The following is a 57,509-nucleotide window of genomic DNA, read 5'->3' on the forward strand; positions in this document are numbered from 1 at the left end:
AACGAGATTAGAACGTGCAGGATGGGCCTGAGGTTGGTTTGATTGCCACCTTCGATTCCTGTTCGGAGTTACCGAAGCCAATCAGGGCCCAACAGCAACCAGCACTACAAGTATACCTAAAAAGCCGATCAGGGAACAAAAAGCTGATCGGAGACAAGAACCACCAGCGGCATGAACAATGGTATTAACCAGGAATCACAGTGGCAAATCAAACCAACCGAAAGGCCCATCCGGCGAAGGGAAGAACCGAGTGAACGCCATGAACCTGCAACATCAACATCTAGCCAATAAGGCAACCAGCACCACAAGCGTACCTAAAAAAGCCGATCAGGGAACAAAATCCGATCGGAGACAATCCCGCACGTGCGGGACATGAACAAACGTATTAACCGGGAATCACAGTGGCAAATCAAACCAACCGAAAGGCCCATTCGGCGAAGGGAAGAACCGAGTGAGCGCCACGAACGCGCAAAATCAACAATCTACAATAAAGCAACCCGTCAGAACCTTTCAATTGCCCCAAGAGTGAAAAGGGCAAAATCATATTTCACAGGATCTTTGGGGTCGAATCTCCTGAGATATTCCGTCAGTTCCAATGCGGCCTGCCAGTCTGAATTCGGACGGCTAAGCATATTAAATCGTTTGGCGACTCTAGCCACATGAACATCTATGGGACAAATCAGCTGGGACGGACTTATGTTTTTCCATATTCCAAAATCAACACCTTTCCTGTCGTTTCTTACCATCCATCTTAAATACATATTGAGCCGTTTACAACCTGATTTCTTTTCAGGACTTGCAATATGTTTGCGAGTACGGTAGGGAACATCTTCCAGGGAAAAGAAATACCTGTAAAAGCCATTCAGCGCTTCTGTTACATCAGTTGCTCCTGGTTGCATCCACCTGGTAAACCCAGTTTCAAGGCTGGAATATTTCCGGTAATGCTGGCTTAGAAACTCTACGAAATATAAAAGATCAGTGTCGGTGAAAGTACGGTGTTTGAAACCTTCGAGTGTCCTGAGGCGCTCAGGATTTTCGTTGAGACAAAATTCATGGGGCGAATTATTCATTCGCGCCATGAGCTCTGTTGTTTTTTGAATAATTGTAGTCCTGTTTCCCCAGGCAAAAATGGCAGCAAAAAGTGCCGCTATCTCGATGTCTTGTTTTTTTGTAAACCGATGAGGCACGGAGATGGGATCATCTTTGATAAACCCGGGCTGATTATATTCTTCAACCTTTGCATCAAGGAATTCTTTGAGCCTGGGAATCATTTGATTTGTAAGATCTGCGGATTTCAATACTACCATCTCAGCCGATTGCTGCATCCAGGTCTTCAATAAGGTCATCAGCATCTTCAATACCAACGCTAAGCCTTATCAACGAATCACTAAGTCCGTTTTTAATACGTTCTTCCCTTGGTATAGAAGCATGGGTCATGCTGGCTGGATGGTTAATCAAGGATTCAACACCTCCGAGACTTTCAGCCAGTGCAAAAAGTTTTGTGGCAGATAATAATTTCATTGTCGCTTCAGTGTTATCGTCTTTTAATGTGAAGCTCATCATGCCACCAAAACCTCTCATTTGTTTTTTCGCTGTTGCATAACCCGGGTGGTCTTCGAAGCCGCACCAATACACTTTTCCAACTTTTGGATTTGTTCTTAACCATCTTGCGATCTTTTCACCATTCTCGCAATGTCTTTGCATACGAACATGAAGTGTTTTTATTCCACGCAAAACAAGAAAGCAATCCATTGGACCAGGCACTGCGCCACAGCTTTTCTGAATAAAATATAATTGTTCGCGAAGAGAAGCATCATTCATTATCAAGGCTCCCTGTATTACATCGCTGTGACCGCCTAAGTATTTTGTTGAAGAATGAAGAACAAGATGCGCACCAAGGTCGAGTGGATTCTGGAGATAGGGTGAAGCAAAAGTATTATCGACACACACAATTATTTTTTTTCCTTCTGCAATTTTCGCAACAGCTGCAATGTCGGTGATATTTATAAGAGGATTTGTAGGTGTCTCCAACCAGATCAGACGGGTTTTGTCGTTGATGTATGGCTTTATATTATCCGCCTCCTGCATATTCACGTAGTGAAATTTAATCCCATACTTCTCAAATATCTTTGTAAATAACCGGTAAGTACCACCGTACATATCATTGGAGGCTATCACTTCATCACCGGGATTTAATAGCTTAACAACCGCATCTGTTGCCGCAACGCCACTACTGAAAGCAAGTCCGAACTTCCCGTTTTCAATTACAGCCAGTGCCTCTTCCAATGCCTTCCGTGTTGGATTCTGTGAACGGGCATATTCGAATCCCTTGTTTTTTCCGGGGGCTTCCTGAACATAAGTTGAAGTCTGGTAAATCGGAGTCATGATAGCACCCGTCGATGGATCCGGTTCTGTGCCTGCATGGATAAACTTCGTTGATAATTTCATGATGTAAGAATTTTAGTACTGTCTTTTACATTTTAGTACAGTCATTTATATTTCTGTCGCCCCAAAACAGCGGGTTATTCCATTGGTCCTGAGGAGAAAAGAGCAGCAAAGATGGGGATTTTAATTTAGCGGATCCCAAACTTATCAAGTGTGTTTCCGTAATTCCATCTTAACAGAAAGTTAACCGGAAAAGCTCGATTTCACTGTAACATTTCTGAAACCCTGATCCCTGCTGCATGCCACTCCTTAATGCTATCTAACAGCCGTCTATTTATGTGCGAAATCGTTCGTATATCTTATCATGAGTTCACCACCCCTACCAATTTTCCTGCCCGGGTTTGTATCTATTCTACATTTGACTCAGGAAAAAATCGAAATCGTTCAACCATAAAAAACATCAGATTATGAAAAAGTTACTTGCCATTCTCGTCTCTACTCTTCTGGTTGTGTCAGCTTATGCAGTTGACCCCAAAGTCAACGAAAAAGTGCTGAAATCTTTTAATGAAACCTTCTCAGCCGCTGAAGATGTTAAATGGGAAGAGTTCCAGAATTATTATACCGTAAGTTTTAATCAATCAGGCATTCAGTCGAAAGTGAATTATGACCACAGTGGTACTATGTTGAGTTCACTGCGTTACTATGCACCCCAATTGCTTCCGCTAAACATCTACAACCGCATCAAAAAGAACTATGCTAAAAAAGAAATGTTTGGTGTGACCGAAGTAACCTTCAGCAATGAAGTTGTATACTATGTAAAACTTCAGGATGCAAAAACATGGATTACATTAAAGATTGATGGAGTAGGCAATGCAGAAGTTGTTGAAAAATACAAGAAAGCATAACAAATATAAGAAAGCATAACAAATACAGAAAGCATAACAAATACAGAAAGCATAATGGCAAGCTAAAGAATCTGTATAAATATCATTGGCCCAGTAACAATCCGGTTACCAGGAATCGCCAATCAAAATTATCAGCCGCGTGGGAGTCCAGCGGCTGAATTTTTTTATCAAGTACCCCGCCATCAAGGATGCCGGCTTTGACCAGCGCACGTTTTGATTCCTGTATCTGTTCCTGGAGATTCATATTTTCCATCCAGCTTTTTTGCGGGGGCTCATATCCTATTTTGTCTTTTCTCCAAACTATCTGATCAGGTAATGTTGAAGCCATAGTTTTTCTCAGGATCCACTTTGTGAATCCATCTCTTAACTTATAATGTACAGGAAGTGTAAAAAGAAAAGATACCAGTTCATGACTTAGAAATGGTAGCCTTAATTCACGACCATGAGCCATACTGTTCCTGTCTGCATAGTGCAATAACTCATTAAGTCCAGACTCTGCAGTTTCGTAATGTAGAATATCGTTAAGATTTCTTACTGTGGGCTTAGGGGGCAGTTTATCTGCCGGGCTAAAGGCGGCGAGGTAGTCCTTGTTTAGAAACAATGCATTTTTTACTCGGGTTGATTCGCGCTCCTTCAATGCAAAAGCAGTTAGAGATGGCTGGTAGGCTGCAATTTTGTTCTTCCACGACCAGTCAAAAGGAATCTTATTATTCCTGAATTTTGTGAAAGTTTCTGTGAAAATCTTACCCGGTCCGCGATAGAGCTCCTGGAGGCCCCACTGAATATATTTAATATAGCCACCTAGCACTTCATCAGCCCCTTGTCCATCAAGCAAAACAACCGTGCCGGTTTCCTTTGCGCGTCTAAAAACAGCAAACTGGGCATAGGCACTGGCGGATGAAATAAAGGTTTCCTGGTGCCAGACCAGCTTTTCAATTTCAGATACCAGTTCTCCCGGACCAGGGATTACCGGATATGACTCACAGCCATAAGCCTGGTTTATCAAAGCAATAAAAGCTGATTCATCAGAATGAAAACCGGGAAAAACGGCTGAGTAGGTTTTCAATGGCCGCTTGTCTATATCATAAATGCCTGCAACAATAGAAGAGCTGTCCAACCCGCCGCTTAAAGATGAGCCCAGGCTTACATCAGATCTCAACCTTATTTCCAATGAGCGCTTCCATAATTGTTGGAATTTCTCCAATACTTCGTTCTCGTTGAGCGTGTTCGTAATCTTTTTGCCGAGCTCCCAGTATTTTTTAATAACAACCTTATTATTCCCCGGTGTAAATCTAAGCGTTGAGGCAGCGGGCAATTCCGAAATACCGTGGTAGATGCTTTGTCCATCGCTTACCCGTTTTCGTGTATGCCCCAGGGTTAGAAAGTTTACAAGTTGTAAAGGGTCGATTTCGGATTGGGAAATAATCGCGCGGATCGCCTTTGTTTCTGAGCCGAACACCAGGCCTGAATCAGAAGCCCGGTAATAAAAAGGTTTTTCGCCAAACCGGTCGCGGGCTGCGAAAAGTTCCTGTTCCTGTTCATCCCAGATTGCAAACGCGAACATGCCCTCAAAATGTTTACAGCAGTCTGCGCCATAGTTTGAATAGGCTGCTAAAATGACCTCTGTATCTGATTTTGACTGAAACCTGTATCCCTTTTTTTCAAGGGATTCCCTAAGCTCTATATAATTATAGATTTCGCCATTATGAACGATTGTGAAACGTTCCTGGTAATGCATGGGCTGCACTGCGGCTGATGACAGGTCAAGTATTGCGAGGCGCCTGTGACCAAAACCTGTAATTCCTGAAGGATTGATCCAATATTGTTCACCATCGGGGCCACGGTGCGCAATGGCATCTGTCATCCTTTGAAGGCGTTCCCTGGTCACTGTGGACCTGTCAGTAGAAATAATACCTGCAATACCGCACATGGTTCCTTAGAGTAGTATGACCGGTCAATTTACCAGATAAGTTGTAAATGTATATTTATTGACCATTTGTAAATGTAAAGATTCCGCGAAGAACAATTTATTCCTCCCAATAGGAATTGCAATCAAAGATTTCAATAAGAAATCGGGAGGCTGGCATAAAGACTATCCCAGGCGATATGCATTACCATTTTATGGATTGTTTTAGCACTCTGCGGATCCTTTTCAAATTCCATGGTGAAACGCTCGAAAGGAATATTGGTTTTTTGAATTGGTACTGTGAAACGGTGGACATCTTTTGTGGAATCAAACTTAAGTCCCCAGGTGTACAAGTCATTGTTTAGTACAATTCGCCATTTATCAGGATAGGGGATAGAATACAGAATATATCTTCCCTGTTTTACAGTTTCGTTATTTATGCGGACATCGGTAAAAAATTCAATTTCAGTGGCTTCATTTGCTCCCAGCCTCCAGGGACTTCCATATTTTACAACATCCCCAAAAATCAGTCGGTTGTCCTTTTTTGGGCGACTGTATATTACCCTGGCAATCAGGGGCTCCTGGATTGCTTTAACCATCTTTTGTTTAGAAAAATCAACCGGATAGTAACTCATATCCATCGGTGATTTATCAAGAGATACACCATCAGCGTCCTGTTGCAATTTGGTAGGTGGAGGGGTAACCGTAATTTTATTATTTGGCAGGGTGTTTTCGGATTGATTACAGGCTGCAATAAGAAAGCAGAAAACGACAACCTTTATCCAGCCTAAATACAGGGATTTTTGTTTCATTTGTTTAAAATAAAAATGGAACGGTGCATTTAAAGTCATCCCAGGCAAATACCAGGTTTGCGCCACCATCATTACTTTTCTCCCACATGATCGTAAACGCTTCTGCCATTTCTGAATTCTTTTCCGGTTTTACATCATAACGAAACAGATCTTTTTTCTGATCATATTGAAAAGCTCCCCAGGTATCTGTTTCTTTATTAAATATGATGGTCCATTTATCATTTTCAGGAATAGCATAGATTGTATACTTACCTTTTTTTATCTTGTTCTTTCCAACGCTTGCATCTTTAAATAATTCAATCTCGGTTGCTTCATTTGCGCCCATCCGCCAGACCTTCCCGAATTCTACCAGTTCACCCATCACTTTTCTACCATTTTTTTGTGGCCGGCTATACATTACCCTTGCAAAGATTGATTCAGTTGTCTTATTCTGAATTTTAAGGATTGGATAGTTAACCGGGTAATAAGACATGTCCATCGGTGACTTATCTATGGGTGTAAGTTTGGATTGGGCAAAAACACAGGTATTAAATACAGAAATGACAATTAAAAACAATAGCTGCTTCATACAAGAATGAATTGAGCAACGAATTTAATTTATTATGCAATAAACATAAATGTTTTAATCTGCATCCCTGCTAATGACAATTTAATGTTACTGAGATCAACTTTGAGATCAACTTTAAGAATTTCTTCACAAGCATTGCCATATCAGTATCAGTCAGTATCAGAATCCACCGATAGTATTTTGAGTAAACCGAATGAGTTCCGGGAAGAACATCCTGTAAGCATATTCAAGCTTGTCCTTATTTAACAGGAACAATTTAAAGGCGGCTTCGCTATCCGACATATAAACTGCCCGGTAAGCCAGTCCCTCAAAACTTCTTCCGATACCAGTATTGTTTCGATAGTTTAATAACCAGTTATACTTTTTCATGGAGGGGAACAATTGATTGAAGCGGGGAGGAAAGATCGATGTATAATTATCGAGCGTATTATAAACCTCCTGGCAAAAAGTTTCAAGGGAACCAGGTTCAAAAAGTTGTTTATCGTTAGCTATGAAATAATCATAAGCAATATCCATGAATGCACCGCTATATAAACCATAAACCGGTTGAAAAATCTGCCTGGCAGATTTTGTTACCGGGTGCATATCGGTAAAATCATCTATAGCACGATGCAGATCGATGCCTGATAGAATATCGGGAGCGTATTCATATTTTTTTTTTCCTTTAACAAAGTCGCTGATCATATTCCCAACCAGGATTCCCGGCCGGTTAAAAGAAAGGTAGGCATGAGCCAGATAATTCATAGTATACAATTTAAGCTATCTGATCCAGCTGGAAATATTTTTGCCTGCCCTCTTGCATATATAGAAAGCCTAACAGTTTGATAAGGTTAGTATGAAGAAGAAAAAAAACATGGATTTTTTTTCGTGATGAACGGTAAATGTCCGGAAGCGTACACAATTCCCATTTTCGTTCACCCATTCGTGTTATTATAGGATTATAAATGAATGAATTATGATATTGACATAGTAGCGTGCCAATTTCTATTAGTAGATTAACGTTGATTAACATAGATGAATTACCAACATATGTGACAATCGTGAAAGCCTTTACCCGCTTGAGTTATAAGAGAATTTATCGTTTTACACAATAAGTGCTGAACGGATTTATTTTTTGATTGATTTAACAATAGACGCCATTAATCACTATTCACTTGACAACTGAATTACTGCGATATATCTTTGTGTCATCAATCGGAAGTCAACCGGGCGATACCAGAAAAATGAACCAGGTAATTATCACAAACAACTTTCAGGCGCAGGCAACATATACTAATGTTACAAGAAACGCGTTTATGGTCGGGCAAGTGAAAAGAACGGCTACAATTCCCCAGGTAGACGGTGTAAATGTGCCTTCCAGTCTTTTAAAAATATTTTTTCTTCAAACTGTAACATTAATCTGAAACTCACGTCTTATTTCTATACAAGCAGTAACTGATAAAAAGAAAACAACAACAAGAAAACGAGACGCAAAAGCAATAGCAACTCAAACAAAAAAATAATAACAAACAACAAAAACATAAAACAACAATTGAAAACACAAAAAGAACAAACCACACCGTCAATTTCACGATTCAACCAAGAAACAACATTTAACAAAACCCCCTTTATAAAAAACACAAAAATGAAAACAAGAATATTAGCCTTATCCTTATTATTAACCGTTGCCTTCACAAGTACATTTGCTAATAACGAAATAGGCGTAAGTCAAAAAGTAGTAAACTCTTTCAAAAGTGAATTTGCCCAGGCTGTAGAAGTTAAATGGGAAAACACGAAAGATTTCGCAAAAGCTACATTCAAACTGAATGACCAGGTGATGTTTGCTTATTATTCTGAAGCCGGCGAATTGCTCGCAGTTACCCGTAACCTGATAGCTGCCCAGTTGCCAATCAACCTTCAGTCTTCAATGAAAAAGAACCTGAAAGATTCATGGATCTCTGACCTGTTCGAAGTGTCTGCCGGTGATGAAACATCTTATTATGTAACACTGGAAAGTGCTGATCACACAGTAGTACTTAAATCCAACGGTGCACAAGGATGGACCACTTTCAAAAAAGAAAAGAAAGCTACCCTATAATAATTTTTCTCAGTTAGTTTAGTTGGATAAAGCCCCTTTCCAGGGGCTTTTTACGTTTACCAGGAAACCATATTCTTAATCTTGCAATTAGGGTTCATGTTTTGCATTTGCACTAACTTTGCCGCCATTTAAATAAAGAAAAAAGCAAATCATGAACAAAGGACCGGTATCGCAATTCATACAACACCATTACCGACATTTCAACGCAGCTGCATTGGTCGATGCAGCAAAAGGATATGAAACCCATCTACTGGAAGGTGGAAAGATGATGGTCACCCTTGCGGGAGCTATGAGCACAGCAGAACTTGGAGTATCGCTCGCTGAAATGATCAGGCAGGATAAGATCGCTATCATCAGTTGTACGGGCGCTAACCTTGAAGAAGATGTGATGAACCTGGTTGCGCACTCTCACTATAAAAGAATACCCCATTACCGCGACCTCACACCAGAACAGGAGTGGGAATTGCTAGAACAGGGCCTGAACCGGGTAACCGATACCTGTATTCCGGAAGAAGAAGCCTTCAGAAAGATACAGCAGCATATTGTGAAGATCTGGAAAGATGCCGAGGCAAGTGGTGAACGTTATTTCCCCCATGAATATATGTACAAACTCTTGCTGAGCGGGGTAATGAAGGAAGGATATGAGATCGATCCAAAAGATAGCTGGATGATTGCCGCAGCTGAAAAGAATATTCCAATGGTTGTTCCAGGTTGGGAAGACAGCACCATGGGAAATATTTTTGCTTCTTATGTTATCAAACAGGAATTAAAAGCCAGCACTATGAAGTCTGGTATTGAATACATGGTTTGGCTCAGCGACTGGTACCGGAATAACTCATCCGGCAAAGGCATCGGCTTTTTTCAGATTGGTGGTGGTATCGCCGGTGATTTCCCGATCTGCGTGGTGCCTATGATGTACCAGGACCTGGAATGGCATGATGTTCCCTTCTGGACTTATTTCTGCCAGATCTCGGATTCTACCACATCTTATGGCTCTTACTCAGGCGCGGTTCCCAACGAAAAGATCACCTGGGGCAAACTCGACATCAAAACACCAAAATTCATCGTTGAATCCGACGCCACCATAGTAGCGCCATTAATTTTCGCTTATATCCTCGGATGGTAATTAAAGAGAATTATGAGTTATGAGTTATGAATTATGAAAGGAGTTGAGAATTCAACAGTTATGAATTCATAATTTCATAACTGGTTTCATAATTCATAACTCATAATTCATATCTCTCTTATTCCCATTCTTTTCTCTTCTTTTCCTGGGTCTTATAGATGCGTTTTGAGATGATCACGCTGAATTCGTATAAAATGGCAAGCGGAACAAAAACGATCATCTGGCTCATCCAGTCCGGTGAAGGGGTGATAATTGCCGAGATTATGAGGATACCTACATAAGCGTATTTGCGGTAGGTTTTAAGAAATGCTGGTGTGATGATACCAATCTTGGTCAGCACTGATGAAATGATTGGCAATTGGAAAGCCAGTGCCGCCCCGATAATGATATCCACGAGGTTTTCGAGATAATCTGCCAGGGTGGGACGGGCTACCAGCACTGCGCTGGTACCAATGGTATAGTTTGACAGGAAGCTGAAAGTAAAGGGTGCCAGCAGATAATAACCAAAGGCAGTTCCGGCGAAAAAGAAAAATGAGACCCAAATGATCGCTCCACGGGTGCTTTTTAACTCACGGGGGCTTAGGGCCGGTTTTATAAAGCGCCAGACCTCCCAAAAAATATAAGGGAAAGCGAGAATGAAGCCAGACATAAAGGAAATAGTGATACTGCTCATGAACTCAGAGCCAAAAGCCGTTGTCTGTAACTCACTTTTAGGTGGGGGAAGACAAAGGCTGTTTCCCAGTTTCAGCCAGTGTCCGAAGTCACAAAGCGCCGTATAACTGAAAAAATCCGGTTGAAGAGGGCCGGTAATGATATTATCAAAAACCCAGTCAATATTGAGGAAAACGACGATCCCGCCTGCAATTACTGCAATCAGGGAACGTGTTATATGCCAGCGTAGCTCCTCCAGATGATCTACAAAGGTCATCTCCGTTTTCACTCCTCGTTTACTAAAAAATGGTAATGGCATATGTGGTTTTAGAATTCAAAGCTGCCTAAAGCGGGGCAAATTTAAGGTATTAACGTTATCAATGTGTGAAACGCCCAAGTAAGGAGATTAAAACCGACGGGAATCATTAAGAGGCGTCTCCCGCACTTGCGGGAACCCATTAAATCAATTGTGTACGGATGAAAGGGATTGTTAAGCAGAAGGTAGCCAATGTAATAAAGCCCTGGAAAGGGTTTTATTTAAGTAGTTTTATTTTTACCATTTCAATCCTTGTATCACTTACATTAAGAATTTCAAATTCATAATCATCTATGATTATCCGCTCCTTAAGGCGGGGTATAGTTTCGTGTTGTTGAATAATATAGCCGGACAGGGTTTCTGAGTCTTCATTTTCAAACTCGAAGCCATATTTTTCCTGGAGATAATCCAGCTCCAGTCTACCGGAGAGGATGTATTCGGCATCGGAGATCTTTTTTTCCTCGAATTCTTCTACGTCATATTCATCCTTTATTTCTCCGAAAATTTCTTCGAGGAGATCCTCCATGGTTACAATTCCGGCCGTACCACCAAATTCATCCACCACCCAGGCGATGCTTTTTCTTTCCCGGGTAAATTTATTCATCAGGTCAGTTGCGCTCATACTTTCAGGTACAGCTGGTATAGGTAAAAGAATATCTCTTATCGATTCGGGATGTTTGAATAGGTCCAGCTGATGAACATAACCAGTTATATAATCGATGCCACCGTCGAAAACGACCATCTTGCTCAGTTTGGTTGCTACAAATTTTTGCCGCAGTTCCTCAACTGAGAATTTTACGTCGATCGATTCAATCTCCTTCCGGGGAACCAGGCATTCCCTGATTTTTATTTTTGGCAATAACAGCGCATTCTCAAACAATTCCGTATTCAAATCCTGGCTATCGTCATTGAATTCCTTGTTTTGCTGGAAAAAATGTTCGAGGTCGGTGCGGGAAAATGGTTGTTTTTTTTTGTCGATACGGACGTCGAAAATGATGTTCAGGATCCAGCTGGAAATTTTTACAAACATGATACTGGCCGGGTAGAACAAGGTATCCATCAGGCCGAGCAGGCCAGTCCGGGCTGAAAAGTTCAAAAGAGTATCACTTTTCGCCTTATATACGGCCTTGGGAATGAATTCTCCAAACAGTATAACTATGAAACCCGAAAGAAGTATCTCCCCCGCAAGCCTTATTGTAACGATCCACTGGGTATCTATATGCAACCGGTTCAGGAGCGGAGTCCAGAGTGCACTGACCAATAAGATAAAAAGGACAAGAAAAACATTAAACCCGACAATTATGGTCCCCAAAAATCTGGAAGGATTATCAAAAAGTGCGGAAAGCAGGATACCGCTGCTGAAACCCTGTTTTTTTTTCAATTCAATGCTTAGTCTGTTGGCAGAACCGAAGGCAACTTCAATCCCGGAAAAAAAAGCAATGAAAAAAAGGGCGATAACAATAGCGATAATAACGACTACACTCATAATACGAACACGAATGTATAAAATATGAAGGGTATTACAAATACAATCAGCAGGAAAACGAGACTGATACGAGGCTGATACCAGGAAAGCATTACAAGACGAGAAATTTCCTGATTACTTCTTCTGCTTTTAAACAGGCATGTTCCAGGTCATCATTTAAAATCACGCAATCGAAATGCTGTTTGAATGAGATTTCATAGGAGGCCTTGTTCACACGGTCCTGCAGACTTTTTTCTGACTCTGTTCCCCGTGATTCAAGCCGGCGTCTCAGTTCATCAATAGAAGGTGGTTCAATAAATATGGAAAGTGTATTCTCGCGAAATTGTTGCTGAACATGGATCGCACCTTTTACATCGATATCCAGCACCGGGACCTGGCCATTATTCCAGATACGCTCGAGTTCAGATCGTAGCGTACCATAATATTTTCCCTGGTATACCATTTCCCATTCAACAAACCGGTTGTTCTCTATCTTTTCCTGGAATTCTGTCAGCGGGATGAAATAATAATCTTTCCCGTTAACCTCGTTAGTTCTTGCCTCACGGGTTGCTGCGGAAATGGAAAAAGCGAGCTGAGGGAATGTTTTTAGTAAATGTTGTGTGATGGAAGTTTTGCCGGCACCAGACGGCGCAGTAATAACGATGATTTTGTTTTTAACAGACATCCTGATGATTACAGTTTATATAAAACAGGAAAGATAAATGATTCTAATACCTGTTTCTAATGCCCTTCGATATTTTACACTTTTTAAATATGCATACTAAATTAATTAGAATTGCGCCGATCTTTAAAAGTTGGGTAATGTCTCAGTTTGAATTTTTCTTTTTTGAGATGCTTGACCGATAAAGCAAGAGGTTTATGAGTATAGAAGATATTGTAAGGCTGATAGATTAAAAGATGAAGAGTCTTACTCTATATCACTTGGGTCTGGTAATTTGTTTTTTACTTCTTGATCGATTTCAGGACTTTCAAGTAATCCAACTATTATTTGCTCATAATATTCGGGAGATATTTCGCCTTTGTATTGCATTGTACCTTCTTCACACATTTTTTTAAACTCCTCCATCGTGTATTGAAAGCATTTATTGCAATCGACAAACGTATCCTTTGTGAACGGCAAGCCCTTTACGGGCTTTATATAAACTAGAGTTTTTAAAGAAACTCCCTTTCTGTTTAAGTAATCTTCTCTTTTGCCTCCTTGACTTGTACAGCAAGTAAATAACAAAACCTCTGATTCGGTTTTCTTAACGCAAATAAAAAAGTGGGGGTCTTCGGTGAATATTTTTTCCGTAGCGAAGAAAAAGACTTCCTTCTCCTTAACTGTAGAAGAGAAAAGACTTTCTATACCCTTCATTTCAATAGGTTTTCGATCCCTACAGTTTCCTTAAAAATATGCTTGGATTCTTCCAGTACAACAGGATCAAACCCGATTTTTTCTACTTTAGGCGGAGCGTCGATAAAAAAGTCTTCAATATTCATTTGTGCGCGTGTAATAACTTTCCCGTTAAATGCAGATTCAAATTTTTTCCACTCTGGAAAGTTATGAGATAAGTCACGCAATTCAAACTGATCATTCTGGCCATATAATTCCCAAATTTTATGAAGGGAGTCTATATCAGACTTGGAAAACACGTTATTGTCTACATCATTAATCGATTTGTAAAAATTTCTATTGTCACAAGAAGAAATAAAATTACATGCGTAACCTAATTCTTCTTCCCCAAGAGAAAAATTACTTGATTCCAATAAATCCCGTGTTGCAGAAGGAACAGGGCCGTGAGGTAAAGCAAAATAGGTATCTCCAGTTACTGTCCTACCATTATTTCTAATATGTAGCCTATCTATTAACCAAATGAGTTTAATTGCCTTCATCTTATTTGAAGTGCCATTTGACATTAGGGCAATAGAATTTAAAAGCTGGACTGATTTCTTATAGTTAAAACCTCGCATAGTGGGGATGCAATTTACTAAAAACATTAGTAATACTACTGTTAAAGTACAAAAAAACATTGGAATGCCTATTTTTTGTTGATTCCCAGTTGATTATAGTTAGTCAATATTATAAACTCGTTATACTCCCTCGCCAAATTCTCGCAGTCTGTGATATAGATAAAATACTCTTCGTTCGCATTTGATTTGTTAATCCACTTCACAAGGGTTTTTGTTTCCTTATCTGTCAATTCTTTGCTGGAACTTTACTATCGACAGAAAGTGTTTCTGGAAACAAAGAAGTATGAAGCGCTCCTAAAAAAGAGAAAACCAATGAATGAGGTACTAAAATTATGGCTGGATGTGGGAAATTATTAGCCAAAGACCCGCATGCAATTGTTGCTTGTCCTGAGTGTAAGTAGGCACCCTGCAAGTAAAGGATGAGCCGATGGAAAAATGGAAGAAATTGGATCGATATACCTTCTGTGATAATTGTGGGAAATGGAATGTTATTACAATGTCAATTTCCGAAAGCAAAAATTCAAAATGAGAACATACCAAAAGTCGAATAATTTCCGTATTTCAACTATTGATTTGCTAAGAGAGTAAGCTGTTTAAATATTACAGCTGTTCCAAAGAGACGGAAGGTATCAGCTTCAATATCTTTTCCAGGTAAACCTGGTCTGTTGAATCGAAATACGCATAATGTTCACTGTCTACATCCAATACACCTTTTACTTCACCATTAAACATAAGAGGTAAAACAATCTCAGATTTAGAAAAACTGCTACAGGCAATATGTCCGGGAAACGCTTCAACATCAGGCACAATCAGCGTTTCAGCTTTTGCCCAACTTGTTCCACAAACACCCCGTCCTTTTTTTATGCGGGTACAGGCAACCGGTCCCTGGAAAGGCCCGAGTACAAGTTCATCTCCTTTTACAAGATAGAATCCAACCCACCACCAATTGAATTGTTCCTTCAATGCACCGGTGATATTAGCCAGGTTTGCAATGAGATCAGTTTCGCCATCCAGCAATCCTTTGATCTGGCTGAATATGGATTGATACTGTTCTTCTTTTGAGCCTTTGGATATTTTTAAATCTTCTGACACCTTTAATAGAATTATGAATTATGAGTTATGAATTATGAAAGAAGTTATGAAATGTATAAATGTAAATCACTCATCACTCAATAACTTCACTCACCACTCACCACTTACAACTCACCACTGTATTCAACCGATTCTTTTGATTTCCGCTCCTAACTGCCGAAGTCTGCCATCGATGTCCTGGTAACCGCGATCGATTTGTTCAATATTTTGAATCACGGATTTTCCTTCTGCACTTAGTGCGGCGATTAATAACGAAACGCCGGCACGTATGTCGGGGCTGCTCATCGTTATACCTCTTAACTTTTGTTCGCGCGCTATGCCGATTACTGCTGCACGATGCGGATCACAAAGGATAATCTTCGCACCCATATCTATCAGTTTATCAACAAAAAATAACCTGCTCTCAAACATCTTCTGATGAATAAGCACAGATCCTCTTGCCTGTGTTGCAACCACAAGTATAATGCTTAGGAGATCCGGTGTTAAGCCTGGCCACGGATGATCATAGATGGTAAGTACAGATCCATCAAGAAAACCCTGGATTTCATATATGTCCTGCTCCGGGATATGGATATCATCACCCCGGAATTCCATCTGAATGCCGAGCTGTTTAAATTTATCGGGTATTAAGCCAAGGTTCTGCAGGCTTACATCCTTTATTGTGATGCTGCTTTGAGTCATCGCTGCAAGACCAATAAATGAACCGATTTCAATCATATCAGGCAGCAAACGGTGATCTGTACCGCCGAGATAATCAACACCTGTTATTGTCAGCAGGTTGCTGCCAATGCCACTGATCTTTGCTCCCATACGGTTCAGCATCTTGCAAAGCTGCTGTATATATGGTTCGCAGGCTGCATTATAGATGGTAGTTGTGCCTGCAGCCATAGACGCTGCCATTACAATATTTGCAGTACCGGTTACAGAGGGCTCATCCAGCAAAAGATCAACTCCTTTCAGGTTGGCGGCTTCCAGCAGAAAGAACCCGTCTTCAGCATTATAATTAAACTCAGCACCTAATTTTTCAAATCCGATGATATGGGTATCGAGCCTGCGGCGACCAATTTTATCGCCACCAGGTTTTGGAATAAAAGCTTTTTTATAACGGGCAAGCATAGGGCCTGCGGTCATAACGGAGCCACGTAAGCGCCCGCTTTTTCTTCTGAACTCTGAGCTGTTTAAAAAATCGATGTTCACATCATCAGCCTGGAATTCACAGGTATCGCGTGAAGTCCGGTTAGTCTTAACCCCCATATCAGCAAGCAATTCTATCAGCAGGTTTACATCTACAATGTCAGGGATATTGGAGATGGTGACCTTTTCCGGTGTTAACAACACTGCACTGATGATTTGCAAAGCCTCATTTTTTGCACCCTGTGGTATGATTTCCCCTTTCAGTTTCTTACCTCCTGTCACTTCAAATGAATCCATATGAGCTTGTTATGGTTAGATGATCTTCTTGTTATTAAATAAAAAAGTTGACAAAGCAAACCTTGTCAACCTTTGATTAAATACAGTGGGCCGTTATTATTTAAATCTTTTTTTGAACTTGGCACCGCCGCCGCCCGCATTCCGGTCGTTCCGGTCATTCCGATCGTTACGATCATTTCGTCCCGGACCACCGCTTGCTCCGCCGCCACGGGGCTGAAACTTCTGATTATTGTTGTTGTTATTGCGTTTGTTGCGGAAGTCTCCGTAACTGCCACTACCACCGCGATTGTTTTCACGTCCCTCGTTTGGTCTGTGACTTCTCACATAAGGCGTGTTGGTAAATTCAAGCTGACCATCAGTTAAACTGGTCAATTCGGCCTGGATCGCATCATCATGAACCGTTTCCTTATGCCAGTTATTATAAGCAAGTTTCATATAATAGGCAACTGCGTTCGCAAACCCCTGGCGTTTTTCAGGATTCTCTTCTTTCAGTGCTTTATTGATCACCAGCTCCAGGTTTTTACCCAGGTGAGAGAATTTGGGATATCTTTTTGGATAAGGAAGTGGTTTTGGCTTTGCCCTCAGTGTTTCCCTGGTCGGGATGGGGTAAGGACTTTCCACATCAAGTTTAAAATCAGAAACAAGGAACAAATGGTCCCACAATTTGTGTCTGAAATCTTCAACATTTTTAAGATGCGGATTCAGAAATCCCATCAGCTCAATCACCGCATACGCATTCCTCTGGCGGGTTTCCTTATCTTCAATAGTCAACAGGTATTCAATCATCTTCTGAATATGTCTGCCATATTCTCGCATGATGAGGTGATTTCTTGTTGTATTGTATTCCATGTTCTCCATGTTCAGCATAGTACAAAAGTAATGAAGTAACTCCAAAATGAAAAAAGGCCTTAAAAGGGGCCTTTTTTCTGGAAATGTTTATTGGTAAATCACAGGTTTAACGGTTTATCAGAATCTTATTTGTAAACACCTGGCCGGTTGATGCATCCTTTACGCGTACATAGTACAGTCCCGGAGCATTCACTTTGCCAAGGTTTAAATCAATAAGATTGGTATTTTTTAATCGCATCGGTCTTGAAATCACTACCTGGCCTACCTGGTTGGTAACATCGATATTGAAATCACCGTCCAGGTTTGCATCAAATTGCAGCGATACCTTATTCACAACCGGGTTAGGATATGCAGAGAAGGTGCTTGCGGTATTATGGTCCATATTCAGGGCCTTCACTGTGGAGTAACTTATCTTCCCGTTTGCATCTGTTTGTTTGATGCGGAAGTATAATTGACCTGTAACAGCCTGATTAGGGTTATATTGATAGGCGTATTTTGCCGAAGCGCCCGATGAAGCAGAGCTGGTTTGGGTACTGCCTGTTCCGAAGAACTCACGGCCATTTTTGCTGACTTGGATTTCATAGGTATTAGATGTTAGATTATTACCTACTATCCACGTGAGATTAACGTTTTTATTGCTTTTTACAGCAGTAAAATTTTTAATATTAGTAGACATTACTATAGTTGGACACCAGTAGTACGTTAGGCCAAAGTTTCCCCAATATCTGGAAATGATCTGATAATCGGCGTTCATACCCCCTTGTGTTGTAAGCAGTCCGCCATTCACTGTGTAATCGAATGATACGTCCCCTGTGCCTCCAAAGTAACCAGTAACATCAGACGTGTTTGATTGGTGAGAACTATTTTCAAACAAGGTATCAGGTCCGTAAACGGCCTTATCCGCTGAATCATGTCTTCCCAAAGTGGTGGGACCATAAACTCTTGTAGCGGTTTCGTTTACAGAGAATCCCGGACCGGTATATTCGTTTGTAGCACTCATCAAAAACTTAAAGGTCACGGGAAATGACGCTGTGTTCGTTACATGTGTAGTCGATACTAATGATATTGTATCGGAGAACTGGACGCAGGTAAGCGTTCCAATTGTGGGATTAAATTTTGGGAATATTATAGTGGCAGAAGCTGCATCTGTAGTATCCAGGGTAAACAAATGTTTAACTTCAGTCGGTGGTATGCCACCATCGCAAAGACACTGAGCCTTTGATGCCAATGGGCTTATGATGCCTGCCAGGCAGGCGGTTAAGGATAAGGTGATGAGTAGATTTGTTTTCATAGGAACTGAGTTTGGTGATATGAGTGGATTGTTATTGGTCGGAATACGAGTGGGATAAAAGTACATAGAGTCCCGGCTGAATGCAAAGTGTTAATACTTAAATAAAAGGTTAGTATTTTCCGCAATCCTGCTCCAGATAAGGGTTTCACTATACTGGTAATCAATGATATTCAGTAATTCGCGTTGAGAATAGCCGAAAACCCGGTGCCCGGCAACAAAAAAGATAGTTACTCTGATTACCTGTATTTTTGCATTTTGCTGATAAGCACTTAATTTTTAATACAGGTATAATGGAATCAAAAATTACGATCAATGTTTCGCTGGACGATAAAAAGGTGCCTAAGCAAATAAGCTGGGAAGCGAGCGAAAGTACCGCAGAAAAAGCCAGGCCTGCCAAAGCAATGATCCTTTCTTTATGGGATGGAAATGACCGCACAGCCATGCGGGTAGATTTATGGACAAAAGAAATGATGGTTGATGAGATGGCAGATTTTTATTATCAGACCCTGGTCACCATGGCCGACAGTTATGAAAGGGCCACTCACCAAAAGGAGTTGGTTGACGACATGAAAAAATTTGCGAAGGACTTCTATGAAAAATTCAGGGCAATACAATTGAAAGAGAGCAAGGCCTGAGGATTAAGCAACCCCTGACTTACAAAACGCTTTATGAACACAACGCCTTAGAAGCCGCCCGCAAAAATTTGAAAAATTAACTAAAGGAAACAGGCCTTTTTAATGCCTAAATAAAATACAATGAGTTTAGAACAACAAATAATGGGCGAGTTGAAAACCGCTATGCTCGCAAAAGACGAAAAATCGGTAAGAAGTCTCCGGGCAATCAAAGCCGCTATTATTTTAGCCAAAACCTCGGAAGGGGCAGGTGGTGAAATCAACGAGGATGCCGAGATCAAACTATTACAGAAACTGGTAAAGCAACGGAGGGACTCTCTGGAGATCTTTCAGCAGCAAAACCGGGAAGATCTTGCCCTGAAAGAACAGGAAGAAATCGCAGTGATTGAAAAGTTCCTGCCTAAACAGCTTGACGAAAATGAGCTCAAACAAATAGTAAGTGAGATCATTGCAAGTACCGGTGCCTCTTCACCTGCCGATATGGGAAAAGTGATGGGACTGGCCACAAAACAACTGGCAGGTAAAGCAGACGGTAAAACAGTAAGTGCAATCGTAAAACAGTTATTAGCCAAATAGCGGGTATGATCATCGACATAATCCTGCTTGGGCTGATGATCATGGCCGTTGTCAAAGGATTGCAACGGGGATTTATCGTTGCATTGTTTTCCATGATCGCATTTATAGTAGGCCTTGTGGCTGCGCTGAAACTTTCTACCGTCGTAGCCGCTTATCTTGATGATTCCATAAATGTTTCAGCAAGGTGGCTGCCGTTCCTGGCTTTTGGCCTGGTGTTTATTGTTGTCGTGCTCCTGGTAAGGCTATTGGCTGCAGTGATACAATCCACCATGGAACTGGCCATGCTCGGCTGGGTGAACCGGATTGCAGGAATATTCCTATATGCAATTATGTATATATTGATTTTCAGTGTACTCCTGTTTTTTGCGGTTCAAATGAACTTTTTTAACCAGGATACTTTGGATAGTTCTTCAACTTATGTCTATATCAAACCGGTAGGTCCATTCGTTATAGATGGAATAGGGGTACTGCTACCATGGTTTAAAGATATGTTTGCAGAATTGCAGGAATTTTTTGGCAGGCTATCAGAGAAAGTGCCTCAGCCAAACAACAGGATCAGCTAAAAATGCGTTGAGAACTTCAGTTTGTGACAGCGAGACATGTCTGCACCTCTAAAATAATCAGGGATTCGCCCGGCATTGCACTAAATTTGACATTTAAGAAAAATGTTCTTTGCTTTGCAAGGGGTAGTTTTTTTCGGCTAAATCAAGTATTTTAGCAGTTAATTGGTTGACCTGAACTGACTTAGACGATGAATTACGAGATTAAACAAGAACAAAAATTCCGATTTATAGAAGAGGGCACGGGTGAACCGCTGGTCCTGTTACATGGACTCTTCGGTGCGCTCAGCAACTTCATGGATCTGATTGAATACTTCAGGCAACATTACAAGGTGGTAGTGCCAATACTTCCATTGTTTGAACTCGACCTTCTGCATACCTCTGTCGGAGGACTTGAAAAATTCGTACATAAATTCATTGAACATAAGGATTATCGCCAGGTACATCTGCTTGGCAATTCATTGGGAGGACATGTCGCCCTACTTCACGCCTTAAAACATCCGGAAAGAATAAAATCATTGACTCTGACCGGGAGCTCAGGGCTTTTTGAAAACGGTATGGGTGATACTTATCCAAAACGAGGTGATTACGATTTCATTCGCAAAAAAACAGAACTTACCTTTTACGATCCAAAGATTGCCAGTAAAGAATTGGTAGACGAGGTCTATGGTATTGTAAATAACCGGATACAGGCCATCAAGATTATCGCGCTGGCAAAATCAGCCATCAGGAACAACCTGGGGGAAGAAATCAGCCAGATCAAACAACCGACACTACTGGTTTGGGGAAACAATGATGCCGTGACACCACCTTTTGTGGGGCGCGAGTTTCACAGGCTGATTCCAAACTCTGAACTGCATTTAATTGATAAATGTGGTCATGCACCAATGATGGAAACTCCGGGGGAATTTAATTCTATCCTTCACAAATTTTTGACAAAATTAAGCGAACCTGCAGCGGTCGCCTGATTCTTGCCGTCTTGCAGACCAACATGCTCTTTTCCCCGTATATATGAAAAGAGCTGATTAACAAGATTCGTAAAGAAGCTAAATCCCCGTACGTGTTAAACAAAGAAATTATATCATCTACTATTCCTTCGCTTAACCCGGAGGATAAGGTTTTCCAGGCATTGGAGCTTATGAGTGAGTTTCATGTATCGCAGCTGGCTGTGGTCGCCCAGGAAAAATACCTTGGCCTCGTTTTTGAAAACGATCTACTGGACATGGATGAAAATGCAGTCCTCAGTTCGGCAAGTGATCATTTCTCAAGAATCGCGGTGCATGCAAACACCCATTTCATTGAGGCAATTCAGGCATCGAATGATTATAACCTTACTGTTGTACCGGTAGTTGAGAAAGAAAACGAGTTTATCGGGGTAATCCAGGCAACTGATCTGTTAAAGAATTTTGGAAAAATAACTGGTGCCAGTGACCCGGGTGGAGTAATTGTTCTTGAAATGGACCAAAGGAATTTTTCATTTTCAGAAATCAGTAAACTGGTCGAAACCAATGACGCGCAGATCACACAACTAAATACTTACTGGGATGCGCAGGCAATGGCCTTTTTCGTGACCCTTAAGATAAATAAGTTCGAGATTAGCGACATCATTGCAACATTTCAGCGCTACGATTACCAGATAAAATACTACTTCGGGGAAGAATTGTATCAAAATGAGCTGAAAGACAACTATGATCACCTGATGAATTATCTGAATATTTGATTCCCTGCCGGCCAGATTTAATAAACGCTTACCCGGGAAACCTTATATTACATTTTTACAAACCCCTGGGTAGCTGGGGTTCAATCTAAACCTATCATTCAAAAATTACAGAGCGCGTTTGCCGGCATGCGGATGGGTAAGAAATATTACGCCTTTATTGGTTTGTTTCTGTGGAGTTGCGCAATCCTTAATGCCCAACAGTCTGACAGTGTCAGGTTGCAGAATACTGATACTGTACCGTCGGTAGAACTCTCCCGGGTGGTAGTTAAACCAGTTGCCGGTGGAACCCCTTTCGTTATTGGTGAAATATTTATTGCAGGCAACAAAAGAACAAAATCCTATATAGTTGCACGGGAATTACCATTTAAAACCGGAGACTCGGTGTATCTGCCGGACCTGGTTAAAGGATTTGAAATTGCCCGCCAACAGTTAATGAATACCAAGTTATTTAATGAAGCGATCGTAGCATTAAAGTCTTTCCGCGGCAACGCAGTTGATATTGTGATCCAGGTGAAAGAACGCTGGTACATATTTCCCCTTCCGCATCTTAAACCAATTGACAGAAATTTGTCGGAATGGGCCAAACAGGGTTATGGCCTTGACCGTGTGAACTATGGATTTAAATTCACTCATTACAACTTTACAGGCCGGAATGATAAACTACGTTTATGGCTTATTACAGGTTATAGCCGGCAGATCGAATTCCAGTATGATCAGCCTTATGCCGACAAATCTCTCAAACACGGATATAAAATCGGTTTTCAGTATTCAAAGAACAAAGAAGTCAATTATAATACGCTGGACAATCAACAGCAATTTGTTGACAGCCTGAACGATGGAATCCGCCGATGGAGAGGCAGCATTGAATATACTTATCGTCCGGGTTTAAGAACTTTTCACGGGATCAGCATCGGTTTAACAAATGAACAGGTCGACAGTGGTATAGTAGTCCTCAATCCTAAATATTTTAACAACGGAAAAACGAGCGTTACTTATCCTGAAATATCCTATTCTTTAAATTACTTCAATGTTGATTATATCCCGTTCCCGCTCAAAGGCTGGCAAGGGGAATTTAGTTTTCTTAAGAGGGGGATTCATGCCGATATGAATATGTGGCAGGTTGCCGGTAAAATTAATCTCAATTATGAAGTAGCCCAAAAAACGTATTTCGGTTGGTCGGGACAGGGAGTGCTAAGATTTCCTTTTGAACAGCCTTATATTAATCAGCGAATGTTTGGTTATAATGACTTTTACCTCCGGGGACTTGAGAAATATGTTATTGATGGTGTAGGTGGTTTACTATCACGTCAGACACTACGAAGAGAATTGTTTCGTTTCAGTATCCCAACTTATCTTAAATCGAAATCGCATGATCGCATTCCTTTCAGAATCTATGCCCGGACATTTGGTGACCTCGGTTATAATTATAGCAAAAATACTTATACCAACAACTTAACCAATCGAATGCTTTACACAGCCGGCGCGGGTGTTGATATAGTCACTTTCTATGATTTCATTCTCCGGTTTGATTACAGCTTTAATCAATTGGGAGAAAACGGCCTATTTTTACATATTAAGGGGGATTTTTGATCTTCTTCATAAGTTTGCCTGATTCTTAGTTGGGATAATAATCATGAACAGATGAAAGTAGCAATTTACAGCAGGGTATTAGATTTGGACAATCATGTGCAGGTTTTGCAACTGCTGGAAGAACTTGCGAAAGAAAAAATAGATCCGGTTATCTACTATCCTTTTTACGAAGCCATCAAGGGATTTAATTTTCCCGCGGCGGTTTCAACTTTTAATAGTCCCGATCAGTTGGATGATTCCTTCGACTTTCTCATCAGCCTTGGTGGCGACGGCACTTTGCTCGACACCGTAATACTTGTAAAAGATAAAAACATACCTGTAATCGGGATCAATTTTGGAAGGCTGGGTTTCCTTGCAAGTATCGGTCGCGAAGAATTGCACAAAGCTGTGAGGGCTATTGTTAACCGTACAATAGTTATAGATAAACGCTCACTTGTTCATCTCGATGCCAACCAGGCTATATTTAATAACGTACCTTATGGTCTGAACGAGTTTGCCATACATAAAACAGATACCTCGCCCATGATCAAGATACATACTTATCTGAATGGCGAATTTTTGAATACTTACTGGGCCGATGGTTTAATTGTTTCGACCCCTACCGGCTCAACAGGTTATTCATTGAGCTGCAATGGTCCCATCGTATTTCCCGACTCAGAAAGTTTCGTTATTACTCCTGTCGCCCCGCATAACCTGAATGTAAGACCGATCGTGGTGCCGGATGATAATATCATTTCTTTCGAAGTTGAGGGTCGGACCGAACAGTTCATTGTAGCACTTGACTCGAGAAGGGAGATTGTAGATAAACAAATACAAATAGCAGTAAGAAGAGAGAGTTTTACCATGAGCCTGGTAAGACTGAATGAAAATAATTTCCTGCAAACGCTTAGAAATAAACTTTCCTGGGGTCTTGATACAAGAAATTAAATCATTTATAAAAGAAAATAAGAAATCCAGCGTTATTCATTGTAGCTGTCGATTATAGTTAATATATTGACACCCTTTTCAGTACTCCTTTAGAATTGCTAGTCCCACATCCCCCTGAAAACCGTTGTTTCAAAGACTAAACAATTTTTATACTGAATTTATGAAGAAGCTGTTTTTTGTTGTTCTGCTGGCTAGTGCTGTAAATTTTGCCAAAGCTCAATACGAAAGTATTGTTCAGCAGGGAGAAATCGGTCTGTCGCTGGGTGCCGGTCATTATTTTGGCGATCTTAATACCCAGGCACGGATTAATCGCCCAAAACTGGCGGTCGGCGCTTTTTTCCGTAAACAATTTGGCAATTATGTCGGAATGCGGGTGAGCGCACACTATACCCAGCTTGGTTATTCCGATGTTTATACTACCGATAACGAATATCAGCGCCGCCGGAACCTCAGCTTCAATTCAAATATATTTGAACTCGCCGTCCAGGGTGATTTCAATTTTTTCAAGTTTTTGCCCGGCGATCCTTATCATAGCTTCACTCCATATGTAACGCTCGGTGTCGGTGTTTTCAGTTATGACCCCTACGCATATCTTAATAAACAAAAGATTTTCCTGCGTTCACTGGCCACTGAGGGCCAGGGCCGGCCTGAATATCCGGACCGCAAGCCCTATAATACTATGGCCTTCGCGTTTCCTTTGGGTGTTGGTGTAAAATATGCCATTAATGACAGGATCAATATCGGCGCAGAAATAACTCATCGCTTTACAACTACCGACTACCTGGATGACGTAAGTACCACTTATATTGGTGCCGACAAGTTCCCACTGCTTCCCGATGGTACGCCATCACAGGCAAGATTGCTCCAGGACAGATCTTATGAAACCGGTGAAATCATTGGTATCGAGGGTCGCCAGAGAGGTTTCTCCAAGCAAAAGGACCAATATATTATTGCCGAGGTTTTTGTATCCTTCAATATTACTTCTTATCGCTGCCCAACGGCTAACTAAAAACGTTGCTCCACCTAATATTTTTGTACCTTCGTGCCCTTCAAAAAAAGAGGTATGCAGAGCCTGAAGGAGCAAATTAATTTCGAGCGCCTGCCCCGCCATATTGCCATCATTATGGATGGTAATGGAAGATGGGCGCAGGAAAAAGGACAGGACCGCCTGTATGGCCATTTCCATGGCGTAGAGAGCGTGCGTGATATCGTGGAAGGAGCGGCGGAACTTGGAATCGAATATCTCACCTTATATGCGTTTTCAACCGAAAACTGGGACCGCCCGGAATACGAAGTAATTGGTTTGATGGAGCTGCTCGCAGAAACCATTCGGAAGGAAACCGAGACACTCAACAAGAACAATATCAGGCTGCATGTGATCGGGGATACCAAGATGTTGCCTGAATATGCCAGGAAACAACTCGAAGAATCGCTCGAAATCACCAGCAAAAACACAGGCCTGAACCTGATTATGGCCCTCAGCTACAGCAGCCGCTGGGAATTATTGCAGGCAGTAAAAAATATCGCCGAAGATGTTAAGGCTGGAAAGCTTGACCCGGCTGTGATTTCGCAGGATACCCTTCAACAATACCTGACCACAAGCCAGCTGCCGGATCCTGAACTGATGATCAGAACCAGCGGTGAATATCGGATCAGCAACTTCCTGCTCTATCAGCTTGCTTATGCAGAATTATATTTTACCCAGGTGCGTTGGCCCGATTTCAGGAAAGAAAATTTATATGAAGCTATTTTAGATTACCAAAAAAGAGAAAGACGTTTTGGTAAAACCGGCGACCAGATCAACAATGAAATCGCCATGACCTGATGAGCACAAAATTCTTCCTTCTCCGCCCACTAACGTTAATTTTTAAGGATTACCCCCGGACACTGCCCGGGAGGTCATCTTTAACATATCATTTTTAATAAATCCTTTTAATTTGCTCAACTCAAAAATAACCGGAATGCTGCGGAAGTTTACTCAGATTTTTTTTATCACAATGTCCATCCTGCCTGTTTCCAAGGCAGTCCGCGCACAGGTTACTGATTCGGTCCGCACACCGGTTACAGATACTGTTCCGAATTCTATCGATCCACGTTTACTTGAAATCACAGAGTCGAGGCAACCTAAAGAATACATCATTGGAGGCATAAAAGTTACTGGTACCAAGCGATACGACGAACAACTACTTACTTCAATTTCGGGGCTCAATGTTGGAGATCGTGTAACCATCCCCGGGGGAGATAATTTCAGCAAAGCCATTAATAATCTTTGGAACCAAAAGTTGTTTTCGAACGTCCAGATTTTTTTTACAAAGCTGGAGGGATCAAATCTTTTTGTAGAAATCAATGTACTTGAGCGTCCTGCGTTGTCAAAATATTTTTTGAAAGGCACAGTCAAAAAATCAGAAATAGATGAACTGCGTCCAAAAACCGGCCTTGTTCCTGGCAGGGTGGTTACAGAAAATGTAAAGCTGAATGCCACTGAGGCCATTCAAAAATTTTATACAGAGAAGGGATTTCAAAGTGCTAAAGTCACTATCGAGGAAGTACCGGATCCTGCACTTCCCAATTCAATCATATTGAATTTTATCGTACAGAAAGGTAATAAGGTTCGTATCGGTGATGTGAACTTTTATGGTAACGAGGTCGTGAATGAGCAGAGGCTGAAAAAGCAAATGAAAGGAACCAAGGAGATGTCGCGATTGTCTTTACATCCTATCCAACAGACAAGTCCTTATGGTGAAAATTCAACTCCAAGCTTCCGCGAATACCTGGCTGATGCCGGTCCCCTTTCAGTATCAAAAACAAAGGAAGTACTTGATCCTTATTTCAGATTTAAACTCTTCTCTTCTGCCAAATTCAATGAGAAAAAATATGAAGAAGACAAGCTGAAGGTGCTTAGTTATTATAATTCCCTGGGTTTCCGTGATGCGTCGATAGAAAAGGATACCCAGTATTTTAATAATAAAGGAAATCTTTTTGTTGATCTCAAAGTGGCTGAAGGACGTAAATATTATTTCGGAAATATTACCTGGAAAGGAAATACAAAATACGGCGACTCAATCCTGAACCTGATTCTCGGAATACAGAAAGGTGATATTTATAACCTTGCAACCTTGAACAGGAAGCTCGGAACTGAACTCAGTGCGGAAGGTGGCGATATTAATAGTCTTTACCAGGATGATGGTTACTTGTTTTCAAGGATCTCTCCTGTTGAAACAGCAGTTTATAATGATACGATAGACTTTGAAATCCGTATCGTTGAAGGGCCACAGGCTGTTTATAAAAACATTACCATATCAGGTAATGAAAAAACAAAAGAACATGTTGTTCGTCGTGAACTCAGGACTTTGCCAGGTGAAAAATACAGCAGGCAGGAATTGATTCGTACAAATCGTGAGATTGCGCAACTTGGGTTTTTCAACCAGGAAAAAATCGGCATCAACCCGGTTCCAAACCCCGATGATGGTACGGTTGATATAAATTACACCGTTGAAGAAAAATCTTCTGATCAGTTGGAACTTTCTGCCGGCTGGGGTGGTGGTATTGGTCTTACCGGTACGCTTGGAGTTTCATTCAACAACTTCAGCATAAAAAATATTTTCAAAAAATCTGCCTGGGATCCTTTACCAACAGGTGACGGTCAGAAGTTAAGTCTTCGTATACAGAGTAACGGTAGAGCCTACCAGAGTTATAACTTTTCATTCACCGAACCATGGCTTGGTGGTAAAAAGAAGAATTCGCTTACTGTTGCCTTATATAAAAGTTTGTTCCGTACAGGTGGTTTCAATCCTGGCACAAACCGTTATTTCTTTAGTGATACCAATAGTTTAAAAAACTTTGGAGCTTCAGTTTCACTCGGTAAACAATTGAAATGGCCGGATGACTTTTTCTCCATTGTGTATACCCTGGCTTATACAAGGTATAACCTCCACAATTACCCGATATTCTCATCCAGTTTTGATAGTGGAGTCTCTAACAACGTTAGTTTTAAAATTGCCATCGGTCGTAACTCGGCTGGTCCAAACCCGATATTTCCAACAAGCGGATCAAACTTCCTCTTAAGTGGTCAGTTTACCCCACCTTATTCATTATTCATGGATAATGTGACTCCTGAATCCAGCTTTAGATCACCTGAGTTCCATAAATGGAGATTTAATGCAGAATGGTATATTCCAATCGGGAAAGCATTTGGCGCGGATCGTACCAACCAGTTTGTGTTAAAAGTGGCTGCGAAATACGGCTTCATGGGCAGGTATAATAAGAATATCGACTTCTCACCGTTTGAGCGTTTCCAGGTCGGTGATGCTGGTCTTGCAAATGGAAACTTCATCCTGGGTTATGATATCATTGCCCACAGGGGTTACCCGGTTTACGAAACCTCTAACCCAAAAGTCAATCCTGATCAACAGAACGCGACTACATTCTTCACAATGTTTAATAAGTATACCCTGGAGTTAAGATATCCGTTTACAACCAATCCGAGTTCTACTATCTATGGAACTGTATGGTTTGAGGCGGCCAACGGATGGTATGATTATAAATCTTACAATCCCTTCCGTCTCCGGAGAAGCGCCGGTGTTGGTGCAAGGTTCTTCCTGCCAATGTTTGGCTTGCTTGGATTTGACTACGGTGTTGGCTTTGACAGGTTGAATCCGGGAAGAAGTTTCAAGGATGCAACCCGCTTTACCTTCATGTTAGGCTTCGAACCTGAATAATTATCAACATTAATTTGAATCAACATTAATTTGATTATCCTCCGCGATTTGATGTTCCCCCCATTATGTAAAAAAGGGGATTTACATTATCTTCAGGCCGGATCATTAATGATATACAGGATCAGTAATTCGAAAAAATCAACGGTAAAAACATTTGTATGAAAAAGTTAGTCATCTTAACCGCCCTGATTCTATCGCTGGCACTTGTGCAGGCTCAGCGCTATGGTATTGTTGACACAAAGTACATATTAGAAAAAATACCCGATTATAAAGACGCTCAAAAGAAACTTGAGCAGTTTAGCGGGCAATGGCAGAAAGAAATTGATGATAAACAAGTTTTCCTGGACAAAATGTACAAGGACTTTGACGCTGAACAGGTTATGTTGAGTGATGAGTTAAAAAAACGCCGGGAAGACGAATTATTTGTACGCGAGAAAGAAGTCCGTGACCTGCAACGCAAGCGTTTTGGATTTGAAGGTGACCTGTTTAAAAAACGCCAGGAATTGGTGAAACCTATACAGGATAAGGTTTATAACGCTATCCAGAAAATTGCCGTGAACCGTCAATTTGATTTTATTTTAGATAAAAGTGAAGGAATTACTGTTATCTTTGCCGACCCAAAATTGGATCGTAGCGAGGATGTATTAAAAGAACTGGGTGTTAAATAAATCCAAAGGCATGCGGTAAATACAACCCATGGGTGTTTTTTCGCTACTTATATTTTAATCTGATTTTAAAACTAAAACAACATCGCATCGGTTTATCTCTGCGACCTTAAAAACAAAAGACAATGAAAAAGTTTTTAACTGCCGGAATGTTTGCTATTATGTTGATGGCAGCTAACCAGCTAACTGCTCAAACAAAGTACGGGTATATCAGCACCCAGGAACTCATCAATTTTATGCCAGAATACGCAAAAGCTGATACTACCGTCAGACAATTGCAGGAAGCTCTTGTTCAGAATCTGAGAGATAAAGAAACGAATCTGCAGGCAAGTGTTGATAAGTTTTATAAAGATTCTGCTACTCTCCAGGCGGCCGTTAAGGAAGTTAAGCGTACTGAATTACAGAAATTGTACCAGGACCTGGCCGGTGAAGAACAAAGAATTCAACAACAATTAACTGAAAGACAACAAGGTCTGATGGGCCCGATTTATAAGAAAGCAATGGATGCCATCCAGGCTGTTGCTAAAGAAAACGGGTTTACTTATATTTTCGAAAGAGAAAGTGTGCTGGTTGCTCCTCCGGGCGATAATGTATTGCCATTGGTTGCAAAAAAACTGAACATCAAGTTGCCAGCTAATGCTTCGAGCAATACAGCACCTGGGCAAACACCACCTGCCGGCCCTGCTGCTGTACCACCAGCAACCAAGGATCCTAAGACCAAGAACTAATAAAGTTTAAAACTTATAAATTATTTAGGCCGCTCCGGTATGGAGCGGCTTTTTCGTATAAGGAAGACATCTTTAGGAAGACATCTTTGATCATTTTTGAAGATAATTTTGATCGTTTCTGAAGATAATTTGAGGATTTGATTGTTCAATTTTTGAATATATGTTTGCAGCTATGGATGCTCCTATAGGCATTTTTGATTCAGGTTATGGCGGATTAACCGTCATGAAAGAGATTGTACAGAAGTTGCCGGCTTACGACTATTTGTATCTTGGTGACAATGCCCGTGCCCCTTATGGCCCCCGCTCCTTCGATACGGTTTACCGGTACACCCTTGAATGCGTTAAATGGTTTTTTAGCCAGAATTGCCCGCTGGTAATCCTGGCTTGCAATACAGCTTCTGCCAAGGCATTGAGAACCATTCAGCAAAACGACTTGCCTCTTTTGGGAGAAGAAAAACGGGTTTTAGGTGTGATCCGGCCAACTACCGAGACTATTGGGGAGCATACTTCCACCGGTCATATCGGCATCCTCGCCACGACCGGTACGGTGGCTTCGGGTTCTTACCTGATCGAAATTGATAAGTTTTTTCCGGGTATGAAAGTGACGCAGGAAGCTTGTCCGATCTGGGTTCCACTGATAGAAAATAACGAACAGGATTCGGAAGGAGCTGCTTATTTTATCAGGCGACATGTCAATAACCTGTTGGCTAAAGATCCGGACATTGATGCGATTCTATTAGCATGTACTCACTATCCGCTGATACAACAACAAATTAAGGATCTCCTTCCACCCTCGGTGTCGGTGCTGAGCCAGGGAGAAATTGTGGCCGGTAAACTTGCTGATTATCTTAGGCGCCATCCGGCGATAGAGGCAAAGATCAGCCGAAAGATGGGTCGCCGGTTTTATACTACAGATTCCACGGAAGATTTTGACAGGCATGCATCCCAGTTTTATGGAACATCGCTTAAATCATCTCATCTTTCAAAGCTCTAAATCATTCACCGGTTTCCAGATTAAAATCCCGCCGGTTACCACATTAAAATTCATGTGTTAGCCAATTATTTAGCCTTGCGGACGTTTTAGTAATTTTGAAAACGGTTATTTGAAAACGGTTATTTGAAAACTTATAATCCCAACCTAACAAACTGAACATGTTAAACTTTATGAAAACGGGCCTGGCCTTAACCGGTATATTATTACTGGCGGCCTGTGGAAAAGAAATGAGCGTCGATACGCTGGGTAACACGGGCAACACAAACACCAGTTCGGGCAAACTCAGGATGACCATCAATGGCAAAGTCTGGATAGCAGACAGGATAGCCGAGGCAACAATAACTGATGACATTACTGCCATTTACGGGATCAGCTATGATAAAAAAGCCTTTATCATCACGCTTGATGCCACCTCAACCGGCGAATTTACACTCGATCAGAATTCGCTGCATGTAGCAGCCTGGACAGACAGCACTGAGACAAATAATGAAGCATATACTACTAACCAAAGTGAGGATCAGGTGAAAGCTGGTGGTAAAGTCTATGTTACAAAGATCGATACAGTCCAAAGATTAATCTCGGGTACCTTCGAGCTAAAACTATTCCGCGAGTTGGATAATGGTCAGAAAACGATTATCGACGGAGTATTTGAAAACCTCAGTTATGGATCTACCCCGACAACAATAGGCGGTGGTACAGGACCGGGTGGCCCTATTCAGGCCGGTAATTCGCTCCAGGCAACAATCAATGGTTCCAATTACAAACCCACCGATGTGAGCGGCTTTTTGTTCCAGGATAAAATTATCGTCAATGGTGCCCAGACTGATGGTTCCAAAGCCCTTGGACTCCAGTTTCCGGCTAATATTATTGCAGGAACTTATAACTTCGATTTCATTGGAGGGTATGTCGGCCTGTATAATCATAGTTTAAACGAGCCTTATCTCGCTAGTTCAGGAAAACTGACCATTACTGAGCATGACACGGTAAATAAAAAAATTAAAGGTAGTTTCAATTTCACCGGTGAGGTTTTGCAAACAGGAGCCACAAAAGCAATTACAAACGGATCATTTTCCATCAGTTATAAATAGCACGAAAAAAAGCTCAAAACCTGTTGGTTCACATACTCAATTTTTTGTACCTTTGCCGTCCCTTTCACGGCAGATACGGGATGGTGCCCGTGCTGTAGTTTGAAATGATGCCTGTTTCTCCACAGGCAATGTTCCAGAAACGGGTTAGTAATTATTAAAAAGTAAACAATGAAACGTACATTCCAGCCACACAGGCGCCGCCGTAAAAGTGTTCACGGTTTTCGTAAACGTATGCAAACTGCCAATGGCCGTAAAGTACTTGCAAGCCGTAGAGCAAAGGGTCGTAAGAAGCTTAGTGTTTCCGACGAAAGTCGCTTAAAGTAATATAGCAAGCTATCGCAACCGAACAATATTCAGCCCCCCCGCATTGTGTGGGGGCTTTTTTATTAATACAAGTTATGATTTATGAGTTATGAGTTATGAGTGAGTTATGAGATGAGGAGTTATGAGTGGAAATATAAGAAATGAGACAGGATTCATGAGTTATAGGGAAGCGGTGATACAAGCCAGGCATTACGGATTATGAATAATGGATTATGGCTCATAAAATGCATTATGAGAAAAATTAAGGCATAAATGTCATTGATCGGGCATAGCTTAACCAATAAATTAAACGTTATTAAATCAAGTCAGACACTGGGAAGCACTGAAAGGCTTAAGAGCCGGAAGATCATTGAACTACTGTTTAAGGAGGGGAAAAGTGTTGCCGCACATCCAATCCGGATCACATTTAAATTAATCGTTGACAAGCCGGTTGATCAGCAGGATGTCCAGTCCAATTCCTTAGGTTCAGGTCCTTCGGAAGAGACTTTGAAAATGGGTGCTTCACAACTTGATCTACAAAATACGGGTTCTTTGGAGAAGAATGCGTTGCAGGTGAGCCGATTGCCTGGTGATTTAAGGGCCGGGTTTAGTGTAAGCAGCAGGAATTTTAAAAAAGCGGTGCATCGGAACCGGATCAAAAGATTACTAAGGGAAAGTTACCGGAAACAAAAAAGCACCCTCCTGGATGTAATTACCAGGGAAGGCGCTCAGATTTCAATGGCAATCTTTATAATCTATACTGGCAAAGAACTTCCTGCCTATGAATTTGTTGATGAAAAAATGAAACTGGCCTTAAAAAAGCTTGCCGGCCAATTGCGATAAAATAAGCTTGCCGACCAGTTAGGATAAAACAAATTAACGGATGAAATCAATAATGCAGGTACTAAGCTATCCGTTTATTGCACTGATAAAAATCTATCAGTGGGTGATTTCTCCATGGCTAGGACCACAATGCCGTTTCACTCCAACCTGTTCTAATTATGCGCTCCAGGCATTTAAGAAGTACGGATTATTTAAAGGCTTTTGGCTGACCATTAAACGTATTTCGCGCTGTCATCCCTGGGGCGGACATGGGGAAGACCCCGTACCGTAATGCTAAGATCCAGGATGTTTCTTAACAACCTAACAACCAAAACCCCCGCCTTCAAATTACATGTATACTGAATCAAATTACAAGTGCACTGAATCCAGAGATGCCCATTATTTATTTAGCGGAATCCGTTGCATTCATCACCGGCTTTATCTTCTGGATTGTCTCGTTTATTTCTTTATTCGTTGAAAATTTATAGATCTCATGTTCTTTCCCACCTTCGAAAGTGGTTGGCATTTTTAGATAGGGTCCTATCACTTGTGCATCAGTGTTAGTACTGATCTTTGCTACCTGGCCCGGTGGAAGAAAAAAGTTTCTGTTTGTTGCGTTAACATTTGTGCCAACCATCAGCTGGTTAAGACTATCTACCCGTGCACGTAAAACTTCCTGGGTAATCCGCTGTTCACCAGAACCTTCTACCACACGCTGATAACTTCCAACCAATGTGTCTTTCTTAAGATTAAGTACATATAATCCTGATTCAGGTATTGAAACTTCTTTAACACCATCAAATCCATTCACTGTAATCTTGTCCGCTGTCAGGCGGATTTTTTCTTCATTGTGCCGGCTGCCAGGTTCAATAGTAACACTGTTTTCACCAGGTGTCAATTTACCGCTTCCCATTACCAACACTACTTTACCACCATCTGAACATGAACTAAAAAACATAAATAAAGCAGCGGCTGCAATTGTTGTAAGTTGTTTCATCTGATAAATATAGAAAGATTAAAAAAGAACCCGGTCCACAAACAGTGCTGGTGGACCGGGATTAACATGAAAATCTGATTAAATTATTTTGATGCTTTTTTTATTTTGATGCTTTTTCGAAATGCTCGTTAACTTTTTTCCAGTTAACCAGGTTCCAGAAAGCGGCCAGATATTCTGGTCTTCTATTCTGATATTTAAGATAATAGGCATGTTCCCAAACATCAACACCCAATACGGGTGTTCCTTTTACTTCGGCAATATCCATCAAAGGATTGTCCTGGTTTGGTGTTGAAGTTACTTCCAGTTTACCGTCTTTCACAATAAGCCAGGCCCAACCCGAGCCAAAGCGGGTAGTACCAGCCGCGTTCAATTTTTCTTTGAAAGCTTCAAAAGAACCGAACGTAGTGTTAATAGCTTCAGCAATTTTTCCGGATGGAGCACCACCGGCACCTGGTGAAAGAATCTGCCAGAAAAAACTGTGGTTCCAATGCCCCCCACCGTTGTTACGAACAGCCGGACTAATTGATCCCGCTGAAGCAACAAGTTCTTCTATTGATTTATTTTCATTTGGAGTGCCTGCAACTGCTTTGTTCAGATTATCGACATAGGCCTGGTGATGTTTGCCATGGTGAATCTGCATGGTTTGACTATCTATATGAGGTTCGAGTGCGTCTGGCGCGTAAGGTAGCGCGGGAAGTGTAAAAGCCATAATACTGATATTAATTATTAATGATAAAATATATTAATGAAAAAATGCACGTAGTACAACGGGCTGTTGTTACATAACAAATTTATACTTGTTCAGTTGATCCACAAACAGAAAGATTTGTTTTGCATGCGGAATCATTTATTTATGAAGCATTTGCAATCAAAAACGTGGCCAGCCCCGGCAACTCAATTTTTTGGAGCCCAACAAGGATTTTATAACTAAATTACCCGACGAAAAAATATTGTTTCATTAAATTTTTTATAAGCAAACATGAGCAAAAATGCAAATAACGGCAACTCACGCCGGAATTTTATTCAAAAGGTTAGTAAAGGTGTTGCTGCCGCTACCATCATTCCATCCTTTGCCAGTGCTGCCGAAGAACAAAAACATGTAGAGTGGATGAAACGTGAACGCTACACTGCTAATGACAATGTGCAGATTGCATTGATTGGTTGTGGTGGAATGGGTAACGCAGATGCTGAAACATGTACAAGTATCCCGGGCGTTAAACTTGTTGCTGCCTGCGATCTTTATGATGGCAGACTGACTGACGCAAAAAAGAAATATGGCAATGATATTTTTGTAACGAAAGATTACCGTGAAATTTTATCCAGGAAGGATATTGATGCAGTAATTGTTGCAACACCGGATCATTGGCATAAAGATATTTCAATTGCTGCCATGAATAATGGCAAAGCAGTTTATTGTGAGAAACCAATGGTGCACGACATAACAGAAGGTCCTGAAGTGTTGGCAGCCCAGGCAAAAAACAAAGTAGTATTCCAGGTAGGAAGCCAGGGAATGAGTTCGCTCGGAAATGAAAAAGCAAAAGAACTTCTTGAAGCCGGAGCTATAGGTAAACTGAATTATGCAGAAGGATTCTGGGCACGTAATACTCCTGGTGGTGCCTGGCAATATGATATGCCGGCTGATGGGAACACAACTACAGTAGACTGGAAACGCTTCTTAAATAAATACCCCGATCGTCCTTTCGATCCAAAAAGATTCTTCAGATGGAGATGCTTCAAAGACTATGGTACCGGCGTATCAGGTGACTTGTTTGTACACCTGTTTTCAAGTCTGCATTCAATTGTCGGAACTACAGGGCCAACTAAAATCATGTCGACAGGCGGATTAAGGTATTGGAAAGATGGGCGTGAAGTGCCGGATATTCTGCTGGGAATGTTTGACTATCCCGCTTCTGAAAAACATGGTGCATTTAACTTATCACTTCGTGTGAATTTTGTTGATGGATCAGGTGGTAACAGTTCACTACGTCTTGTGGGTAATGAAGGAACTATGGATGTTGAATGGGATAAGGTAACTCTCACAACAAATAAATTCTGGCCTCCTGAAAATTATGCGAAGTATTTCTCTGAAAGACAATATGAAAAAGATTATGACCGTAAAAAAATGACACCGCCCGGGGTAACAGAATTCCTGGTTGAGAAAGGATACAAGGGTGCACATTATGATCATCATTATAACTGGATACGTGCTATCCGTGGTGGAAAGCCAGTGATTGAGGATGCAGTATTTGGCTACCGCGCCGCAGCACCTGCCTTGCTTTGTAATGATAGTTACTACCAGGAGAAACCAATCAAATGGGATCCTAAAAACATGAAGTTGCTTAGTTAATAATTGAAGTTGCTTAGTTAATAATTTTTGAACTCAAATCAACTCTATATGAACAAAAGAATTATCCAGGGAGTGGTCGCAGTAGCTGCAATCACTACCATGTCGTTTATCACAGCAGGCTCTGCTGACTGGATGGCCGGCAAAGACAACACTCTTTCTCCACAAGAGAAAAAAGAAGGTTGGAAATTATTGTTTGATGGTACGTCTACCAAAGGTTGGCGAACTTATCAAAACAAAACTTCCGATGGTTGGTTGGTTGCTAATGGCGAACTAAGCTGTAAGCTTGAAGGCGTCAGCAAAAGGGCCGATCTGATAACTGCTGATAAATATGACAATTTCGAATTATCAATTGATTGGAAAGTTGCGCCAGGTGCTAACAGTGGTATCGTTTATCGCGCGACTGAAGCTCATGGGTCATCTTATGAATCAGGTCCCGAATATCAATTGATAGATGACAACGGGTATAAAGACAAGTTGGAAGACTGGCAAAAAAGCGGGGCCGATTACAATATGCATCCACCGGCAAAACTGACTGCCAAACCTGCCGGCCAATATAATACAACCAAAATCATCGTAAACAAGGCTCATGTTGAACACTGGCTTAATGGTGAAAAAGTTGCTGATTTCGAACTTTGGACTCCAGAATGGCAGGAGCTGAAAGCAAAATCTAAGTTCAGGGATAAAGCAGATTGGGCCATGGCCAAATCGGGTTATATCGCCTTACAGGATCATGGAGGCGGCCTATGGTTTAAAAACATCAAGATAAAAAAGTTATAGCCCTGAGAACGCCATTACCACAAAGATGAGAACGCTATTACCACAAAGAATGGTATAGTCCCAAAGTAGTCCCAAAGAAAATACTTTAATAAGTCTTTTCTAATAACAAAAGTCCCGCAGCAAGTGGGACTTTTCGTTTATACAACTCCGTTATCAACTATACTCACCAACCCAGTACCCACACACCCACACACTCACCAATTCATCAATTCATCAACACACTTACCACTCACAACTCACCACTCCACTCATCACTTATCACTCATCACTCTCTCAACGTTTCGATCTAAAAAACTCTTTCATCAACATTGCACATTCCTCTTTCATAACTCCTTTACTGACTTCTGTTTTCGGATGAAAAGGCCAGTTAGATGCTGTGATTCTTTTATGACCATTTTTTTCGTCATCCGCACCCCAGACTATACGAGATATCTTGCTCCAGTAAAGAGCTCCGGCACACATCAAACATGGTTCAACGGTAATATAAATTGTTGCTTCAGGCAGGTATTTGCTGCCAAGGAAATTGAATGCAGAAGTTAATGCTATGATCTCTCCATGAGCAGTAGGATCATTAAGTTTTTCAACCTGGTTATGACCACGTGCAATAATCTGCCCGTTCATTACTATAACCGCACCCACAGGTACCTCACCCGATTCAAAAGCTTTTATTGCTTCTTTATAAGCCTGCTTCATAAAATGCTCATCAGTCATAGCATCAGTCATAGCGATCGTCATAGCAATATATTAAAAGATGAATCTAATGAAATAATTGCCTGTTTACAGCTTTATGAAACCTCGCAGGCTAATTTTGATGAAGGAGCAACAGTTACTGCTTTAGGTTTTCTGTATTTATTAAGGTTGACAAGTAATACGCTGGCAAGAATAATAACCAAACCTGTTACCTGTAAAAGAGTTAATGATTCGCCGATCAGCAGAACTCCAAGAAGCACTGCTACTATGGGGTTAACATAGGAATGTGTGCTTACCTGTGTTGCCGGGCGAACACTCAACAACCAGACATAAGAACTATAACCGATGAGTGAACCCATTACAATCAGGTACACAAGAGAAAGCCATCCTGTTGTAGAGACCGCAGCAACATCAAATGTTTTTGTTTCGCCACTGAAAAAACTGAACACCGTAAAAAGCAAGCCGGCACTAAGCATCTGCCAGGCCGTATTTACAGCGTTTGATTGGCCACTGGTTTTATATTTTGAATACAATGAACCACCTGCCCAGGAAATCGATCCAATTACAAGCAATGCTGTTGCTACAATTTGTATCATGCTGCCCGATCCGGAAATCGCCTCTGTTACATTGTTGCTAAACAATACAATCACACCTATGAAACCAATCAGCAATCCTGTTATTATATTCCTGCTTTTAAGATTAACACCCCAGTTCGGTTTATCCAACATCACAAACCATATTGGCCCTGCTGAAACAAGAATCGCAACTAATGAACTTTCAAGATATTGTTCGGACCAGACTACTGCACCATTACCGATAAAGAGCATCAGGAGGCCGCTTACAATAGCTGGTTTAATTTCCTGCCATTTCAATAGTTGTTCCTTCTTATAAATACACCATGCAAACATCAGCAATGCAGCTATAATAAACCGGAGAGCAGCCATGATGAAGGGGGGGAAATCTTCAATAGCAAGGCGGATAAAAAAATAAGTTGAACCCCACACAATGTATACCACCGCAAAGGCCATGATGACCATGAGCTTAGAAGGTGGAATTTTGGGAACTGTTGACATGATATAAAATTTATAATGATGGAGCTTTGGATATAATTATTGTGTTTTCTTCCTTTACAGTTTCCAGTACAATAGTTGTCCTGGTGGAAACAATTCTCGGGATAGAGCTTAATCGGGTTCGCATAATATTCATCAAGGAAGCGGAGTCGGCAGTACGGATCTTAATCAGGAAACAATCTTCCCCCGCAATATGATGTACTTCCTGTACTTCCGGTATCGCTGCAATGCAACGTGCGGTTTCAGTAGTACCCATCCCATCAGTGGCCTTTATAAATATGAATGCAAGCAGCTTTTGTTGTACAGCTAATGGATCGATGCGGGTTGTATATCCCTTGATGACTTCTTTTTGTTCTAGTTTTTTAACACGTTCCAAAACTGCTGACGGAGCCATTTCGAGCTGGCGTGCCAGTTCGACATTTGCAATCTTTGCGTTGGTTTGCATAATGTTGAGAATCTGCAGATCCACGCTATCCAGATTTATTTCCATCTTTTTTTTACAAATATAGAAAATAACAGAATTAAATTCTCATTTTAATGTTATTTTAGAATAATATTCTGAAAAACATCCAAATACAGCATATTATTCTTATCGTGATCTGTTGACTCGATTATATTTTGACTTAACTTGTTGATTCACTTCTAAATGTATCGAATGACCTCATCGCTTCCCCAAGTGATAATTGCTTTGCTGGCTGGAATAGCCCTGATAATACTGCTTACCACGAAGTTCAAAGTGCATGCCTTTTTTGCCCTGGTTCTCGCAAGTTTTGTTGTTGGGCTCGGCGTCCAAATACCGGCATTACAAATAGTGGGATTAGTAAAAGAAGGTTTTGGAAACATTATGAAATCACTGGGTCTCATCATCGTGCTTGGCACCACTCTGGGGGTTTTGCTGGAACATACCGGCAGTACAAGAGTAATGGCAGCCTATATATTAAAACGCGTCGGGGACAAACATGCAGCCTGGGCCATGAGTATTACCGGCTTTGTTGTAGGGCTACCGATCTTTTGCGACTCAGGCTATATCGTGTTAAGCGGTCTTAATAAGTCGATAGCGCGTCGAACCGGTATCTCAGTTGTAATCATGAGTGTATCCCTGGCAACTGGTCTGTATTCAGTGCACTGTCTTATTCCCCCACATCCCGGTGCCGCTGCCGCTGCGGGAACATTATCAGTTGCTTATGGAAAGCTGATAATGATAGGAATAATAGTTGCGCTTCCTGCCATGTTTGTTGGTCATTGGTGGGCAAAATATGCAGGGAAAAAAATCCCGTTTCTGCGTTCGGCCGATGAAGAAGTAATAGAAACCGGTGATGAACTGCCATCCCCGGTTAAAGCATTTCTCCCGGTAATTGTTCCAATCCTTTTGATAGCCATGCATTCTTTTGTAGAGGGAAATGAAACTTACACTCCCTGGCAGCAAATGATTCTCATTTTGGGTGATCCCGTTATAGCTTTAACTATGGGTGTGTTGCTTGCATTAAATGCGGGTAAGAACTGGAAGAAAAATGCACTGGGCAAATTGTTGACAGATGCAGCTGAAAAGGCGGGCGGAATATTAGTCATCATCGGCGCGGGTGGTGCGTTTGGGGCAGTGCTGGCAGCAACAAAAATCGGTGAACATTTTGGTAATGCAGTTGCTTTGGGAAGTCTCGGGTTACTATTTCCATTTCTCCTTAGTTTTATTCTGAAAACAGCACAAGGCTCTTCAACGGTTGCGATCATTACTTCCGCTTCAGTGGTGCTGCCTTTGCTTCCGGCGCTTCATCTTGATACAGAAAACGGTCGCCTGCTGACCGTGTTGGCAATGGGTGCAGGTTCTATGATGATCTCTCATGCAAACGATGCCTATTTCTGGGTAATCGCAAAGTTCAGCGGTCTGGATATGAAAACGATGTTAAGAGTTTATTCGGTAGCCACTGTCTGGATGGGCATTGTGAGCATAGTGATGATCTATCTCGTTTCTATTTTTATCTGAGTGTAATCGGAAGCCCAATTAATATCGTTAATATATATCAATTTGCATGTTGAATTATATTATATCACCTCCTAATCTCCAGGCTGATGCAAACTATTTCATTAACCCCAATGCGCGAATATTACGACTCGGGCGCCACCAGGTCCATAGAATTTCGCATCAAACAATTAAATGCTTTAAAGCAGCTGGTGATCCAAAACGAAGCTGCAATAGCTGAGGCGCTTTATAAAGATTTGCATAAGAGCGAGGAGGAAGCTTATGCAACCGAAACCGGTTTGTTTTTAGCAGAAACAAAACATCTCTTATCTCGCCTCCGAAAATGGGCAAGACCCGCTTCAGTGAAAACTACATTTGCAAATATCCCTTCATCGAGTAAGGTCTACCGCGATCCACTTGGAGTTGTATTAATCATCGCTCCATGGAATTATCCTTTTCAACTGATCATGATTCCTCTTATGGCTGCAATAGCTGCAGGTAATTGCGCAGTATTAAAACCCAGTGAAATGGCACCAGCAACTGCAAGCCTCATAGAGAAAATGATTGCCGGCATCTTTCCGGACAATTATATCCGGGTGATAAATGGGCCCGGCGACCAGGTTATACCACCGATGCTTGAGTCGTTTAGATTTGATCATATTTTTTATACGGGTAGCACTTTTGTTGGCCGGCAGATTTACAAACTGGCTGCAGACAAACTGGTGCCAGTCACGCTGGAACTTGGGGGTAAAAGTCCCGTAGTGATAGAACCAGACGCCGATATCTTCGTTACAGCCAAACGCATCACTTTTGGTAAATGGCTAAACGCTGGTCAAACCTGTATAGCCCCGGACTACCTCCTGGTTCATGAATCAGTAAAAGATAAGCTTATAGACGCGATTGGTAAATCGATCAAAGAATTTTATACCAGCGACCCTGCCGGAAGCCATGACTATGGAAGGATCATCAATCAATCAAGATTTAAAAAGCTGGTTGGATATCTCGATAATGGAGATGTTGTTTATGGCGGTGATCATGACATCTCCCAACTTTATATCGGTCCTACAATTCTCGATAGGGTAAATGTTGAAGCACCTATTATGCATGATGAAATATTCGGACCGATACTTCCTGTAATTACGTATAAGAATACTGAAGAGGCAATGGCTATAGTCACCAGGAATCCTGACCCGCTTGCTTTTTATCTGTTCACCCGCAACCAGGAAGTTGTTGATGCCTGGATAAAGAAAACTTCTTTTGGCGGTGGTTGTATTAATAATACCGCCTATCATTTTTCAAACTATCATTTGCCTTTCGGCGGAGTCAGGGGTAGCGGCATGGGGACTTATCATGGGAAATTCAGTTTTGATCTTTTTAGCCGACCGAAGTCTGTCATGAAAACGCCATTCTGGTTTGATCCGAGAATCAAATACCCCACTTTCAAAGGAAAGATCAAACTGCTTAAGAGGATCTTTGGGTAATTTTGCGAATAGGTTAAGATGGGACAATCTATCCGGTAAAAAATCAAATTGAACTGGTGACATACAGGAAAAGAAATATTGGTTTGATTGTTTTATCAGTGCTGACGATGAGCAGCCTTATTTATTTTTTTATTGTAAACAGAAATTCCAGGGCCATGACGGGTAAACAAAAAGTAATGAAAGCAATTTATCCGTTGATAACAGGAGTTACCCGGCTTTTCGGAAAAAACAGTGATGTTTTTGTGAATAGCGGTCATAAAACTCCGCTGAAATCATTATACAATCTGACCGTTAAATTAAATGGCGGTAGCGAGCTGAACATGGAAGAGCTTTCTGGTAAAAAAATACTAATTGTTAATACCGCATCAGATTGTGGGTATACAAGGCAATATGAAGAATTGCAACAGCTCCAGGCAAAGTATGCAGGCAAACTACAGGTGATTGGGTTCCCCGCAAATGATTTTAGCGAACAGGAAAAAGGTACTGATGCAGAAATAATGCAATTCTGTAAACTCAATTACGGGATCAATTTTCCGCTTTCAACAAAAATAGTGGTGGTAAAATCAGAAAATCAAAACCCGGTATTCGAATGGCTTTCCAACAAATCCCTTAATGGCTGGAACGACAAAGCTCCTTCATGGAATTTTTCAAAATACCTGATCAACGAAAAAGGAATGCTTACGCACTATTTTGACCCTTCAGTAAGCCCTTTGGGAAAGGAAATGATACAGGCCGTTGAGATGTAACGCCCTATACCGGGCATTTTTCGTGATAATTTTCCAATACAATCGGGGTTTTTTCAAATTGAAAACCTGAATACTGGATGATGATTTCATTCAAAACTTCATTTATTTCTTCAGGCGTTTTAAGAGTAACCAGGCGGCCACGGAATTCTTTTATGTTTGGTAGACCCTTCAGGTAGTTGGCATAATGCCGGCGCATTTCATTGATTCCTACTACAGGTCCCTTCCATTCAACAGATCGCAACAGGTGTTTGCGGCAAACAGCAACCCGATCTGTAATGGTCGGTGGTGGCAGGTGCTCACCCGTTTGAAAATAATGTTTGATTTCGTTAAAGATCCATGGATATCCGATGGCTGCCCGGCCAATCATGATACCATCTATTCCATACTTGTTTTTGTATTCAAGCGCTTTTTCGGGAGAATCGATATCACCGTTTCCGAAGATCGGTATCCTGATTCTTGGATTGTTTTTTACTTTTCCTATGAGTGTCCAGTCGGCATCCCCTTTATACATCTGGGTCCGGGTACGGCCATGAATAGCAAGTGCTTTAATTCCCACATCCTGCAGGCGTTCTGCAACTTCTTCAATATTCCTGGTTGAATCGTCCCAGCCGAGGCGTGTTTTGACAGTGACCGGTAATGAAGTTGATTTCACGACCGCTGAAGTAAGCCTCACCATCAGGTCAATATCTTTTAATACTCCAGCTCCTGCACCTTTCAAAGCAACCTTTTTTACGGGACAGCCGAAATTGATATCAAGCAGGTCGGGGTTGGTAACTTCCACGATTTTTGCAGCCAGTGACAGACTTTCTTCATCTCCTCCAAAAATTTGAATGCCCACAGGGCGTTCATAATCAAATATATCGAGTTTTTGGCGGCTCTTGATCGCATCGCGGATCAGCCCTTCCGAAGAGATGAACTCAGTATACATGAGATCGGCGCCATTGTCTTTACAAACTGCACGAAACGGCGGATCACTTACATCTTCCATCGGGGCCAGAAGAAGCGGGAACTCCGGTAATTGTATGTTGCCAATCTGAATCATAATTATCACTTTGCCAGTCCTTCGCAATCAGTGGATATCCTTATCTTGCGTATCTTGAAAGGTTGCAAATTTACAAATTAATCCTCGTTTATACCAGCCATGACCGGTCATTTAAGAATTAAATCGCCTAATACACAGCTGGGTGTGCTTTTATTGGTTTACTTCATTCCACAATTACTACTGGCGAGCTTAAGCCAGATAATTTTTGGCGGTAAAATAGATTTAGCTGCCCCGGAAAACCTTGCCACCATGAAGTGGGTCCAGGCCGCATCATCTTTGATTTTTTTCTTTTTACCAGCTTTATTATATGCCTTGTTCAGTTTCAGGGGCAGTTATTTTTACTTTCTCGGATTTAAGCCTGCCGAGAAAGTATCTATGTATATACTTGGGATCGGGTGTATGCTTTTAGCTTTTCCACTTGTATTCTGGTTGGGGGAGCTTAATCAACTTATTCCGATGCCAGCTTCCATGATAGAAATGGAAAAACTGGCAGCAAAACAGATGGAGGCTTTCCTTAAGATAACCGGTGGGACAGATATCATAATAAACGTGATTGTCATCGCACTTTTACCGGCTATCTGTGAAGAAATGTTTTTCAGGGGCGCATTGCAACGTGTGATCATTCAGCTCACCAGGAGACCATGGGTAGGAATCATTGTTACGGCAGCCTTGTTTTCTGCCCTGCATTTTCAATTCCAGGGATTTTTGCCCCGGATGTTCCTCGGGATTGTGCTGGGAGCATTATACTGGTTCAGCGGAAGTTTGTGGACAAGCATTGTCGCGCATTTTATTACCAATGCGGTACAGGTGATCGTTGCCTCTTATGCTACAAAATACATCAACGAAAATCCGGTAGTGCCTTTTTACCTGGCATTAATTAGTGCCGTTGCAGTCTTCGAATACTTCGTTTATACCAGCGGCTTTCTACCATAACCTGGTCGAAAGTTTATGACCGCAACGGGTTAACACCTCATAACAACTATATCGCCTGATGAATAACAAAACCCTGTTAGCATAATATGGCGCTGAATATTGCTACATTCAGAAAACGGGCGTTGACCGCACTCATTTTCGTCGCTGTAATGCTGACTGGTTTGCTGTGGAGCCAATGGAGTTTTTTTATATTGTTTTCCATCATTCATTTTGGTTGCTGGGTTGAATACCAGAAGATAATCGGGTTGATTGATCACGAGTATTCAGAGATTACCGGGTTTCATCGATATGGAGTGATGCTTGCAGGCTGGTGCATCATGTTATATTTCACCAATGATATGTTTAATATTGGTGATTTCTCACTTCATTCAATGGGCTGGTGGCTTGGGTTGATGTTTATATTTCTACTTCCGCTGGTTGAGTTATTATTTTCTAAACAGGTGTCCGGCCGAAACGTTGTGTTCTCCTTCGCCGGGCTGATTTATATGTCATTAACCTGGGCGATGATGATTGGCTTATATGATTATTATCATCCGGGACCAGGTCTTTCAAAAGGTCCATATATTCCGCTCACAGTTATCCTGGCGGTCTGGATCAATGATACAATGGCATACCTGGTTGGTTCTTTTATCGGGAAGACACCTTTCTCAAAAATTTCACCAAAGAAAACCTGGGAAGGTACCCTGGGAGGAATGGTGCTTTGTGTATTGATCATCGGCTTAATCGGCAGCAGTGATTATTCCGGTATCATTGGTATACCAACGGAGTCACCAATCCCGGACTATCATTGGTTCATAATCGGGGCTATAGTTGCCATTTTTGGCACTGCAGGTGACCTGTTTGAATCGAAGCTTAAAAGATTGGCAAATGTCAAAGACAGTGGAAGTATTATGCCAGGCCATGGCGGTTTTCTCGATCGGTTCGATTCACTGCTGTTTGTGGTTCCGGCTGTGTGGATCTATGTTCAGCTGTTTATGTCTTAGTGCCATTTATTTCAACAATATAAATGCTTATTCCCAGACAGGGATTGAAAAGGATAAGTTAACTCAATCAAATCATTCAAACGCAAATAAGGCCAAATCCTTAATTTTGCGGCTTAAATTCCAATATGCGGATACATAAAGAAGGCTACAAAACGATTTTCATAATTGCCGTTGCATTTGCCTTGATAAACCTTGCTTCGTTTTATTATATCAGCTTTCATTATCCCTGGCTAAGTTGGCTGATCTTTATTATTTCATTCCTCTTTCTTCTTTTTATTATTTCATTTTTTCGTATCCCGGAAAGGAAACTTACAAAACAAGAAAACGTTGTGGTTTGTCCCGCCGATGGCAAAGTGGTGGTTATAGAAGAAACAGTGGATGAAGAATATTTCAAGGACAAGCGCCTGCAGGTTTCTATTTTTATGAGTCCATTGAATGTACACCAAAACCGGAATCCTGTGTCGGGAGAGGTTGTATACAATCAATATCATAAGGGCAAATACCTGGTTGCCTGGAATCCAAAATCTTCAACCGAAAATGAGCGCCATACAACCGTTGTAAAAAACCTGCATGGCGAAATTCTCTATAAACAAATTGCAGGAGCAGTAGCCAGGCGTATTGTAAACTACCTGACTGTAGGTCAAAAAGTGGAACAAAGTGCAGAATACGGCTTTATAAAATTTGGTAGCCGGGTAGACGTCCTGTTGCCGGTCGGTGCAAAACTGAACGTGAAGATTGACGATATGGTGCAAGGAGGGGTTACGGTGTTAGCGACGTTCTGAATTCAGTGGTGCGTGGTGAGTGGTGAGTGGTAAGTTGAGTTAATCATTGGATGAGTGATTAATTCACTTTCCTTAACTCACAACTAAAATCACCACTTACCACTCACCACTAGAATATATGCCCTAACTCTTCCAATGAGTATATCGTATACGTCGGTATTATTGACGTCGTTTCATTAACGTGATTTACAAAAACCTGATCTATACCCGCATTGATAGCACCTTGAATATCTGCATCAATGCTATCGCCTATCATAATACTTTTTTCAGGAGCGGAGTTGGTTTTTTTGAAGGCATATTCAAAAATTTCTTTTTTTGGTTTGATGCTATTGCTTCCTTCCGATGTGATAACTTCTTTGAAGAAGCCTGCTAAACCAGAATATTGTAATTTGCAATGTTGGGTTTTCTCAAATCCATTGGTGATCAGGTGGAGATCATAACCTTTGTCGGTAAGATACTCAAGCATCTCAATGGCAAATGGAAACAATAGCGTTCTGGAAGGAAGCAGATCGAGAAAACGATCGCCAAGTGCTTTTGCCAGTGATTCATCACCGATCTTAAAGTCCAGTAGTGTCAGCGCCATGCGCTTCCATCGCAATTCATCTACTTTCAATTGACCCTTCCGGTATTTATCCCACAAATGGTTATTATGAACAATATAATTTTTGTGAAACAGTTCAAAATCATGAACACCTATGTTGGCCAAATCATGCCCATGATATAACTCATGCAGAGTTAAGCGCGCATTTGCATCGAAATCCCATAACGTGTGATCAAGGTCGAAAAAGAGATGTTTATACTTCATATCCTGTTATTGCAAAATTACCAAACCAGTTTCAGTAAAAAAAGTTTGGTAAGCTGTATTAGATTCTAACTTCGTTATAAATGATGCAGGTATGAATATTGTAATTACAGGTGCTTCAAAGGGATTTGGAAGAGCTATAGCAGAGAAGTTTGCGGCCGATGGCAAATCGCACCTGGTCATGATATGTGCGAGGGATAAAGAAAGATTGGAAAAAACGGCGGAAGAACTGAGAGCAGTTTATAAGGCATCTGAATTCAAAACTTATAACTGTGACCTTGGAATCAAAGAACAGGTAATAGCGTTTGGTGACTGGGTGCTTAATCAAACAACTGAAACAGATATCCTGGTTAATAATGCCGGTATCTATTTTCCAGGTAGCATAAGTACAGAAGACGATGGTGTGCTTGAAAAGCTGGTTGAGGTGAATTTATACAGTGCTTATTACCTGACCCGCAAATTATTACCACGCATGATAGAAAATCGCCGTGGACATATCTTCAATATGTGTTCGATTGCTTCATTGAAAGCATATCCGAATGGTGGGGCGTATAGCATTACAAAATATGCTTTAGCTGGATTTTCGAGGAACCTGAGGGAAGAACTTAAGAATTTTGACATAAAAGTAACAGCCGTTTACCCCGGTGCGGCATATACCGACTCATGGAAGAGTTCTGGCGTTGACCCGCAGCGTCTTATGGATGAAAAAGATGTTGCAGATATGATATATTCCGCAGCGAATCTTTCGTCCAGGGCTTGTGTCGAAGAAATTCTCCTGCGCCCCCAACTTGGCGACTTGTAGACTGGTCGTCCAGGGATAAGCACCATTCGTCCATTTAACTTTATTTAAGCGCTGAATTGGCTGGCTTAATTTTATATTTGTTTGAACCAGCCAGGGGTCAGATGATGCAATTCAACACGAAGACATTTACAGGAATAATTTACCGGCTATTTTTCATTGCCGGCCTCTTCATGTCTGCAATGCCTGGCCATACACAAACGGAGCTGAAATTCGTATCGATAGTAAGCGAAAAAAGCGTTGCGCTGAAACAGCCTTTCCAGGTGCAATTTGTTGTGTATGGTGCTAAGTATGTTCCCGATATCAAAATTCCTTATATAAAGGGATTTGTTGTTAATGATACTTTCACAAACCAGGCATCACAGGTAATCGGCGGTAAAACGCTTCAATGGATAGATTCCTATTCAAAGGTACTTGTACTAACCCCGATGAAGACAGGCAGGTTTGTTATTCCGGCTGCTTCGGTAACTATTAATGGACGCAAGCTTACGACGAAAGCAATAAATATAACAGTGAGCCAAACCGGGCTTTCTTCTGTTCCTGAACCTGAGGAAATGCAGAATGAGCCAAGAGTAGAAGATGAATCTGAGATCAGGCCTGGAGAAAAGGTAGAGGACAAAATTAAAAACAATTTCTTCCTGCGTGCTAATACAAACAAAACCTCTTGTTATGTAGGAGAGCCTTTAGCGGTTGCATATAAAGCTTATTCGCGGCTAAATTCAAATTCACAGGTTGTTAAAAGACCTTCGTTTCCTGGTTTTAGTGTGGTCGAAATGGTTGAGTCTTATGATAACAAACCAGAGGTTGAAGTGATAAAAGGAAACGCTTTTTATACCAACCTGATCAGGAAGGTCCAGTTATTTCCATTACAGGCAGGCAAATATGAACTAGACCCCGCAGAAATAGAAAGCGTAGTACATTTTGTAAAAACGAATGGTTTAAAAAATGACGGGAAAAGTCAGTTGCAAAGATTGCTCGATCAATCTTCATCATTCAGATCCAATTTTGAACACTATACTACTTTAAGAACTGTCCCGGTTACTATCGACGTAAAACCACTTCCTGAAAAAGATCAGCCAGCTGATTTCACCGGTGCCGTCGGAAAATTTACCTTGCAAACCATAATGCCTGCCGAAGAAATTAAGCAGGGCGAACTAATAAAAATACAATGGCAACTTTCCGGCAGCGGTAATCTTCAGCTGGTGACTTTGCCCGATATTGATTGGCCAAAAGGAATCGATACTTCTGAGCCTACTGTAAAGGAAGATCTTAACCAGTTTGTGTATCCGCTGAGTGGTAAAAAAACTTTTGATTATGCTGTTACTGCAAGGGATACCGGCCAATATACAATACCAGCTGTTTCATTTTCTTATTTCGATCCACAGTCAGAAAATTATAAGACACTTGTAACTGCACCAATCAGTTTTCACGTTTCAGCTTCTGAAAAAACTCCTTTTATTGAAACCCGGAATGTGAAAAGCCTGGCCGACAAACCACTGCATCTTTATTGGTTTGGCGGTGTTGCACTTGTTATTATCGGTTGGATATTATACCAGGCGGTATTTCTGAAGAAAGGCATAAAGGAACCGGTTACAAATGCTGAACCCTTAAAACCAATGCCGGTCACAGAAATAAAAGTCAGGGAAGTTATACCTGCAGCAGCCATGTTTGGGAATGCCCGTAAATCTCTTATTAACGATGATACCAAGGGCTTTTACCGCGAGGTACAGCAAGTGCTTTGGAAGATTGCGGCAGAACGCTGTGACGTACTCCCGTCTTTTCTGAATAAACAGAATATAAGCTTCCAGCTTCAGAAGCAGGAGATAGCGGCACCTGTGATAAATAACTTTCTGACCGTTTTAAATGAATGTGAGTGGGCGCTTTACACTCCTGATCATAGTCCTTCGGATATGCAGGAACTACTTGATAAAGCAGTTGAAGTGGGTGATAAATTGAAAAACCCGATAACTGCAACCGGATAATTCTTTACTATCAGTAATTGCGGGATTAATGCGTTTACACTATTCTAAATACTGTTAAGCTATTCTAAATACTGTTAAGCTATTTGAATACTGTTACGCTATTCTGAATACTGTTGCACTATTCTGAATATTTATAACCCACACCTCTTACAGAATGAAAGAATTGCGGGTTACGGCTATCTTCTTCGAAATATTTGCGAAAGTTCAATATGAAATTATCGATGGTCCTGGTAGTTGGATAAACGTTATAACCCCAGACAGTCTGAAGGATCTTTTCGCGTGGCACAACTTCATTTTTATTTTCAATCAGCAGTTTCAGAAGCATTGCTTCTTTTTTGCTTAGCTGAATTTTTTCGCCGGTTTTGATCTGCGCTTCCTGGGCCCTGAAATCAATTTTATTAGAACCAAATGAATACGAATCTCCAATCGTATCCTTGTCCTGCATTTTTTTGTTCTTGTTGATGAGTTTCTGAACTCTTAATAGCAGTTCTTCCAGGTTAAATGGTTTTGTGAGATAATCATCCGCACCTTTTTTGAGTCCCAGAACCCTGTCTGCGCTATTATTTCTTGCACTCAGGATAAGAATCGGGACGTCATTGTTATGCACCCTCACGGTTTCAGTAACGCTGATACCGTCCACTTCAGGTAGCATAACATCCAGGATTATGAGATCGAAATATTCGCCTTCCACTTTTTTCAATGCGTCGGTGCCGTCAAAAGCGGAGGTTACCTCATATCCTTCCAGCTCAAGATTCAGCTTAAGAGCTTCGTGAAGGTTTTCTTCATCTTCAACTAGTAAAATCGAAAGTTTTGAAGCCATATGGAGTTGAATTAAACCGGGAAACGAATGATAAAATTAGCGCCGGTGGGATGATTGTCTGTCACACGAATGTCTGCATTATGATCATCAGCGATTTTACGGCAAAGATAAAGACCAATGCCAGTTCCTTTTGCAGTTCTTGTTTCTTCGTTACCTATGCGATAAAACTTTTCGAAGATTTTTTTCTTTTCTGAATCGGGTATTCCACTGCCTTCGTCGGTAACCGAGAGTATGACCTTGTGATGATCTTTCTTAAGGGTGCAGCTTATCCTGCCCTCTTTCGGCGAATATTTCATGGCATTCTCAAGTAGGTTATTCACCAGTATCTGGAGCAGCAACGCGTCACCTTTTATATCGAGTTCAGGTTCTATATCGGTCGTCCAGTGTCTTTCGGGGTAGCGGTTAATAAAATCGACAACACAGCTTTTCACAAGATCAGAAAGATCGAGTTCTTCCTTTCCAACCCGGTAACGCCCGCCTTCCAGTTGCGCGGATACCAGGATATTACTTGAGAGATTATTGAGCCGGTTGATTTCCTGCAGGGTCATCTGCAGGATCTTTTGTTTGCGTGTATCGTCAAGCTGATGTTTCAGCAAGGTTTCGAGATTGAGTTTAGCAACGGCAATCGGCGTTTTCAGTTCATGGGTAACCGCCATCATAAAATTTTGTTGTTGTTGCTGAAGAATGAACTGCCTCCTCACTGCCCGGTAAACGAATAAGGCAGCTACCAGGATCATTGCAAGAAAGGTTAGGCCCTCACCGAGATATTGGGTTGTTTTCAGTCTTTTCTCAGCAGCGATCTTTTCTATTTTGCTGATATAGGCCGGATCATCTTTTTTTAACTCATTAAGTTTGTAATTGCTCATCTGGGTGTTCTGTGTTTCCAGAACAAAAAACCAGAAAAAAAGAATGGCAATAATATAGGCCAGCAGGAACCAGTAAACGAAGGTGGCGACTGCAAGTTTCTTTTTTGAAGGAAGTTTCATCAGCAGTTATGCTTATTTCGCTTTTTCAACCCTGATACCCATATTCAATACCCCGGGCAAAGGATCAACGCGCATAATATTTTCAAAACTGAAAGTATATGTGCCGGCTTTTGTGAGCGCTTCAGGTTGTGCGGTGATCAGGATCCGGTGTTCAAATATGTCGTCCATACCACTACCCAGCCAGCCCTTCTCATCAGTAGCCAGTTTAAGATCGAGCTGTTGCTTGCGCATAGCTGAATCGCCGGGAACTTTTGTATAGATATTGATCCAGATATTATTAAACTCGTATGCATCGGTATGCCGAACCACAGCATAGATATTATACCTCGCCGTAGTGTCCTGTACCGTGAAACTTATTTCCGGCTTAAATCCTGAGCTCCAGGCATGATCTGGAATCTCCACATTTTTTTCAAATACATCGATGTTTTGCTGGCAGGATACAAAAGCCAGTGTAAAAATCAGAAAGGATAGAAAGTGTTTCAAGTGACCGGTTTTTTACAAAAATACTGGAATCGGTTAATTGGTTTTATCCAATTGATAATGCTTAATACCTGTTATTATGGTTACAGAGCGTTAAGGACCTGTTCCTTGGCTTTTTCGAGTTCATCCTTCATCTGTATAACATATTGCTGGATGTTCGAGTCATAAGCTTTTGCACCGGTGGTATTAATCTCTCTTCCTATTTCCTGCAATATGAATGATAATTTTTTGCCTTTGCCTTCGTCGTTGGAAAGTAGCAGGGTTTTGAAATACTCGCAATGGTTTTTTAGTCGCACCTGTTCTTCACTAATGTCAATCTTTTCTATATAATATATTAATTCCTGTTCTAACCTGTTTGGATCATAGTTTTCCTTGCCCACATTTTCCTCCAGCACCTTTACCAAGCCGTCCCTGATTTTTTGTTTCCGGTTGGGTTCCAGTTTAACGATCTCATCCTGCTGATGCTGAATGTTGTTGATACGAAGCAAAAGATCCTGTTCAAGTGCCTTGCCTTCTTCTAGCCGGTGTTGATTCAAATCTTCAATTGCTGATTCCATCACTTTTTTAAATTCTTCCCATTCTGATTCAGTCAGCGTTTCGCCGGTTGGCGTGATCACCTCGGGCAATTTTAACAATGTGCTGAGTATAGATGATGGATCCAGATTCAGGGCAGCTGACAGATCTGCGATCGGTTGATAATAAGCTTTAGCCAGTTCGGTATTTATACTTACAGGTTTCGAGCTCCCGGTTTCCTTAAGATTAATTGTACAATCTACAGTACCACGGTTTAGATTCTTAGAAAGAAGCGTACGGATTTCGAATTCGAAAGGCTTCAGAAAAGCCGGCATTTTGAGGTTTAGTTCAAATTGTTTTCCATTCAATGATTTTATATCAACCAGGAAAGTTTTATCGCCTACAGATCTTTCAGTTCTTCCAAAACCAGTCATGGATTTTAGCATATTCCAATTTTTTATGGTGGCAAGATAAGAATTGAAGCTGATTAACCGGTTTGTTTATTTAGGTTAGTAATGGCCCGGTATAACCTGAGATTCGGGGTAAATTCTAACCTTGATGATAGTATAGTATAGTGTGGAAACGAATAATGTTTAGTCCAGGGTTTAATTAATGCCGGGTTTAAAAGAATAAGTGTTGTGATCGCAATCACCGGTATTGAAGAAAGGGCCGGGAATTGAATGAATGCCCTCGGTATTGAAAGCTCTGAGTATTGAACGAAAGAACTGAGTATTGAACGAAAGAACTGAGTATTGAGGGAAAGAACTGAGTATTGAATGAAATGACTGGCTATTGAATGCAAGTCCTGGTATTGAACGAAAGGATTCATTTGATTCCCAATAGTTGGTAGATCTGCAGGTTATCCCACTCTTTATATTCGCCCGGCGCCATTTGATCAATGGTAAGATGGCCAATACGGTAACGAATGAGCCTCAGGGTTGGAAATCCAACTGCGGCTGTCATCTTTCTCACCTGCCTGTTTTTACCTTCTGTAAGTATCAGTTTGATCCAGCTTGTCGGAATGTTTTTTCTAAACCTGATTGGTGGATTCCTTTCAGCTACATGCGGTACTGATAGAAAGGCCGAGGCAATACATCTGCGGGTCTGGTGCAGTCTGCCATCAATGGAGATTTCAACTCCATCCTGTAGCTGAATTAAAGCATCGGTTGTGATCTGTCCTTCAACCTGCACCCAATATTCCCTTTCGTGTCCGAATGCAGGATTGAGTAACTTATGATTAAGCGACTTGTCATTGGTGATGATAAGTAAACCTTCACTGTCATAATCCAGCCGGCCCACGGGATATACATCAGTTGGAAACTTATAAATATCCTTTAACGTTTGCCTGGATTCCTGGAATGAGAACTGGGAAAGTACCTGGAAGGGTTTATGAATCGTGTAATAACTGGACATACTTCAAAAAAAAACCTCCCGATGAGTCGGGAGATTTATTATGTAGATGGGTTAGTAAGTAGTGGGAATCAAAATTTCCCTACACAATATTAAAAAGAATTTTTTCTTTCAGAAAAAAAATTAATGCAAATTTTATTCACATTTTATTTTATCGTGTGGAAAAGCGACGGCCGGATGCACCCTTTATTAGCAGATAAAGTTAAGAACCAGGCAAGCATAATAACATCATAAAAAACGGCAGTAAAAAATTGTCTTCTGAAACACTTGTCACCACTCGTTTCTATCAAGTCATATTTTTAAAGTCTCAAAATTTCTTATCAGTGACTATTAAAACACGATCAACAAAACTGATAAAAATCGGGCTGATTTGTTAAAAAAAATAGTTCAAAAATATTTTTAAAAACTTAGTCCAATCATCGTAGAAATACCCAAAAACATTGAATAAAAGTGAATATTGATCATTGGAAAAATCGAACGGTACTTTTTAAGCTCCTGTTTAATAAAAGGAACGGGCGTTAAATGTCCTTCATTTACTTTTGTATTAGTCATCTTATAAACAAAATCAAGAACAATGAAATTTCCCTCTCCGGTATCAATTCAATGGATCGCGGAACTAATCGGTGCAGAGATCGAAGGCGATAAAGACAGGCAGGCGACAGGGATCAACGAGATACATAAAGTAGAATCCGGTGACCTGGTTTTTGTAGATCACCCCAAATACTATGACAAATGCATTCAATCGGCCGCTAGTTTTATCATCATCAATAAAAAGACAAGCTTCCCGGAAGAGAAGTCACTCCTGATTGTAGAGCAGCCTTTTGAAGCTTATCAAAAGATTGTCCGGCACTTCAGGCCTTTTGTCCCGGCTGATAAACCCGTGAGTGACAACTCAAGCATTGATTCATTAAGTTATATAGCACCCAATGTCTTCATCGGGCATCATGTAACCATAGGTAAAAATTGTTTTATTCATCCCAATGTTACAATCCTGGATTATACTCAGATTGGTGATAATGTTATTATCCAGGCGGGAACGGTAATTGGTTCCGATGCATTTTATTATAATACCAAAAAAGACCGCAATGCCTGGTACAAAAAGATGGAAAGCGCAGGCCGTGTTGTGATTCATGATGAAGCAGAGATAGGAGCTGGTTGTACAATTGACCGTGGGGTTAGCCATGATACAGTGATTGGTGCAGGTACCAAAATCGATAACATGGTTCATATAGGTCATGATACGGTTATTGGCAGAAACTGTCTTATAGCAGCCCAGGTAGGTATCGCTGGCGCTACCACACTTGGTGATGGAGTAATATTATGGGGACAGGTTGGACTCTCGAAAACACTTTCTATCGGGGACAATGCAGTGGTACTTGCTCAAAGCGGGGTTGGTAAAAACATACCACCGGGTAAGATCTTTTTTGGTACCCCGGCAGATGATGCAGGCATCAAAAAAAAGGAACTCATTTGGATAAAAAGAATACCTGAGTTATGGAAAAAGGCGATGCAAAGAGAATTATGAATTATGAGTTATGAAACCTACTCGTATTCGTAATTATAGGGGAGCAATTCGGCCAGTTTCTTCCAGGCCCAGTAACCCGAATTAATAACATCATACTGCTCATAGAAATAGCCATTTTGTTCTATTATAAAGCCATCAGCTATGTCTAACAGGGTAACCTGCATATTTGTATTGGCAGGCAGTTTAAACTCCTGCAAAAATTTCTTTTCGGGCCATACT

At 41.2% G+C, this 57,509-nt stretch carries 60 protein-coding genes (1 of these 60 running past the window's edge); 32 read left to right on the plus strand and 28 right to left on the minus strand.

Going from position 1 to position 57,509, the window contains the following annotated elements; all coding sequences use genetic code 11:
* Positions 1-500: 500 nt before the first annotated feature.
* Positions 501-1,307: a TIGR02757 family protein gene (locus VK664_RS23835; protein ID WP_461401224.1), complete on the minus strand. Its 807-nt coding sequence runs from the start codon at positions 1,305-1,307 to the stop codon at positions 501-503.
* A gap of 1 nt (position 1,308) precedes the next feature.
* A complete protein-coding gene (locus VK664_RS23840) occupies positions 1,309-2,448 on the minus strand; it encodes a cystathionine gamma-synthase (protein WP_461401225.1) in 1,140 nt (379 codons plus the stop codon).
* Positions 2,449-2,852: 404 nt separating this feature from the next.
* On the opposite strand from VK664_RS23840, the gene VK664_RS23845 reads away from it, so the two are divergent.
* Positions 2,853-3,290: a hypothetical protein gene (locus tag VK664_RS23845; protein ID WP_461401226.1), complete on the plus strand. Its 438-nt coding sequence runs from the start codon at positions 2,853-2,855 to the stop codon at positions 3,288-3,290.
* A gap of 82 nt (positions 3,291-3,372) precedes the next feature.
* Here VK664_RS23845 and asnB read toward each other — a convergent pair whose 3' ends face one another.
* The 4 genes from asnB to VK664_RS23865 all read right to left on the minus strand — a co-directional run bounded on the left by asnB (position 3,373) and on the right by VK664_RS23865 (position 7,320).
* Positions 3,373-5,220 carry an asparagine synthase (glutamine-hydrolyzing) gene (gene asnB / locus VK664_RS23850; RefSeq protein WP_461401227.1) on the minus strand — a complete coding sequence of 616 codons (1,848 nt, stop codon included), beginning with the start codon at positions 5,218-5,220 and terminating at the stop codon, positions 3,373-3,375.
* Between the two features lie 131 nt (positions 5,221-5,351).
* A complete protein-coding gene (locus tag VK664_RS23855; RefSeq protein ID WP_461401228.1) occupies positions 5,352-6,008 on the minus strand; it encodes a DUF2911 domain-containing protein in 657 nt (218 codons plus the stop codon).
* A gap of 4 nt (positions 6,009-6,012) precedes the next feature.
* Positions 6,013-6,576: a DUF2911 domain-containing protein gene (locus tag VK664_RS23860; RefSeq protein ID WP_461401229.1), complete on the minus strand. Its 564-nt coding sequence runs from the start codon at positions 6,574-6,576 to the stop codon at positions 6,013-6,015.
* 159 nt (positions 6,577-6,735) lie between these two features.
* Positions 6,736-7,320 (minus strand): acyl carrier protein phosphodiesterase, encoded by a 585-nt coding sequence (locus VK664_RS23865; protein ID WP_461401230.1) that lies wholly within the window; start codon positions 7,318-7,320, stop codon positions 6,736-6,738.
* 410 nt (positions 7,321-7,730) lie between these two features.
* On the opposite strand from VK664_RS23865, the gene VK664_RS23870 reads away from it, so the two are divergent.
* From VK664_RS23870 to VK664_RS23880, 3 genes are all read left to right on the plus strand, one after another.
* Positions 7,731-7,979: a hypothetical protein gene (locus VK664_RS23870; protein WP_461401231.1), complete on the plus strand. Its 249-nt coding sequence runs from the start codon at positions 7,731-7,733 to the stop codon at positions 7,977-7,979.
* A gap of 221 nt (positions 7,980-8,200) precedes the next feature.
* Positions 8,201-8,653: a hypothetical protein gene (locus VK664_RS23875; RefSeq protein WP_461401232.1), complete on the plus strand. Its 453-nt coding sequence runs from the start codon at positions 8,201-8,203 to the stop codon at positions 8,651-8,653.
* A gap of 151 nt (positions 8,654-8,804) precedes the next feature.
* Positions 8,805-9,779, plus strand: a complete 975-nt coding sequence (locus VK664_RS23880; protein WP_461401233.1) for a deoxyhypusine synthase family protein — start codon at positions 8,805-8,807, stop codon at positions 9,777-9,779.
* A 118-nt stretch (positions 9,780-9,897) separates the two neighbouring features.
* Here the strand turns inward: VK664_RS23880 and tatC are convergent, their stop codons facing one another.
* The 9 genes from tatC to VK664_RS23925 all read right to left on the minus strand — a co-directional run bounded on the left by tatC (position 9,898) and on the right by VK664_RS23925 (position 18,845).
* Positions 9,898-10,749 (minus strand): twin-arginine translocase subunit TatC, encoded by an 852-nt coding sequence (gene tatC / locus VK664_RS23885; protein ID WP_461401234.1) that lies wholly within the window; start codon positions 10,747-10,749, stop codon positions 9,898-9,900.
* Between the two features lie 214 nt (positions 10,750-10,963).
* Entirely contained in the window at positions 10,964-12,232 is a 1,269-nt protein-coding gene (locus tag VK664_RS23890) for a hemolysin family protein (protein ID WP_461401235.1), read from the minus strand.
* Positions 12,233-12,323: 91 nt separating this feature from the next.
* Entirely contained in the window at positions 12,324-12,896 is a 573-nt protein-coding gene (gmk, locus tag VK664_RS23895) for a guanylate kinase (protein ID WP_461401236.1), read from the minus strand.
* Positions 12,897-13,139: 243 nt separating this feature from the next.
* The gene (locus tag VK664_RS23900; RefSeq protein WP_461401237.1) at positions 13,140-13,586 is read right to left on the minus strand and encodes a hypothetical protein; all 447 of its coding nucleotides are present in this window, start codon (positions 13,584-13,586) and stop codon (positions 13,140-13,142) included.
* On the minus strand, positions 13,583-14,128 hold the full coding sequence (locus tag VK664_RS23905; RefSeq protein ID WP_461401238.1) for a Panacea domain-containing protein: 546 nt from the start codon (positions 14,126-14,128) through the stop codon (positions 13,583-13,585). The genes VK664_RS23900 and VK664_RS23905 overlap by 4 nt, the downstream gene beginning before the upstream one ends.
* 654 nt (positions 14,129-14,782) lie before the next feature.
* Entirely contained in the window at positions 14,783-15,274 is a 492-nt protein-coding gene (locus VK664_RS23910; RefSeq protein ID WP_461401239.1) for a GAF domain-containing protein, read from the minus strand.
* A 123-nt stretch (positions 15,275-15,397) separates the two neighbouring features.
* Positions 15,398-16,705, minus strand: coding sequence for a UDP-N-acetylglucosamine 1-carboxyvinyltransferase (gene murA / locus VK664_RS23915; protein WP_461401240.1), 1,308 nt, complete (start codon positions 16,703-16,705; stop codon positions 15,398-15,400).
* Positions 16,706-16,801: 96 nt separating this feature from the next.
* Complete coding sequence (locus VK664_RS23920; RefSeq protein ID WP_461401241.1) at positions 16,802-17,554, minus strand: DUF4290 domain-containing protein; 753 nt, start codon at positions 17,552-17,554, stop codon at positions 16,802-16,804.
* 106 nt (positions 17,555-17,660) lie between these two features.
* Positions 17,661-18,845, minus strand: coding sequence for a choice-of-anchor E domain-containing protein (locus VK664_RS23925; protein ID WP_461401242.1), 1,185 nt, complete (start codon positions 18,843-18,845; stop codon positions 17,661-17,663).
* Between the two features lie 290 nt (positions 18,846-19,135).
* On the opposite strand from VK664_RS23925, the gene gldC reads away from it, so the two are divergent.
* The 17 genes from gldC (at position 19,136) to yidD (ending at position 34,460) form a co-directional block, all read left to right on the plus strand.
* Entirely contained in the window at positions 19,136-19,480 is a 345-nt protein-coding gene (gene gldC / locus VK664_RS23930; protein ID WP_461401243.1) for a gliding motility protein GldC, read from the plus strand.
* Positions 19,481-19,600: 120 nt separating this feature from the next.
* The gene (locus VK664_RS23935; RefSeq protein ID WP_461401244.1) at positions 19,601-20,053 is read left to right on the plus strand and encodes a GatB/YqeY domain-containing protein; all 453 of its coding nucleotides are present in this window, start codon (positions 19,601-19,603) and stop codon (positions 20,051-20,053) included.
* 5 nt (positions 20,054-20,058) lie between these two features.
* Positions 20,059-20,616 carry a CvpA family protein gene (locus VK664_RS23940; RefSeq protein WP_461401245.1) on the plus strand — a complete coding sequence of 186 codons (558 nt, stop codon included), beginning with the start codon at positions 20,059-20,061 and terminating at the stop codon, positions 20,614-20,616.
* A 188-nt stretch (positions 20,617-20,804) separates the two neighbouring features.
* Positions 20,805-21,581, plus strand: coding sequence for an alpha/beta fold hydrolase (locus tag VK664_RS23945; RefSeq protein ID WP_461401246.1), 777 nt, complete (start codon positions 20,805-20,807; stop codon positions 21,579-21,581).
* 92 nt (positions 21,582-21,673) lie between these two features.
* Positions 21,674-22,333: a CBS domain-containing protein gene (locus VK664_RS23950; protein WP_461401247.1), complete on the plus strand. Its 660-nt coding sequence runs from the start codon at positions 21,674-21,676 to the stop codon at positions 22,331-22,333.
* 132 nt (positions 22,334-22,465) lie between these two features.
* Complete coding sequence (locus VK664_RS23955; protein ID WP_461401248.1) at positions 22,466-23,923, plus strand: POTRA domain-containing protein; 1,458 nt, start codon at positions 22,466-22,468, stop codon at positions 23,921-23,923.
* 51 nt (positions 23,924-23,974) lie between these two features.
* Positions 23,975-24,850, plus strand: coding sequence for an NAD kinase (locus VK664_RS23960; protein ID WP_461401249.1), 876 nt, complete (start codon positions 23,975-23,977; stop codon positions 24,848-24,850).
* A 160-nt stretch (positions 24,851-25,010) separates the two neighbouring features.
* Positions 25,011-25,859 carry a type IX secretion system protein PorG gene (gene porG / locus VK664_RS23965; RefSeq protein WP_461401250.1) on the plus strand — a complete coding sequence of 283 codons (849 nt, stop codon included), beginning with the start codon at positions 25,011-25,013 and terminating at the stop codon, positions 25,857-25,859.
* 54 nt (positions 25,860-25,913) lie between these two features.
* Positions 25,914-26,675, plus strand: coding sequence for an isoprenyl transferase (locus VK664_RS23970; RefSeq protein ID WP_461401251.1), 762 nt, complete (start codon positions 25,914-25,916; stop codon positions 26,673-26,675).
* A gap of 136 nt (positions 26,676-26,811) precedes the next feature.
* A complete protein-coding gene (locus tag VK664_RS23975; protein ID WP_461401252.1) occupies positions 26,812-29,568 on the plus strand; it encodes a BamA/OMP85 family outer membrane protein in 2,757 nt (918 codons plus the stop codon).
* A gap of 158 nt (positions 29,569-29,726) precedes the next feature.
* Positions 29,727-30,236, plus strand: a complete 510-nt coding sequence (locus tag VK664_RS23980) for an OmpH/Skp family outer membrane protein (RefSeq protein WP_461401253.1) — start codon at positions 29,727-29,729, stop codon at positions 30,234-30,236.
* Between the two features lie 122 nt (positions 30,237-30,358).
* Complete coding sequence (locus VK664_RS23985) at positions 30,359-30,961, plus strand: OmpH/Skp family outer membrane protein (protein ID WP_461401254.1); 603 nt, start codon at positions 30,359-30,361, stop codon at positions 30,959-30,961.
* A gap of 160 nt (positions 30,962-31,121) precedes the next feature.
* Positions 31,122-31,955, plus strand: coding sequence for a glutamate racemase (gene murI, locus VK664_RS23990; RefSeq protein WP_461401255.1), 834 nt, complete (start codon positions 31,122-31,124; stop codon positions 31,953-31,955).
* Between the two features lie 158 nt (positions 31,956-32,113).
* Positions 32,114-33,043, plus strand: a complete 930-nt coding sequence (locus tag VK664_RS23995; protein ID WP_461401256.1) for a DUF6252 domain-containing protein — start codon at positions 32,114-32,116, stop codon at positions 33,041-33,043.
* A 168-nt stretch (positions 33,044-33,211) separates the two neighbouring features.
* Entirely contained in the window at positions 33,212-33,367 is a 156-nt protein-coding gene (gene rpmH / locus VK664_RS24000; RefSeq protein ID WP_458922041.1) for a 50S ribosomal protein L34, read from the plus strand.
* A 252-nt stretch (positions 33,368-33,619) separates the two neighbouring features.
* Complete coding sequence (locus VK664_RS24005; protein ID WP_461401257.1) at positions 33,620-34,189, plus strand: ribonuclease P protein component; 570 nt, start codon at positions 33,620-33,622, stop codon at positions 34,187-34,189.
* Between the two features lie 40 nt (positions 34,190-34,229).
* Positions 34,230-34,460 (plus strand): membrane protein insertion efficiency factor YidD, encoded by a 231-nt coding sequence (gene yidD, locus VK664_RS24010; RefSeq protein ID WP_461401258.1) that lies wholly within the window; start codon positions 34,230-34,232, stop codon positions 34,458-34,460.
* Between the two features lie 111 nt (positions 34,461-34,571).
* Here yidD and VK664_RS24015 read toward each other — a convergent pair whose 3' ends face one another.
* On the minus strand, positions 34,572-35,165 hold the full coding sequence (locus tag VK664_RS24015) for a hypothetical protein (RefSeq protein WP_461401259.1): 594 nt from the start codon (positions 35,163-35,165) through the stop codon (positions 34,572-34,574).
* Positions 35,166-35,265: 100 nt separating this feature from the next.
* Positions 35,266-35,874, minus strand: a complete 609-nt coding sequence (locus tag VK664_RS24020) for a superoxide dismutase (RefSeq protein ID WP_461401260.1) — start codon at positions 35,872-35,874, stop codon at positions 35,266-35,268.
* Between the two features lie 270 nt (positions 35,875-36,144).
* Here VK664_RS24020 and VK664_RS24025 point away from each other — a divergent pair, with 270 nt between their 5' ends.
* On the plus strand, positions 36,145-37,512 hold the full coding sequence (locus tag VK664_RS24025; RefSeq protein WP_461401261.1) for a Gfo/Idh/MocA family protein: 1,368 nt from the start codon (positions 36,145-36,147) through the stop codon (positions 37,510-37,512).
* Positions 37,513-37,560: 48 nt separating this feature from the next.
* Entirely contained in the window at positions 37,561-38,289 is a 729-nt protein-coding gene (locus tag VK664_RS24030) for a 3-keto-disaccharide hydrolase (protein ID WP_461401262.1), read from the plus strand.
* Positions 38,290-38,562: 273 nt separating this feature from the next.
* Here VK664_RS24030 and VK664_RS24035 read toward each other — a convergent pair whose 3' ends face one another.
* From VK664_RS24035 to VK664_RS24045, 3 genes are read right to left on the minus strand one after another with little or no spacing between them, the layout of a single operon-like run.
* Positions 38,563-39,024: a nucleoside deaminase gene (locus VK664_RS24035; RefSeq protein WP_461401263.1), complete on the minus strand. Its 462-nt coding sequence runs from the start codon at positions 39,022-39,024 to the stop codon at positions 38,563-38,565.
* A gap of 50 nt (positions 39,025-39,074) precedes the next feature.
* Positions 39,075-40,052 carry an EamA family transporter gene (locus VK664_RS24040; protein WP_461401264.1) on the minus strand — a complete coding sequence of 326 codons (978 nt, stop codon included), beginning with the start codon at positions 40,050-40,052 and terminating at the stop codon, positions 39,075-39,077.
* Positions 40,053-40,062: 10 nt separating this feature from the next.
* Entirely contained in the window at positions 40,063-40,539 is a 477-nt protein-coding gene (locus tag VK664_RS24045) for an Lrp/AsnC family transcriptional regulator (protein ID WP_461401265.1), read from the minus strand.
* 165 nt (positions 40,540-40,704) lie between these two features.
* Here VK664_RS24045 and VK664_RS24050 point away from each other — a divergent pair, with 165 nt between their 5' ends.
* The 3 genes from VK664_RS24050 (at position 40,705) to VK664_RS24060 (ending at position 44,233) form a co-directional block, all read left to right on the plus strand.
* Entirely contained in the window at positions 40,705-42,030 is a 1,326-nt protein-coding gene (locus tag VK664_RS24050; protein WP_461401266.1) for a GntP family permease, read from the plus strand.
* 86 nt (positions 42,031-42,116) lie between these two features.
* Positions 42,117-43,487 (plus strand): aldehyde dehydrogenase family protein, encoded by a 1,371-nt coding sequence (locus tag VK664_RS24055; protein ID WP_461401267.1) that lies wholly within the window; start codon positions 42,117-42,119, stop codon positions 43,485-43,487.
* Positions 43,488-43,543: 56 nt separating this feature from the next.
* Positions 43,544-44,233 (plus strand): glutathione peroxidase, encoded by a 690-nt coding sequence (locus VK664_RS24060; protein WP_461401268.1) that lies wholly within the window; start codon positions 43,544-43,546, stop codon positions 44,231-44,233.
* 4 nt (positions 44,234-44,237) lie between these two features.
* Here VK664_RS24060 and dusB read toward each other — a convergent pair whose 3' ends face one another.
* On the minus strand, positions 44,238-45,275 hold the full coding sequence (dusB, locus tag VK664_RS24065) for a tRNA dihydrouridine synthase DusB (protein WP_461401269.1): 1,038 nt from the start codon (positions 45,273-45,275) through the stop codon (positions 44,238-44,240).
* Positions 45,276-45,374: 99 nt separating this feature from the next.
* On the opposite strand from dusB, the gene VK664_RS24070 reads away from it, so the two are divergent.
* The 3 genes from VK664_RS24070 to VK664_RS24080 all read left to right on the plus strand — a co-directional run bounded on the left by VK664_RS24070 (position 45,375) and on the right by VK664_RS24080 (position 47,973).
* A complete protein-coding gene (locus VK664_RS24070) occupies positions 45,375-46,208 on the plus strand; it encodes a CPBP family glutamic-type intramembrane protease (RefSeq protein ID WP_461401270.1) in 834 nt (277 codons plus the stop codon).
* An 86-nt stretch (positions 46,209-46,294) separates the two neighbouring features.
* Positions 46,295-47,191 carry a phosphatidate cytidylyltransferase gene (locus VK664_RS24075; RefSeq protein WP_461401271.1) on the plus strand — a complete coding sequence of 299 codons (897 nt, stop codon included), beginning with the start codon at positions 46,295-46,297 and terminating at the stop codon, positions 47,189-47,191.
* A 125-nt stretch (positions 47,192-47,316) separates the two neighbouring features.
* Positions 47,317-47,973, plus strand: a complete 657-nt coding sequence (locus tag VK664_RS24080; RefSeq protein ID WP_461401272.1) for a phosphatidylserine decarboxylase family protein — start codon at positions 47,317-47,319, stop codon at positions 47,971-47,973.
* A gap of 109 nt (positions 47,974-48,082) precedes the next feature.
* Here VK664_RS24080 and VK664_RS24085 read toward each other — a convergent pair whose 3' ends face one another.
* A complete protein-coding gene (locus tag VK664_RS24085; protein ID WP_461401273.1) occupies positions 48,083-48,778 on the minus strand; it encodes a YjjG family noncanonical pyrimidine nucleotidase in 696 nt (231 codons plus the stop codon).
* A gap of 91 nt (positions 48,779-48,869) precedes the next feature.
* Between VK664_RS24085 and VK664_RS24090 the strand changes: the two genes are divergently transcribed.
* Together VK664_RS24090 and VK664_RS24095 are read left to right on the plus strand one after the other, a co-directional pair.
* Positions 48,870-49,577, plus strand: a complete 708-nt coding sequence (locus tag VK664_RS24090) for an SDR family oxidoreductase (protein WP_461401274.1) — start codon at positions 48,870-48,872, stop codon at positions 49,575-49,577.
* Between the two features lie 101 nt (positions 49,578-49,678).
* Positions 49,679-51,556, plus strand: coding sequence for a BatD family protein (locus tag VK664_RS24095; RefSeq protein WP_461401275.1), 1,878 nt, complete (start codon positions 49,679-49,681; stop codon positions 51,554-51,556).
* A 118-nt stretch (positions 51,557-51,674) separates the two neighbouring features.
* Here the strand turns inward: VK664_RS24095 and VK664_RS24100 are convergent, their stop codons facing one another.
* From VK664_RS24100 to VK664_RS24120, 5 genes are all read right to left on the minus strand, one after another.
* Positions 51,675-52,376, minus strand: coding sequence for a response regulator transcription factor (locus tag VK664_RS24100; RefSeq protein WP_461401276.1), 702 nt, complete (start codon positions 52,374-52,376; stop codon positions 51,675-51,677).
* An 11-nt stretch (positions 52,377-52,387) separates the two neighbouring features.
* On the minus strand, positions 52,388-53,362 hold the full coding sequence (locus VK664_RS24105; protein WP_461401277.1) for a sensor histidine kinase: 975 nt from the start codon (positions 53,360-53,362) through the stop codon (positions 52,388-52,390).
* A 12-nt stretch (positions 53,363-53,374) separates the two neighbouring features.
* Entirely contained in the window at positions 53,375-53,845 is a 471-nt protein-coding gene (locus VK664_RS24110; RefSeq protein ID WP_461401278.1) for a gliding motility lipoprotein GldH, read from the minus strand.
* Positions 53,846-53,925: 80 nt separating this feature from the next.
* On the minus strand, positions 53,926-54,801 hold the full coding sequence (locus VK664_RS24115) for a YicC/YloC family endoribonuclease (RefSeq protein ID WP_461401279.1): 876 nt from the start codon (positions 54,799-54,801) through the stop codon (positions 53,926-53,928).
* 379 nt (positions 54,802-55,180) lie between these two features.
* Positions 55,181-55,768 (minus strand): pseudouridine synthase, encoded by a 588-nt coding sequence (locus VK664_RS24120; protein ID WP_461401280.1) that lies wholly within the window; start codon positions 55,766-55,768, stop codon positions 55,181-55,183.
* Between the two features lie 571 nt (positions 55,769-56,339).
* Between VK664_RS24120 and VK664_RS24125 the strand changes: the two genes are divergently transcribed.
* Positions 56,340-57,290 (plus strand): UDP-3-O-(3-hydroxymyristoyl)glucosamine N-acyltransferase, encoded by a 951-nt coding sequence (locus VK664_RS24125; RefSeq protein WP_461401281.1) that lies wholly within the window; start codon positions 56,340-56,342, stop codon positions 57,288-57,290.
* A gap of 17 nt (positions 57,291-57,307) precedes the next feature.
* Here the strand turns inward: VK664_RS24125 and VK664_RS24130 are convergent, their stop codons facing one another.
* Positions 57,308-57,509, minus strand: partial view of a carboxypeptidase-like regulatory domain-containing protein gene (locus VK664_RS24130; protein ID WP_461401282.1) — the end only. 875 nt of this gene lie beyond the right edge of the window; 202 of the gene's 1,077 nt are visible here — the last part of the coding sequence; its start codon lies off the right edge, out of view — the gene reads right to left on this strand; it ends in the stop codon at positions 57,308-57,310.

The sequence above is a fragment of the Flavitalea sp. genome, from assembly GCF_035489435.1.
Lineage (GTDB): Bacteria > Bacteroidota > Bacteroidia > Chitinophagales > Chitinophagaceae > DATHKG01.

Bases quoted from the DNA above. Each gene is read 5' to 3' on its own strand.
- VK664_RS23955 (WP_461401248.1), top strand. From the start codon at position 22,466: ATGGGTAAGAAATATTACGCCTTTATTGGTTTGTTTCTGTGGAGTTGC.
- VK664_RS24080 (WP_461401272.1), top strand. From the start codon at position 47,317: ATGCGGATACATAAAGAAGGCTACAAAACGATTTTCATAATTGCCGTT.
- VK664_RS23905 (WP_461401238.1), bottom strand. From the start codon at position 14,128: ATGTCAAATGGCACTTCAAATAAGATGAAGGCAATTAAACTCATTTGG.
- VK664_RS23875 (WP_461401232.1), top strand. From the start codon at position 8,201: ATGAAAACAAGAATATTAGCCTTATCCTTATTATTAACCGTTGCCTTC.
- VK664_RS23835 (WP_461401224.1), bottom strand. From the start codon at position 1,307: ATGGTAGTATTGAAATCCGCAGATCTTACAAATCAAATGATTCCCAGG.
- murI (WP_461401255.1), top strand. From the start codon at position 31,122: ATGTTTGCAGCTATGGATGCTCCTATAGGCATTTTTGATTCAGGTTAT.
- VK664_RS23980 (WP_461401253.1), top strand. From the start codon at position 29,727: ATGAAAAAGTTAGTCATCTTAACCGCCCTGATTCTATCGCTGGCACTT.
- VK664_RS23935 (WP_461401244.1), top strand. From the start codon at position 19,601: ATGAGTTTAGAACAACAAATAATGGGCGAGTTGAAAACCGCTATGCTC.
- VK664_RS24105 (WP_461401277.1), bottom strand. From the start codon at position 53,362: ATGAAACTTCCTTCAAAAAAGAAACTTGCAGTCGCCACCTTCGTTTAC.
- VK664_RS24050 (WP_461401266.1), top strand. From the start codon at position 40,705: ATGACCTCATCGCTTCCCCAAGTGATAATTGCTTTGCTGGCTGGAATA.
- VK664_RS24045 (WP_461401265.1), bottom strand. From the start codon at position 40,539: ATGGAAATAAATCTGGATAGCGTGGATCTGCAGATTCTCAACATTATG.
- VK664_RS24035 (WP_461401263.1), bottom strand. From the start codon at position 39,024: ATGACGATCGCTATGACTGATGCTATGACTGATGAGCATTTTATGAAG.
- VK664_RS23890 (WP_461401235.1), bottom strand. From the start codon at position 12,232: ATGAGTGTAGTCGTTATTATCGCTATTGTTATCGCCCTTTTTTTCATT.
- tatC (WP_461401234.1), bottom strand. From the start codon at position 10,749: ATGCCATTACCATTTTTTAGTAAACGAGGAGTGAAAACGGAGATGACC.
- VK664_RS23995 (WP_461401256.1), top strand. From the start codon at position 32,114: ATGTTAAACTTTATGAAAACGGGCCTGGCCTTAACCGGTATATTATTA.
- VK664_RS23940 (WP_461401245.1), top strand. From the start codon at position 20,059: ATGATCATCGACATAATCCTGCTTGGGCTGATGATCATGGCCGTTGTC.
- VK664_RS23865 (WP_461401230.1), bottom strand. From the start codon at position 7,320: ATGAATTATCTGGCTCATGCCTACCTTTCTTTTAACCGGCCGGGAATC.
- VK664_RS24030 (WP_461401262.1), top strand. From the start codon at position 37,561: ATGAACAAAAGAATTATCCAGGGAGTGGTCGCAGTAGCTGCAATCACT.
- VK664_RS24090 (WP_461401274.1), top strand. From the start codon at position 48,870: ATGAATATTGTAATTACAGGTGCTTCAAAGGGATTTGGAAGAGCTATA.
- VK664_RS24040 (WP_461401264.1), bottom strand. From the start codon at position 40,052: ATGTCAACAGTTCCCAAAATTCCACCTTCTAAGCTCATGGTCATCATG.
- porG (WP_461401250.1), top strand. From the start codon at position 25,011: ATGAAGAAGCTGTTTTTTGTTGTTCTGCTGGCTAGTGCTGTAAATTTT.
- VK664_RS23860 (WP_461401229.1), bottom strand. From the start codon at position 6,576: ATGAAGCAGCTATTGTTTTTAATTGTCATTTCTGTATTTAATACCTGT.
- VK664_RS23970 (WP_461401251.1), top strand. From the start codon at position 25,914: ATGCAGAGCCTGAAGGAGCAAATTAATTTCGAGCGCCTGCCCCGCCAT.
- VK664_RS23855 (WP_461401228.1), bottom strand. From the start codon at position 6,008: ATGAAACAAAAATCCCTGTATTTAGGCTGGATAAAGGTTGTCGTTTTC.
- VK664_RS23845 (WP_461401226.1), top strand. From the start codon at position 2,853: ATGAAAAAGTTACTTGCCATTCTCGTCTCTACTCTTCTGGTTGTGTCA.
- VK664_RS24095 (WP_461401275.1), top strand. From the start codon at position 49,679: ATGATGCAATTCAACACGAAGACATTTACAGGAATAATTTACCGGCTA.
- VK664_RS23925 (WP_461401242.1), bottom strand. From the start codon at position 18,845: ATGAAAACAAATCTACTCATCACCTTATCCTTAACCGCCTGCCTGGCA.
- VK664_RS23960 (WP_461401249.1), top strand. From the start codon at position 23,975: ATGAAAGTAGCAATTTACAGCAGGGTATTAGATTTGGACAATCATGTG.
- VK664_RS24070 (WP_461401270.1), top strand. From the start codon at position 45,375: ATGACCGGTCATTTAAGAATTAAATCGCCTAATACACAGCTGGGTGTG.
- VK664_RS24125 (WP_461401281.1), top strand. From the start codon at position 56,340: ATGAAATTTCCCTCTCCGGTATCAATTCAATGGATCGCGGAACTAATC.
- VK664_RS24120 (WP_461401280.1), bottom strand. From the start codon at position 55,768: ATGTCCAGTTATTACACGATTCATAAACCCTTCCAGGTACTTTCCCAG.
- VK664_RS24075 (WP_461401271.1), top strand. From the start codon at position 46,295: ATGGCGCTGAATATTGCTACATTCAGAAAACGGGCGTTGACCGCACTC.
- VK664_RS23900 (WP_461401237.1), bottom strand. From the start codon at position 13,586: ATGAAGGGTATAGAAAGTCTTTTCTCTTCTACAGTTAAGGAGAAGGAA.
- VK664_RS23880 (WP_461401233.1), top strand. From the start codon at position 8,805: ATGAACAAAGGACCGGTATCGCAATTCATACAACACCATTACCGACAT.
- VK664_RS23975 (WP_461401252.1), top strand. From the start codon at position 26,812: ATGCTGCGGAAGTTTACTCAGATTTTTTTTATCACAATGTCCATCCTG.
- gldC (WP_461401243.1), top strand. From the start codon at position 19,136: ATGGAATCAAAAATTACGATCAATGTTTCGCTGGACGATAAAAAGGTG.
- yidD (WP_461401258.1), top strand. From the start codon at position 34,230: ATGAAATCAATAATGCAGGTACTAAGCTATCCGTTTATTGCACTGATA.
- VK664_RS23920 (WP_461401241.1), bottom strand. From the start codon at position 17,554: ATGGAATACAATACAACAAGAAATCACCTCATCATGCGAGAATATGGC.
- VK664_RS24005 (WP_461401257.1), top strand. From the start codon at position 33,620: ATGTCATTGATCGGGCATAGCTTAACCAATAAATTAAACGTTATTAAA.
- rpmH (WP_458922041.1), top strand. From the start codon at position 33,212: ATGAAACGTACATTCCAGCCACACAGGCGCCGCCGTAAAAGTGTTCAC.
- VK664_RS23985 (WP_461401254.1), top strand. From the start codon at position 30,359: ATGAAAAAGTTTTTAACTGCCGGAATGTTTGCTATTATGTTGATGGCA.
- VK664_RS24085 (WP_461401273.1), bottom strand. From the start codon at position 48,778: ATGAAGTATAAACATCTCTTTTTCGACCTTGATCACACGTTATGGGAT.
- murA (WP_461401240.1), bottom strand. From the start codon at position 16,705: ATGGATTCATTTGAAGTGACAGGAGGTAAGAAACTGAAAGGGGAAATC.
- VK664_RS24055 (WP_461401267.1), top strand. From the start codon at position 42,117: ATGCAAACTATTTCATTAACCCCAATGCGCGAATATTACGACTCGGGC.
- gmk (WP_461401236.1), bottom strand. From the start codon at position 12,896: ATGTCTGTTAAAAACAAAATCATCGTTATTACTGCGCCGTCTGGTGCC.
- VK664_RS24115 (WP_461401279.1), bottom strand. From the start codon at position 54,801: ATGCTAAAATCCATGACTGGTTTTGGAAGAACTGAAAGATCTGTAGGC.
- dusB (WP_461401269.1), bottom strand. From the start codon at position 45,275: ATGATTCAGATTGGCAACATACAATTACCGGAGTTCCCGCTTCTTCTG.
- VK664_RS23840 (WP_461401225.1), bottom strand. From the start codon at position 2,448: ATGAAATTATCAACGAAGTTTATCCATGCAGGCACAGAACCGGATCCA.
- VK664_RS23945 (WP_461401246.1), top strand. From the start codon at position 20,805: ATGAATTACGAGATTAAACAAGAACAAAAATTCCGATTTATAGAAGAG.
- asnB (WP_461401227.1), bottom strand. From the start codon at position 5,220: ATGTGCGGTATTGCAGGTATTATTTCTACTGACAGGTCCACAGTGACC.
- VK664_RS24100 (WP_461401276.1), bottom strand. From the start codon at position 52,376: ATGGCTTCAAAACTTTCGATTTTACTAGTTGAAGATGAAGAAAACCTT.
- VK664_RS24020 (WP_461401260.1), bottom strand. From the start codon at position 35,874: ATGGCTTTTACACTTCCCGCGCTACCTTACGCGCCAGACGCACTCGAA.
- VK664_RS24025 (WP_461401261.1), top strand. From the start codon at position 36,145: ATGAGCAAAAATGCAAATAACGGCAACTCACGCCGGAATTTTATTCAA.
- VK664_RS24015 (WP_461401259.1), bottom strand. From the start codon at position 35,165: ATGAAACAACTTACAACAATTGCAGCCGCTGCTTTATTTATGTTTTTT.